At 64.1% G+C, this 49,165-nt stretch carries 45 protein-coding genes; 22 read left to right on the top strand and 23 right to left on the bottom strand.

The window, feature by feature from the left end; genetic code table 11:
• Window positions 1–376: 376 nt before the first annotated feature.
• From AAG799_RS06465 to AAG799_RS06485, 5 genes are all read left to right on the top strand, one after another.
• A complete protein-coding gene (locus AAG799_RS06465; RefSeq protein WP_341894987.1) occupies window positions 377–1,213 on the top strand; it encodes an outer membrane protein assembly factor BamD in 837 nt (278 codons plus the stop codon).
• Between the two features lie 19 nt (window positions 1,214–1,232).
• Window positions 1,233–2,918 carry a DNA repair protein RecN gene (gene recN, locus AAG799_RS06470; RefSeq protein ID WP_341894988.1) on the top strand — a complete coding sequence of 562 codons (1,686 nt, stop codon included), beginning with the start codon at window positions 1,233–1,235 and terminating at the stop codon, window positions 2,916–2,918.
• A 2-nt stretch (window positions 2,919–2,920) separates the two neighbouring features.
• Window positions 2,921–5,026 carry an NAD-dependent DNA ligase LigA gene (ligA, locus tag AAG799_RS06475; RefSeq protein WP_341894989.1) on the top strand — a complete coding sequence of 702 codons (2,106 nt, stop codon included), beginning with the start codon at window positions 2,921–2,923 and terminating at the stop codon, window positions 5,024–5,026.
• A 1-nt stretch (window position 5,027) separates the two neighbouring features.
• Complete coding sequence (locus AAG799_RS06480) at window positions 5,028–5,642, top strand: hypothetical protein (protein ID WP_341894990.1); 615 nt, start codon at window positions 5,028–5,030, stop codon at window positions 5,640–5,642.
• A gap of 297 nt (window positions 5,643–5,939) precedes the next feature.
• On the top strand, window positions 5,940–6,629 hold the full coding sequence (locus tag AAG799_RS06485; protein WP_341894991.1) for a 3'-5' exonuclease: 690 nt from the start codon (window positions 5,940–5,942) through the stop codon (window positions 6,627–6,629).
• A gap of 8 nt (window positions 6,630–6,637) precedes the next feature.
• Here the strand turns inward: AAG799_RS06485 and AAG799_RS06490 are convergent, their stop codons facing one another.
• The 3 genes from AAG799_RS06490 to AAG799_RS06500 form a co-directional block, all read right to left on the bottom strand.
• Entirely contained in the window at window positions 6,638–8,821 is a 2,184-nt protein-coding gene (locus AAG799_RS06490) for a DNA/RNA non-specific endonuclease (RefSeq protein WP_341894992.1), read from the bottom strand.
• Between the two features lie 172 nt (window positions 8,822–8,993).
• Window positions 8,994–9,692 (bottom strand): ribonuclease activity regulator RraA, encoded by a 699-nt coding sequence (locus AAG799_RS06495; protein WP_341894993.1) that lies wholly within the window; start codon window positions 9,690–9,692, stop codon window positions 8,994–8,996.
• Window positions 9,693–9,728: 36 nt separating this feature from the next.
• Window positions 9,729–11,720 carry an aminopeptidase P family protein gene (locus tag AAG799_RS06500; RefSeq protein WP_341894994.1) on the bottom strand — a complete coding sequence of 664 codons (1,992 nt, stop codon included), beginning with the start codon at window positions 11,718–11,720 and terminating at the stop codon, window positions 9,729–9,731.
• 206 nt (window positions 11,721–11,926) lie between these two features.
• Between AAG799_RS06500 and AAG799_RS06505 the strand changes: the two genes are divergently transcribed.
• Together AAG799_RS06505 and AAG799_RS06510 are read left to right on the top strand one after the other, a co-directional pair.
• The gene (locus AAG799_RS06505) at window positions 11,927–12,289 is read left to right on the top strand and encodes a DUF1127 domain-containing protein (protein ID WP_341894995.1); all 363 of its coding nucleotides are present in this window, start codon (window positions 11,927–11,929) and stop codon (window positions 12,287–12,289) included.
• Between the two features lie 430 nt (window positions 12,290–12,719).
• Window positions 12,720–13,220 (top strand): DUF1127 domain-containing protein, encoded by a 501-nt coding sequence (locus tag AAG799_RS06510; RefSeq protein WP_341894996.1) that lies wholly within the window; start codon window positions 12,720–12,722, stop codon window positions 13,218–13,220.
• 20 nt (window positions 13,221–13,240) lie between these two features.
• On the opposite strand, the gene AAG799_RS06515 is transcribed toward AAG799_RS06510, so the two are convergent.
• The 3 genes from AAG799_RS06515 to AAG799_RS06525 are packed head-to-tail and all read right to left on the bottom strand — an operon-like array spanning window position 13,241 to window position 16,949.
• Window positions 13,241–14,152: a 50S ribosomal protein L11 methyltransferase gene (locus tag AAG799_RS06515; RefSeq protein ID WP_341894997.1), complete on the bottom strand. Its 912-nt coding sequence runs from the start codon at window positions 14,150–14,152 to the stop codon at window positions 13,241–13,243.
• Window positions 14,152–16,488 (bottom strand): UvrD-helicase domain-containing protein, encoded by a 2,337-nt coding sequence (locus tag AAG799_RS06520; RefSeq protein ID WP_341894998.1) that lies wholly within the window; start codon window positions 16,486–16,488, stop codon window positions 14,152–14,154. Before AAG799_RS06520 ends, AAG799_RS06515 begins: the two co-directional genes overlap by 1 nt.
• A gap of 59 nt (window positions 16,489–16,547) precedes the next feature.
• Complete coding sequence (locus tag AAG799_RS06525) at window positions 16,548–16,949, bottom strand: hemerythrin family protein (RefSeq protein ID WP_341894999.1); 402 nt, start codon at window positions 16,947–16,949, stop codon at window positions 16,548–16,550.
• Window positions 16,950–17,099: 150 nt separating this feature from the next.
• Here AAG799_RS06525 and AAG799_RS06530 point away from each other — a divergent pair, with 150 nt between their 5' ends.
• The 4 genes from AAG799_RS06530 to AAG799_RS06545 all read left to right on the top strand — a co-directional run bounded on the left by AAG799_RS06530 (window position 17,100) and on the right by AAG799_RS06545 (window position 21,959).
• Complete coding sequence (locus tag AAG799_RS06530; protein WP_341895000.1) at window positions 17,100–18,509, top strand: FAD-linked oxidase C-terminal domain-containing protein; 1,410 nt, start codon at window positions 17,100–17,102, stop codon at window positions 18,507–18,509.
• Between the two features lie 19 nt (window positions 18,510–18,528).
• Window positions 18,529–19,257, top strand: a complete 729-nt coding sequence (locus tag AAG799_RS06535) for a hypothetical protein (protein WP_341895001.1) — start codon at window positions 18,529–18,531, stop codon at window positions 19,255–19,257.
• Window positions 19,258–19,411: 154 nt separating this feature from the next.
• Window positions 19,412–20,800, top strand: a complete 1,389-nt coding sequence (locus AAG799_RS06540; RefSeq protein WP_341895002.1) for a 3-deoxy-7-phosphoheptulonate synthase class II — start codon at window positions 19,412–19,414, stop codon at window positions 20,798–20,800.
• Complete coding sequence (locus AAG799_RS06545; protein WP_341895003.1) at window positions 20,784–21,959, top strand: nicotinate phosphoribosyltransferase; 1,176 nt, start codon at window positions 20,784–20,786, stop codon at window positions 21,957–21,959. The genes AAG799_RS06540 and AAG799_RS06545 overlap by 17 nt, the downstream gene beginning before the upstream one ends.
• Here AAG799_RS06545 and AAG799_RS06550 read toward each other — a convergent pair.
• The 8 genes from AAG799_RS06550 to AAG799_RS06585 all read right to left on the bottom strand — a co-directional run bounded on the left by AAG799_RS06550 (window position 21,956) and on the right by AAG799_RS06585 (window position 30,685).
• Complete coding sequence (locus AAG799_RS06550; RefSeq protein WP_341895004.1) at window positions 21,956–23,029, bottom strand: nitronate monooxygenase; 1,074 nt, start codon at window positions 23,027–23,029, stop codon at window positions 21,956–21,958. The two genes, AAG799_RS06545 and AAG799_RS06550, sit on opposite strands and share 4 nt — an antisense overlap.
• A 55-nt stretch (window positions 23,030–23,084) precedes the next feature.
• Entirely contained in the window at window positions 23,085–24,317 is a 1,233-nt protein-coding gene (locus AAG799_RS06555; RefSeq protein ID WP_341895005.1) for a hypothetical protein, read from the bottom strand.
• Window positions 24,318–24,322: 5 nt separating this feature from the next.
• Window positions 24,323–25,114 carry an OmpA family protein gene (locus tag AAG799_RS06560; RefSeq protein ID WP_341895006.1) on the bottom strand — a complete coding sequence of 264 codons (792 nt, stop codon included), beginning with the start codon at window positions 25,112–25,114 and terminating at the stop codon, window positions 24,323–24,325.
• Complete coding sequence (locus AAG799_RS06565; RefSeq protein WP_341895007.1) at window positions 25,098–25,898, bottom strand: MotA/TolQ/ExbB proton channel family protein; 801 nt, start codon at window positions 25,896–25,898, stop codon at window positions 25,098–25,100. Before AAG799_RS06565 ends, AAG799_RS06560 begins: the two co-directional genes overlap by 17 nt.
• Before the next feature lie 342 nt (window positions 25,899–26,240).
• A complete protein-coding gene (locus AAG799_RS06570; protein ID WP_341895008.1) occupies window positions 26,241–27,227 on the bottom strand; it encodes a tripartite tricarboxylate transporter substrate binding protein in 987 nt (328 codons plus the stop codon).
• 49 nt (window positions 27,228–27,276) lie between these two features.
• On the bottom strand, window positions 27,277–28,284 hold the full coding sequence (locus AAG799_RS06575; protein ID WP_341895009.1) for an NADP-dependent oxidoreductase: 1,008 nt from the start codon (window positions 28,282–28,284) through the stop codon (window positions 27,277–27,279).
• A 109-nt stretch (window positions 28,285–28,393) separates the two neighbouring features.
• Window positions 28,394–30,193, bottom strand: a complete 1,800-nt coding sequence (locus AAG799_RS06580) for an alpha/beta fold hydrolase (RefSeq protein ID WP_341895010.1) — start codon at window positions 30,191–30,193, stop codon at window positions 28,394–28,396.
• Between the two features lie 57 nt (window positions 30,194–30,250).
• Window positions 30,251–30,685 carry a hypothetical protein gene (locus AAG799_RS06585; protein ID WP_341895011.1) on the bottom strand — a complete coding sequence of 145 codons (435 nt, stop codon included), beginning with the start codon at window positions 30,683–30,685 and terminating at the stop codon, window positions 30,251–30,253.
• Between the two features lie 352 nt (window positions 30,686–31,037).
• Here AAG799_RS06585 and AAG799_RS06590 point away from each other — a divergent pair, with 352 nt between their 5' ends.
• From AAG799_RS06590 to AAG799_RS06610, 5 genes are all read left to right on the top strand, one after another.
• Complete coding sequence (locus AAG799_RS06590) at window positions 31,038–32,738, top strand: NAD+ synthase (RefSeq protein ID WP_341895012.1); 1,701 nt, start codon at window positions 31,038–31,040, stop codon at window positions 32,736–32,738.
• Window positions 32,735–34,060, top strand: a complete 1,326-nt coding sequence (gene gltX, locus AAG799_RS06595) for a glutamate--tRNA ligase (RefSeq protein ID WP_341895013.1) — start codon at window positions 32,735–32,737, stop codon at window positions 34,058–34,060. Before AAG799_RS06590 ends, gltX begins: the two co-directional genes overlap by 4 nt.
• Before the next feature lies 1 nt (window position 34,061).
• Window positions 34,062–35,669 (top strand): citramalate synthase, encoded by a 1,608-nt coding sequence (gene cimA, locus AAG799_RS06600; RefSeq protein ID WP_341895014.1) that lies wholly within the window; start codon window positions 34,062–34,064, stop codon window positions 35,667–35,669.
• The gene (locus AAG799_RS06605) at window positions 35,669–36,490 is read left to right on the top strand and encodes an RNA methyltransferase (RefSeq protein ID WP_341895015.1); all 822 of its coding nucleotides are present in this window, start codon (window positions 35,669–35,671) and stop codon (window positions 36,488–36,490) included. The genes cimA and AAG799_RS06605 overlap by 1 nt, the downstream gene beginning before the upstream one ends.
• An 86-nt stretch (window positions 36,491–36,576) precedes the next feature.
• Entirely contained in the window at window positions 36,577–36,879 is a 303-nt protein-coding gene (locus tag AAG799_RS06610; protein ID WP_341895016.1) for a cupin domain-containing protein, read from the top strand.
• On the opposite strand, the gene AAG799_RS06615 is transcribed toward AAG799_RS06610, so the two are convergent.
• Entirely contained in the window at window positions 36,876–37,397 is a 522-nt protein-coding gene (locus AAG799_RS06615; protein ID WP_341895017.1) for a thioesterase family protein, read from the bottom strand. The genes AAG799_RS06610 and AAG799_RS06615 overlap by 4 nt on opposite strands.
• A gap of 45 nt (window positions 37,398–37,442) precedes the next feature.
• On the opposite strand from AAG799_RS06615, the gene AAG799_RS06620 reads away from it, so the two are divergent.
• From AAG799_RS06620 to AAG799_RS06635, 4 genes are all read left to right on the top strand, one after another.
• Window positions 37,443–38,219 (top strand): methyltransferase domain-containing protein, encoded by a 777-nt coding sequence (locus tag AAG799_RS06620; RefSeq protein ID WP_341895031.1) that lies wholly within the window; start codon window positions 37,443–37,445, stop codon window positions 38,217–38,219.
• A gap of 193 nt (window positions 38,220–38,412) precedes the next feature.
• The gene (locus AAG799_RS06625) at window positions 38,413–38,799 is read left to right on the top strand and encodes a CidA/LrgA family protein (protein ID WP_341895018.1); all 387 of its coding nucleotides are present in this window, start codon (window positions 38,413–38,415) and stop codon (window positions 38,797–38,799) included.
• Window positions 38,796–39,515 (top strand): LrgB family protein, encoded by a 720-nt coding sequence (locus tag AAG799_RS06630; RefSeq protein WP_341895019.1) that lies wholly within the window; start codon window positions 38,796–38,798, stop codon window positions 39,513–39,515. Before AAG799_RS06625 ends, AAG799_RS06630 begins: the two co-directional genes overlap by 4 nt.
• Window positions 39,516–39,542: 27 nt before the next feature.
• Window positions 39,543–41,273, top strand: coding sequence for an IlvD/Edd family dehydratase (locus AAG799_RS06635; protein ID WP_341895020.1), 1,731 nt, complete (start codon window positions 39,543–39,545; stop codon window positions 41,271–41,273).
• A gap of 6 nt (window positions 41,274–41,279) precedes the next feature.
• Here AAG799_RS06635 and AAG799_RS06640 read toward each other — a convergent pair whose 3' ends face one another.
• Window positions 41,280–42,407, bottom strand: coding sequence for a hypothetical protein (locus AAG799_RS06640; RefSeq protein WP_341895021.1), 1,128 nt, complete (start codon window positions 42,405–42,407; stop codon window positions 41,280–41,282).
• A 136-nt stretch (window positions 42,408–42,543) separates the two neighbouring features.
• Window positions 42,544–43,395, bottom strand: coding sequence for a LysR family transcriptional regulator (locus tag AAG799_RS06645; protein ID WP_341895022.1), 852 nt, complete (start codon window positions 43,393–43,395; stop codon window positions 42,544–42,546).
• Window positions 43,396–43,506: 111 nt separating this feature from the next.
• Between AAG799_RS06645 and AAG799_RS06650 the strand changes: the two genes are divergently transcribed.
• On the top strand, window positions 43,507–43,902 hold the full coding sequence (locus AAG799_RS06650) for a tautomerase family protein (protein ID WP_341895023.1): 396 nt from the start codon (window positions 43,507–43,509) through the stop codon (window positions 43,900–43,902).
• Between the two features lie 284 nt (window positions 43,903–44,186).
• Here AAG799_RS06650 and AAG799_RS06655 read toward each other — a convergent pair whose 3' ends face one another.
• Window positions 44,187–45,242 (bottom strand): AbrB family transcriptional regulator, encoded by a 1,056-nt coding sequence (locus AAG799_RS06655; protein ID WP_341895024.1) that lies wholly within the window; start codon window positions 45,240–45,242, stop codon window positions 44,187–44,189.
• 5 nt (window positions 45,243–45,247) lie between these two features.
• Window positions 45,248–46,204 carry a succinylglutamate desuccinylase/aspartoacylase family protein gene (locus tag AAG799_RS06660; protein WP_341895025.1) on the bottom strand — a complete coding sequence of 319 codons (957 nt, stop codon included), beginning with the start codon at window positions 46,202–46,204 and terminating at the stop codon, window positions 45,248–45,250.
• 141 nt (window positions 46,205–46,345) lie between these two features.
• Between AAG799_RS06660 and AAG799_RS06665 the strand changes: the two genes are divergently transcribed.
• Window positions 46,346–46,570, top strand: coding sequence for a hypothetical protein (locus AAG799_RS06665; RefSeq protein ID WP_341895026.1), 225 nt, complete (start codon window positions 46,346–46,348; stop codon window positions 46,568–46,570).
• A 5-nt stretch (window positions 46,571–46,575) separates the two neighbouring features.
• Here AAG799_RS06665 and AAG799_RS06670 read toward each other — a convergent pair whose 3' ends face one another.
• The 4 genes from AAG799_RS06670 to AAG799_RS06685 form a co-directional block, all read right to left on the bottom strand.
• Window positions 46,576–47,097 (bottom strand): GNAT family N-acetyltransferase, encoded by a 522-nt coding sequence (locus AAG799_RS06670; RefSeq protein ID WP_341895027.1) that lies wholly within the window; start codon window positions 47,095–47,097, stop codon window positions 46,576–46,578.
• A 66-nt stretch (window positions 47,098–47,163) separates the two neighbouring features.
• Window positions 47,164–48,123 carry a ribonucleotide-diphosphate reductase subunit beta gene (locus tag AAG799_RS06675; RefSeq protein WP_341895028.1) on the bottom strand — a complete coding sequence of 320 codons (960 nt, stop codon included), beginning with the start codon at window positions 48,121–48,123 and terminating at the stop codon, window positions 47,164–47,166.
• A gap of 126 nt (window positions 48,124–48,249) precedes the next feature.
• The gene (locus AAG799_RS06680; protein ID WP_341895029.1) at window positions 48,250–48,696 is read right to left on the bottom strand and encodes a MarR family transcriptional regulator; all 447 of its coding nucleotides are present in this window, start codon (window positions 48,694–48,696) and stop codon (window positions 48,250–48,252) included.
• A gap of 60 nt (window positions 48,697–48,756) precedes the next feature.
• Window positions 48,757–49,165: organic hydroperoxide resistance protein (locus AAG799_RS06685; RefSeq protein ID WP_341895030.1), on the bottom strand; the 409-nt coding region annotated here is incomplete at its 5' end.

A 49,165-nucleotide genomic window follows, 5' to 3' on the forward strand; every position in this document is an offset into this window, starting at 1 on the left:
GTCCGGTGCATTCTGCCCGCAATCAGAACCGCGAGTTACTCGCGGCACGGGATTGAACCCATGCGGAAACCGTACAATACCGGGTACTGATACATGTAATAGGTGAATTCGGTGCCGGTGGAAATCGTTCAGAAGTATAGGTCGCAACCACAAGTAAAAACCTTAATAATAATGCATACATAGCAGGTCGCCTCGGACATGGGCGTTCAAAAGGCGTAGGTTTTGGGCGTTTAAATGTCCATCCGGCTGCCCTGCAGCGGGGGGAATCGGTCCCGCCGGACAAGGCGGAAGAGACTCGGCAGGTCTTGTTCGATCTTGTTCTTGACCTCACCCCCGTTCTTGATTTTACCCGGTCCCCATGCGACAGAATCCCGCCATGCCTGTGCTCTATCGTTCGGATTCGTCGCGGCTGGTTTCGACCGCGCGTCGCCTCGCTGCCATCCTGCTGCTGTCGCTGGCTGTTGTCGCCTGCGGCAAGAAGGAGGCGCCGTATGTCGAGAAGCCCGTCGAGGAGCTTTACAACAGGGCGATGGATGCAATGGCAGCCCAGGAATGGGAAGCCGCGGCCAAGGGCTTCGACGAGGTCGAGCGCCAGCACCCCTATTCGGTCTGGGCCAACAAGGCCCAGCTGATGGCAGCCTATTCCTATTACCAGAAGAACCAGTATTCCGAGGCGATCTCGGCGGCCGACCGTTTCATCCAGCTGCATCCGGGCAGCAAGGAAACGCCCTACGCCTATTACCTCACCGCCGTCAGCTACTACGAGCAGATCACCGATGTGGGCCGCGACCAGAAGATCACCCAGCAGGCGCTTGGCGCGCTGGAGGAAGTGGTGCGCCGCTATCCCAGCAGTGAATATGCCCGCGATGCGCGCCTGAAGATCGACCTGACGCGCGACCATCTCGCCGGCAAGGAAATGACCATCGGCCGCTACTATCTGCGCAACAACCAGCAGATCGCCGCGATCAACCGTTTCAAGACGGTGATCGAGAAATTCCAGACCACCACCCATGTGCCCGAGGCGCTGCATCGCCTGGCCGAGGCCTACATGTCACTCGGCATCCTTGAAGAGGCGCAGAATGTGGCTGCCGTGCTCGGCTACAACTATCCGGGCAGCGAATGGTATGTCGACACCTATACGCTGGTGACCGGCCAGGAAGTTCCGACGGCATCGTCGTCTTCGGAAAAGAAGTCCTGGTGGAATATCTTCTAGCCCGGCACGCAGCCCATTCATGCTGACCAGTCTGGGTGTCCGCGACATTGTCCTGATCGAAAAGCTCGACCTTGCCTGCGGTGCCGGCCTGGGTGTGTTGACCGGCGAGACCGGCGCCGGCAAATCCATCCTGCTTGATGCGCTGGGCCTGGCGCTCGGCCGTCGTGCCGATGCCGGCCTGGTGCGCAACGGCGCCGCCCAGGGTGTGGTCACCGCGGCCTTCGATCTGCCGGCCAAACACCCCGCCCACGCCATGCTGGCCGAACAGGGGCTGGAAAGCGGTGACGAGCTGGTGCTGCGCCGCGTGCTGGGTCAGGACGGCAAGAGCCGCGCCTTCGTCAACGACCAGGCGGTCAGCGTCGCCCTGCTGCGCCGGCTGGGCGATACGCTGGTCGAGATCCATGGCCAGAATGACGAGCAGGGGCTGACCGACGCCACGATCCATCGGGCATTGCTGGACGACTATGCGGGCCTGGAGAAAGACGTGGCCGGCCTGCGCGATGCCTATCAGGCGATGCGCGAGGCCGAGGCGGCGCTGACCGTGGCGCGCCAGAGCGCCGAACAGGCGCGGCGCGAAGAGGATTTCCTGCGCCATGTGGTGGCCGAGCTGGAAGGCCTGAAGCCGCAGCCGGGCGAGGAACAGGAACTGGCCGCACAGCGCAGCCTGCTGCAGGCCGGCGAGAAGCTCGCCACGGCGATGCAGGAAGCGCAAGGCGCGCTGGAGCAGGGCGGCGGCGTCGATGCGCGCCTGCGCGCCTGCCTGCGGGCGCTGGAGCGCGTCGCCGAGAAAGCGGCCGGCAAGCTGGATGCGGTGATCGCCCAGGCCGATGCGGTGCTGGTACAGGCCGGTGAACTGGCATCGGCGCTGGACCAGACCGCGCGCGAACTGGATCTCGATCCGCAGAAACTGGAAAAAGCCGAAGAGCGCCTGTTTGCCCTGCGCGCCGCCGCGCGCAAGCATAACGTGACAGTCGATGCGCTGCCGGCGCTCACCGAGCAATATGCCGAACGCCTCAGCCTGATCGACAACTCGGCGGCTGCATTGGGCAAGCTGGAAAAAGCAGCCACCGCCGCCAAGGCTGCCTATCAGGCCAAGGCCGAGGCGATCTCGGCCACGCGCCGCAAGGCGGCGACCAAGCTCGACAAGGCTGTGGCCGCCGAGCTGGCGCCCCTGAAACTCGGCGCTGCGAAATTCTCCACCTCTGTCGAAGCACTGCCGCCGGAGCACTGGACGGCAGAAGGCGCCGATCGCGTGCAGTTCCTTGCCTCCACCAATCCGGGCACCGCGCCGGGTTCGCTGGCCAAGATTGCCTCGGGCGGCGAACTCAGTCGCTTCATGCTGGCGCTGCGTGTCGTGCTGGCCGGTCGCGGCGCGGCCGGCACGCTGATCTTCGATGAAGTGGACCGCGGTGTCGGTGGCGCTACCGCTGCCGCCGTCGGCCAGCGGCTCGCCCGCCTGGCCGAACAGGTGCAGGTGCTGGTGGTGACCCACTCGCCACAGGTGGCGGCCAGGGGCGGCCAGCATTGGCGCATCGCCAAGCGCGAATCCGGTCCGGCCAAGAACCGCACCACGCTGACCGAAGTGGCGCCGCTCAGCAGCGCCGGTGACCGCCGCGAGGAAATCGCCCGCATGCTGGCCGGCGCCACCATCACTGATGCGGCGCGTGCCGCGGCCGACAGTCTGCTGGCCGGTCAAGAGGCGTAAGCATGGCCGGGCAGCGCGAGAAGCCGGTGGCGGACCTCACTCCCAACCGGGCGAAGCTGGAACATGCGCGGCTGGAAGAAGAAATCGCCGCCCATGACCAGCGCTACCACCAGCAGGACGCACCCAGCATCTCGGATGCCGACTACGATGCGCTGAAGAAGCGCCTGCTGGAGATCGAGGAAAAATTCCCCGACCTGAAGACGCTGACCGGCGTCTCCAGCCGCGTGGGTGCCACACCCGCTGCCGGCTTCGCCAAGGTGCGGCATGCCAAGCCGATGCTGTCGCTCGACAACGCCTTCGCGGATGAGGATGTGGCGGATTTCCTCGGCCGTATCCGTCGCTTTCTCAATTTGAAAGAGGGCGACGATATCATCCTGATCGCCGAGCCGAAGATCGATGGACTCTCGGCTTCCCTGCGCTACGAAAACGGCGCGCTGGTGCGCGCCGCCACTCGCGGCGATGGCCAGGAAGGCGAGGACGTCACTGCCAATATCCGCACGCTGCAGCATGACGTGCCGCATAAACTGCATGGCAAGGGCTGGCCGGAGGTGCTGGAGGTGCGCGGCGAGGTTTACATGACCCGCGCGGACTTCCTCAAACTGAATGAGGCGCAGGAAACCGCCGGACAGAAGATTTTCGCCAATCCGCGCAATGCCGCCGCAGGCAGCCTGCGCCAGCTCGATCCATCGGTCACCGCAAAACGCCCGCTGCGCTTCTTCGGCTATTACTGGGGCGAGGTTTCCGCGCCGCTCGGCCGCAGCATGCAGGAGTCGCGCAAACGATTGGCCGAATGGGGCTTCACGCTCAACACGCCGGTCAGGGTCTGCCACAGCCTGGACGACCTGCTTGCTTATTACCGCGAGATCGGCGCGCAGCGCGCCACCCTGCCATTCGATATCGACGGCGTGGTCTACAAGGTTGACCGGCTCGACTGGCAGGAACGGCTCGGTTTCATCAGCCGCAGTCCACGCTGGGCCACGGCGCATAAATTCCCCGCCGAGCAGGCACAGACACTGCTGGAAAATATCGACATCCAGGTCGGGCGCACCGGTACGCTGACGCCGGTGGCCAAGCTGAAGCCCGTCAATGTCGGTGGCGTACTGGTGTCGAATGCGACCTTGCATAATGAGGACGAGATCCGGCGCAAGGATGTGCGCATCGGCGATACCGTCATCATCCAGCGCGCCGGCGATGTGATTCCGCAGGTGGTCAGCGTCGTGCTGGAGAAACGCCCGAAAGGTGCGGAGGAATTTGTCTTCCCCACCAAATGCCCGGTCTGCGGCCAGCCGGCCGAGCGTGAAGTCGATGCGGCGGGCGAGGCCGATGTGCGCCGGCGCTGCACCGGTGGCGTCAGCTGCCCGGCGCAGGCGATGGAAGGCTTGCGCCACTTCGTCTCGCGCAATGCCTTCGATATCGAGGGCATCGGCGAAAAGCAGATCGCCGCCTTCTATGAATGGGGCTGGATCAAGGAACCGGCCGATATCTTCCGGCTGCCGAAGAAGCATGCGGCCGAGCTGCGCAAGAAGGAAGGCTACGGCGACACTTCGGTCGACAATCTGGTACGCGCCATCGAGCAGCGCCGCACCATCGGTTTCGACCGCTTCCTGTTCGCACTCGGCATCCGCCATGTCGGGCAGGAGCGCGCCCGCCTGGTGGCGATGCATTATGAGACGCCGGAGCGCTGGCTCGCCGCCATGGACGAGGCGAAAGACCGCCATGGCGAGGCCTGGGGCGATCTCAACAGCATCGACAAGATGGGCGATGTGGTGGCCGAGGCGATCCTGGGTTTCGCCACGCGCAGGCAGAGCCGCAATGTGATAGACCACCTGCTGAAGGAACTCGCCGACGTCGTTCCGCCAGCCAGGCCGGTGACGGATTCTGCTGTGGCGGGCAAGACCGTGGTCTTCACCGGCAGCCTGGAAAAATTCACCCGCGACGAGGCCAAGGCGCGCGCGCTCAGCCTGGGCGCCAAGGTTGCAGGATCGGTGTCGAAGAAGACCGACTATCTGGTCGCTGGCCCCGGTGCAGGCTCGAAACTGGCCGAAGCGCAGAAGCATGGCGTGCCGGTCTTAAGCGAAGACGACTGGCTCAAGCTGATCGGCGGATGAAATGACTGAAAATGGCCCCCCAACTGGGCAGCGCTACAGCTTGGTGTATGCCGACAAAGGATTGCCGGGGCGAGATAGCTTGCGAGCTCGGAAACGAATCTATCATTTGATTAGCAGTACTATCGAGATAGCAAATGTTCTGCTGCAGAGGCGTCCCTCATATGGACGATCTGCTAAGCTCTCTAACTCTCAGATCATCAATAAAATTCAGTCTGAGCTAGGGATAACTGTCCCCTATAATATGACTTATCGTTTGGATCAGTTTCTTGAGAAATGTGAACTGCAGGATTTTTTGGACACAATTACAATAAGCGCAGCTTATTTTAAGACTAACGACCTAATTGATGTTTCACCGCATTTTATCACAGAGGTTTCGAGAATAATTAGTGAGCTAAACTTGGCGTATAGAGTTGATCTTGACGGCGGAGTTCATCCGATTGTCGACAAGGAATTTGAAGCATCACGAATTTCCGCCATTAGCGGATTATCTGACCCACGATATGCCGGGGCATTGAAGGCATTTGAAGAGTCCCATGCTGCGCTGGAACAAAATCCATCCAATGGCAAAAACGCAATTCGATGCGTATTTGAAGCGGTTGAGATAGTTTTAAGCTAATGTTCCCAAGGGCAGATCGCATTGGTGAGGCAGAGTTAAAGAAATATCTCGAGCCAGTCCTTCAAAAGATGCGAGCGGCGGATTCTCCTGCGCTTAGTGCGTCGATACGACTTTCTAACAGTTTAGCCGATTGGGTAAATGCTGCTCATTGGTATCGGCATGGCCAAGGCGCAGAGGAACCTGTCGAACCCTCACTGGTGTTTGTTGTCACGATCATGGGCGTGGGCGCGAGTTACTTACGCTGGTTGGTCGATTTGGACATTGAAACTAGAATCATGAGCTAAAAGTTTTCTGGCCATGCATCAGCAGATCGGCATTCCTTCATTGACGGAAACCGCCGGCGCAACGGCCATCGCGCTGGATTTCGAGACCGCCAGCCCTTCGCGCGGCAGCATCTGCTCCATCGGTCTGGCCTGGATCAGGGATGGGCAGGTGAGCCATGTGGCACATCGCCTGATCCGCCCGCATGACATGCAGTTTGCACCAGGCTACATCGCCATCCACGGCATCTATCCCTACCATGTCGAGCATGAGCCGGAATTCCCGGCGATCTGGGACGAGCTGCTGCCGCATCTGGAGGCCACGCCGCTGCTGCTGGCGCATAACGCGCCCTTCGATATCGGCGTGCTGCGCGAGGCGCTGACCCATTACGGCCAGCCCTGGCCGAGTTTAAACTATCTCTGCACGGTGAAAATCGCCCGCGCCGCCTGGCCGCAGCTGGAAAACCACAAGCTCAACACGGTGGCGGCCCATATCGGTTTCGCACTGCGCCATCACGCCGCCGACAGCGACGCGGCGGCCTGCGCCAGCATCGCCATCCGTGCGACAGCAGAGTCTGAAGCGCCCAGCATGACCGATGCGCTGCCGCGCTGGAGCATCAGGCCCGGTCGGCTGGAGCCGGGGTATCACGAATCCTGCTCGACGCTGTCGGACCGGGCCAGCCAGCGTAGCCGCGCAAGGCTGCCGCGCTGGCTGCGGCAGATATAGAGGCGACCTCAGGTCTGGACGTCGTCCACATCTTGGAGCAGCCAGTAAGTGCCGCTGGTTGTGCCGAAGACGGCTTCCTGGCCACCTGCGCCGGCGCGGCGTCGCCGACGCGGCTTCTTCACCAGCGGGTCATGATCCCTGAGCCAGCTATCGTTGCCCGCTACCTTGCAGGGGAAACTGAGACCAGTCAGTCGCTCAATCTCGGAGATAGTGGTCTGATAGTTGTTATAGTCTCCGAACATCGCGGCTTCGATGCCATGCTCGGCAATGGCGGCTTCCTGGCTGGCAATATAGGCGGTGGCAAATAATGCGCCATCCGCATCGAGTGCGGCCACTACTTTCCAGAACTGCACCGGATACTGGATATCGTTGTATTCTGGATCGCCTTCGTCGAGAACCGGGCCAGTAATGACAGTGGCCATGGGGGCGCGGTCGGCGGCGATGCTGTCTTCCAAGAGGTAGCGTTCGAGACCCTGCCAGGTTTCCTTGTTCTGATTGAACTTGCTGTGCTGAGGGACGCAGTTAAGCCAGTGACAGGTATCGGCCGCCGAGGCCAGGGCCTCCAGCGCGGTATCGCCGTATTCAAGGTCCTCCCGGCGGGTCAGATGGCCACGGTCGAACTGGTTGCGTTGATAATACCAATTTTCCAGTTGGTGCTCGGCCTTGATGCGCGGATCAAGGCGCCAGACATCTGTCGGGCGCGACATCTCATAGCGGTTGCCGAAGTTGATATTGGCGGCGCTGAAGATCGACATGCGGCGCTTGGCATGCACGGCCACGCTGTAATTGTGATACTTCACAATGTAATCGTCAGGATTGCTGCTCTTGGGATCCTTCGCCGACACCAGGCGGGCTATATTGTGCAGGAGGGCGCCGCTGATCTGCGGCAAAGGAATCACGACCGATTCCTGCGGCTTTGCCTTGGGCGCATTGAGGAAGTCTTCGGCATACCCCCCTCGCGTCGAATAATCGGTATCAAAGGGTGCATCAAATTTCGCCGGGCGCTTTGCCGGCTTTGCCGTCTTGGCCTCCACGGACATGGCGGCCTCGCTGCCGCCGCCGGCGGATGCAATGTGGCCATTCGAGGTGATGTTCAGCTTGATTTCGATGGGAATCGTCACGGTCCTGACGTCGCTCATGATCTGGCGCTCCGGTTGCGTAGAATTTGGAGAAGGCGATGAATGATGGGCAGCCTCCGGCGGTGCAGCCGGGTTGCAGAAGGGTGCGGTGATGCGCGCACTCTCGGGTGTGGCGCTGTACATCGGCAGCAGCAGCGGGTGATCGGGCAGGGCGGCCTTCAGAGTCTGGACGATGCGGCTGGCGCGGATACCAGCATTGGCAATCCATTTCACCTGCGTCTCATCCATGGTGCGCGGGTCATAGTCGCGCCCATCCACCGTCTGCCACACGCCATTGCGTTGCTCCGGCACCCCGGTGTAGTGCAGCGCCACAACAAACCAGTCGTTGTTGAAGACCGGTGCGCCCGATGTGCCGGGCATGGTGTCGGTGGAATAGATCAGAATGTTTTCTTCTCGGCTCAGCAGCTTGTTCTCGCGCACGCAGATCTGCTTCGGTTCGCCGTTGGGGTGCTGGATGATGGTCAGCCATTCGCCCTCGAAGGCCTTGCCTGCCACCCCCAGCAGCGGCAGACAGCCGTAATTTTCCAGCGACATGGTGTCGTCAATCGACTGGGGATGAACCGCCACCACGGTGAAATCGAGGTCTTTGCTGGTGTGAAACAGGCGGTGCGGTTCAAGCCGGAAAACCACCGGGTCGGTACCGCGATCCGCCAGGTCAATCTCGTAGCCGAAATGGGCGAGCGATGATGCCGCGGTGGCGCGGTCCGGAAACACATGGTTGTTGGTGATCAGCACCTGCGGACTGATCAGAAAGCCGGTGCCCCAGCCGTTGCCCAGTGCCGAACGGACCGCGATGCGCGCAATCGCCTGTGCTGCGATGGCACCGCGCTGCAGATAGTTGACCGGCTGGAGTTCGTTGCCGAGCAGGATGCGTTCGAATGCGGCTTGAGTATCCTCGCTGTCGCCCAGGCTCGCGCGCAGGAAGCGCAGCCGTTCATCCTGGGCAGCGTCGGAAGCAATGTCAGCGGGGACCTTGTCACGCGATGCCGCGACAAGGTCGTGCATGGCGACCTCTACGGGCAATTCCGCAGGCCGATCTTCGACAACCCCCATTCGCAGCTCCCTTCCTCATCGCCGGCCGACCATGCCGAGGAGAGTGGTTGCGTGTTTTTGCGAAGCGGGATGCTAGCAAAATAAAACCGCCTGTCTCATGAAATTTCTGAAACAGGCGACTTTAAGTAATCTTGTATTCAGATGCTCCGGAAGCGGAGTCTGCAGAACAGTTTCACTTCTTCTTCTCGGCCTCGTAACGCGCCTTGGTCTCGGCATTGGGCGGATAGAGGCCGGGCAGCGGCGTGCCCTTGTCGACCTCGCCCATGATCCAGGTTTCCAGCCGTTCCTGTTCCACCGCTTCGGCCGTCACTTCCGTCACCAGCGCCTGCGGGATCAGCACGGCGCCATCGGCATCCAGCACGATCACATCGCCGGGATAGACCGCGACACCACCGCAGCCGATCGGCTCCTGCCAGTTCACGAAGGTGAGGCCGGCTACGCTCGGCGGCGCCGCCACGCCATCGCACCATACCGGCAGGCCGGTGCCGATCACGCCGGCGGCATCGCGCACCACGCCGTCGGTGACCAGGGCGGCCACGCCACGCTTCTGCATGCGCGCGCAGAGAATGTCGCCGAAGATGCCGGCGTCAGTAATACCCATGGCATCGACCACGGCGATGCAGCCGGCCGGCATGTCCTCGATCGCGCCACGGGTCGAGCGCGGCGAGGCCCAGCTGGCGGGCGTGGCCAGATCTTCGCGGGCCGGCACGAACCGCAGCGTGAAGGCTTCACCGACAATGCGCTTGTCCTGCGGCGTCAGCGGCTTGGCGCCGCGCAGCCAGACATTGCGCAGGCCTTTTTTCAGCAGAACCGTGGTCAGCGTGGCGGTGGTCACCAGTTCCAGCGCCGCCTTGATGCGTGCGTCGAGCATTCGTTTCTCTCCCGTTACAATGATGTGGGTCTGTCGTTAAGCGCCTAGCGGTGCTGTGGCCTGCTTCATCCAGGCACGGGTCGCATCATCCACCAGCTCGGCGATGTCCTGCCAGACCAGGGCGTGATAGGCGTCGACCCAGGCGACCTCGGCCGCCGTCAGCAGCGTCAGGTCGATCAGGCGGCGGTCAAACGGCGCGCGGGTGATGGTCTCGAAGCCGAGCCAGCGTTTGCCGCTCTCGGCCTTCTCGGTCTCGACGCGCACGGCCACCAGATTCTCGATGCGGATGCCATAGCCGCCGGTTTTGTAATAGCCCGGTTCGTTGGAAATGATCATGCCGGGCTTCAGCGGCACGGCGCTGCCCAGCTTGGCGATGCGCTGCGGCCCTTCATGCACCGACAGATAGGCGCCGACGCCATGGCCGGTGCCGTGGTCGTAATCCAGCCCGATCTCCCACAGCGGCTTGCGCGCCAGCGCATCGAGCTGCTGGCCCGAGGTGCCGTCGGGGAATTTCGCCGTCGCCAGCGCAATATGGCCCTTCAGCACGCGGGTGAAACGGTCGCGCATTTCCGCACTTGGTTCGCCGATGGCGATGGTGCGGGTGATGTCGGTGGTGCCATCGGGATACTGCCCGCCGGAATCGACCAGATAGAGATTGCCCGGTTCCAGCATGCGGTTGGTTTCGGGCGTGACGCGGTAATGCACGATGGCGCCATTGGGGCCAGCGCCGGAAATCGTGGTGAAGGACAGGTCGCGCAGCTCGTTGGAGAGGCGGCGGAAGCTTTGCAGCTTTTCGGCCGCCGCCATTTCGTCAATGCCGCCCTTGGCTGCATGGGCATCCAGCCAGGCGAGGAACTTGCTGACGGCGGCGCCATCGCGGCGATGCGCGGCACGGGTGCCATCCAGTTCGGCAGATGTCTTGCAGGCTTTCGGCAGCAGGCAGGGATCTTCGGCCCGCACCAGCGTGGCGCCGGCTTTCTCCAGCTGCTGCAGAACATAAATCGCCGCAGTCGCCGGATCGACCTGCACCGTCTTGCGCGCCGCACCCAGCGCGGTGAGCGCGGCCGGGAAGGCATCGGCCTCATGCAGCCGCACATCGCCCAGATGCTGGCGCACGGTGGCGTCGAGTTTGCGGCCGTCGATATAGAGATCGACCGCGCCGTCGTTATGCAGGATCGCCATCGACAGCGGCAGCGGCGTATGCGGCACATCGCTGCCACGGATGTTGAGCAGCCAGGCAATCGATTCCGGCAGGGTGAGCGCCACCGCATCGGCGCCATTGGCTTTCACGACAGTGGCAATCGCACTGCGCTTCTCGTCTGCCGTGCGGCCGGCCAGCACCAGATTCTGCACCCGCACCGGCCCCAGCGGCGGCGGCGGCTGGTCGGTCCACACCGCATCCAGCGGATTGCTGTCGACGGCAACCAGTTCGGCGCCGGCCGCCGCGCAGGCCTCCTGCATCCGCTTCACGGTTGCTTCGGTATGCAGCCAGGGATCGTAGGCGAAGCGGTCGCCGGTTTTCAGATTGGCCTTGAGCCAGTCGGTCGGCGGGTTGTCCGTGCTGTGCAGCCGCTCGAACAGCGCGCCATCCACCTGATGCGCCAGCTGCAGGGTGTAGCGGCCATCGCTCCATACGGCGGCCTTGTCGGCCAGCACCACGGCCGAGCCGGCCGAACCGGTGAAGCCGGTCAGCCAGCTGAGGCGCTGGGCCCGCAGCGGCATGTATTCGCTCTGGTACTCGTCGGTCAGCGGCAGGAACAGGCCGCTCAGCTTGCGCGCCGCCAGTTCGGCCCGCAGCGCGGCGACGCGGCCTGGTACAGCGGCGCGATCCTCGATGGCGGCGGCATAGCGCGCCGCCAGTTCGGCCACCAGGGCTTCGGCTTTTGCGCGGTCGAGCGGCAGGTCGGCGGGCAGCAGGGCCAGGCCGGGGAATCCACCAAAGACTCTGGGGGCGGCGGCAATGCCACGCAGCCAGGCGGCGGCGGAATCGGGGAGGCCGGAAAGCGGGGGCGGCTGGTGCAGTGTCATCTGTCTTCTGGGCCTAACCTGTTGCCGAGTCTTCAGAATTATGGGGCTACGCCGGGGCGTCGTCCAGACCGAGCTATGCACTTTCTGCATTACTGTGTGTGCAAACAGCTCATAGCTAAGTCATTGATTTTTAATAGGTGCAGTGCAATATTCTCGACGTGGCCGCGATGCAGAGGATGCCCGGACCACAGAAAAGGAAGACTATCATGAATACCCTGCGCAACCAGACCGCTTTCGCTTTCCCGGCCAACCTGGCGCCCCTGACGCCGGCCGAAGTTGAGGCCTACGCGCGTCGTATCCGCGCTGAAGCCATCGCTGACCTCGTGTTCAACGCCTGGATCGCCCTGAAGTCGGTCGGCACCCGCGCCAAGGCCTATCTGGCCCAGCAGCGCGCCCTTGCCGAGCTGAACGGTCTCGACGACGCCATGCTGCGTGATATCGGCCTCAACCGCTCGCAGATCCCGGCAGCCGTTGCCGGCCTGATCGCCCGCCCGGTGGCTACCGCCGTCAACGAGAATGCCGTCACCGCCCCGGTGACCCGCCTGGTGCCGCGCGACGTCGCGGCCTAAGGCCCAAACAGTCCCCTTCGGTGCCGGGGGCGCGTACCGCCCCCAAATGTCTCCTCCCCCGGACGGAGGCGGATGCCCCGGCAGACCGAGCGAGTAAAGGCGTGGCTCATATTTCATATGAGCCACGCCTTTTTCGTATCTGCTCCGCTATTCGTTTCGCGCATGGCTGGTTTTACGCCACGGCAAAGCTTGCCTCCAACCGCGCACGAGTCGCATCTAAACCCTTGATTAATCAGTAAGCGGAAAAATTATGCAGTTGGTCATTATTTCTACATAATTGAATTTGTTCAAAAATTTAACAATTTTGCACTTGCAAAGTAAAATGGTGCGTCGCAATATCTACGACAGCGGTGCTGACGTATTTCATAATCCTACGCATCACCGCTGAGGAACACCCGGGGCGGCTTATCCCAACGTGAAGGAGATAGCCATGCAAACCCCGCGCGCTACGACCAAGACCCCGACGACCCTCGCCAGCCTGCCCTACCTCTATCTCGGCCTCACGGATTACGTGGCGCTTGAGCGTGAAGCCCGGCGCGCCCGCGCCCGTGCCATCGCCCAGTTGCTGGTCCGTGGCTGGAATGCCCTGTTCGGCACCCGGCCGGTGTCCAAGCCCCATATCGACTTCACCCGCGACGACCTGATCGCGCTGGGTGTGCGCCAGCAGGATCTGCGGCTCGCGTTGCTCGGCCAGACGGTCGGCAACATGATCGGCGCCACCCTGCAGCACATCGTCTTCCTGTGGCACAAGGCTGCCGCTGAAGCCGAGCTGCGTGGCCTGGACGATCGCACCCTCCATGACATGGGCCTGAGCCGCTCGGATATCCCGGCCGCTGTCGCCGGCGAAATCTACCGCCCGGGTCAGCCGTCGAATGACGAGGGCGAGGCCAAGGTCCAGGTGCTGAAGGTCAAGGAAGTCGTCGCCGCCTAAGCGACGCAGTGGCGTGCCGCTTAGGCGCGCCGCTTGAACACTAACGTGTGCCAGCCTTCGCGCGGAATGCGCCGCGCAAGGCTGAGCCCCCCTATGCTCGGATTGGCGGCGCGGTAGCGCGCGACAATCAGGCGCTCTTCCCTGGCCAGCAGGCCGGAGAGCACCAGATGCCCTCCTGCGGCCACCAGGCGGCTTAAGCCGGTCGCCATGCGGCAGAGCGGCTCGGCCAGGATATTGGCTACCACCAGATCATAGGGCCCGGCCTGCCGCAGGCGCGGATCATCGGGCCGGCTCGCGGTCAGCGCGCCGATTCGACTGCTCAGGCCGTTGAGCCGCAGATTGTTGCGTGTCACATCCACGGCGACCGGGTCGATATCGGCGGCCAGCACGGCGCCCGCGCCGGCTTTGGCGGCGGCCATCGCCAGCACGCCCGAGCCGGTGCCCATGTCCAGCATGCGGCGCGGTTTCGCCACGCGGCACAGATCGTCGATCGCCTGCAGGCAGCCAAAGGTGGAGGGCGCCCGGCCGGTGCCGAAGGCCAGCCCGGCATCCAGCAGGATACCCAGCGCGCCCGGCGGCACCTGGCCGGCATCATGGGCGCCATACAGGAAAAAGCGGCCCGCAAGGATCGGCGCATTCAGCGTGTTGGTATGGCGCACCCAGTCCTTGGCCGGCAGATGCGCGAAACGGATCACGGCGGGAATGTCGAGGCCGGTCGCCACCGCTTTCAGCCGCGCGCGCCAGTCCTTCTCATCCGGCGGCGCATCGAACAGCACCTGCACGCGCCAGTCCGGGCTCATCGCCATACCGGGCCGGACCACTTCATAGGACGAGACGGCAATGCCGGCGTCGCCCAGCATCTCTTCTGCGGCAGGGACAAGATCGACCGGCACATCGAGTTCGACTGACCAGAATTCAGGCGACAGCGGCATCAGGCTTTCTCGACGAAGGAGGCGATGACGCGCTTCTCGCCGGCTTTCTCGAAACCGATGGTCAGCTTGTTACCGTCGATGCCACGGATCTTGCCGTAGCCGAATTTCAGGTGAAAGACACGGTCGCCCGGCTTGAAGGCGAGGTCATCGGGGCTGCGCTGCACCACATCGTCATCGCTGATGCGGCGCGCGCGGCCTTCGATGGCACCGCGCTTTTGCTGCGGCGAGAAATCCCAGCTAGTGCCCTGGTAGCCGCCAGCCCGTGGCGATGATGGCGCAGACTCACTGAAACCGCCGCCGATATAGCCCAAGCCCTGACTGCCGCGATACAGGCCGGTCTGGGCGCGATGGTCGATATGCTCGCTGGGCAGTTCGTCGAGGAAGCGCGAGGGGATCGCCGAGGTCCACTGGTTATAGATGCGACGGTTGGCGGCGAAGGTGATCTGCGCGCGCTTGCGGGCGCGGGTGAGGCCGACATAGGCCAGCCGGCGTTCTTCCTCCAGGCCCGCCGTGCCGTTGCTCTCCAGCGAGCGGCGGCTGGGGAACAGTTCCTCTTCCCAGCCGGGCAGGAAGACGTAATCGAATTCCAGGCCTTTGGCGCCGTGCAGGGTCATCAGGCTGACCATCTCGGCGTCTTCGCTGTTTTCGGTATCCATCACCAGCGCGACGTGATCGAGGAAGCCGGCGAAATTCTCGAATTCGGTGAGTGCGCTGATCAGCTCCTTCAGGTTTTCCAGCCGGCCCGGTGCCTCGGGCGACTTGTCCTCCTGCCACATCTGGATATAGCCGGATTCCTCCAGCAGGATCTGCGCCACCTCGGTATGCGGCAGCTCGGTGGCCTGCTGACGCCAGCGGTCGAAATCGGCCATCAGCTTTTTCAGCGTGTTGCGCTGCTTGGGCTTGATCTCGTCGGTCTGCAGCAGGTCATGCAACGTCGCGGTCAGCGATTTCTGCGCCGTGCGTGCCAGCTTGTGCAGCATCTGCATGGTGCTGTCGCCCAGGCCGCGCTTGGGCGTGTTGACGATGCGCTCGAACGCCAGGTCGTCATCGGGCTGCATCAGCACGCGGAAATAGGCGATGGCATCTCGGATCTCGCGGCGTTCGTAAAACCGCAGCCCGCCGACCACGCGGTATTTCACGCCGATGGTGAGGAAGCGTTCCTCAAAGGCGCGCGTCTGGTGGCCGGCGCGCACCAGGATGGCCATCTGGTTCAGCGACACTTTTTCGCGCTCCAGATTTTCGATCTCGTCGCCGACCAGGCGGGCTTCCTCATCGCCGTCCCACACGCCCTGTACGATGACCTTTTCGCCCTCGTTCAGGTCGGTCCACAGCGTCTTGCCCAGCCGGCTTTCGTTATGCGCGATGAGGCCCGATGCCGCACCCAGGATATGCGGCGTCGAGCGGTAGTTGCGCTCCAGCCGCACGATCCGCGCGCCGGGGAAGTCCTGCTCGAAACGCAGGATGTTGCCCACTTCCGCACCGCGCCAGCCGTAGATCGACTGGTCGTCATCGCCCACGCAGCAGATGTTCTTGTGCTTCTGCGCCAGCAGACGCAGCCACAGATACTGCGCCACGTTGGTGTCCTGGTATTCGTCCACCAGGATGTAGCGGAACTGGTGCTGGTATTTCTGCAGGATATCGGCGTGTTCGCGGAACAGCGTCAGGTTATGCAGCAGCAGGTCGCCGAAATCGCAGGCATTGAGCTGCAGCAGGCGTTCGCAATACAGCCGATACAGATGCGGGCCCTTGCCCTCGGCGAAACCCGCATCGCTGTCCGGCGTCTTGCCCGGTGCCAGGCCGCGATCCTTCCAGCGGTCGAACTGCGATTTCAGCAGGCGCGGCGGCAGCTGCTTCTCGTCCAGGCCCTCGGCCTCGATGATCTGCTTCATCAGCCGCATCTGGTCGTCGTCGTCCAGGATGGTGAAGTTGGGCTTCAGGCCCACCAGTTCGGCATGGCGACGCAGGATGCGGTTGCAGATGCCGTGGAAGGTGCCGAGCCACAGGCCCTCCACCGCATTGCCGACCAGCCGCTCGACGCGCTCGCGCATTTCGCGGGCCGCCTTGTTGGTGAAGGTGACGGCCAGGATCTGGCTCGGCCAGGCCAGCCGGCGATACAGGATATGGGCCAGGCGCGAGACCAGCACGCGGGTCTTCCCCGTGCCGGCCCCGGCCAGAACCAGCAATGGCCCGTCGAGGTGGTTCACCGCCTCGCCCTGGGCCTCGTTCAGCTTGACCAGCCAGTCGGGCGGCGGCAGCGCGGCGGCAGCCACCGGATCGTTCGGTGCGGGCTGGTTTTCCGGCTCGAATCCGGACAGGTCGAAGGGGTCGACAGACATGGGGCCTACATAGCGCAAGCGGGCCCACATCGCCACCTGCCCGCCATACGTGCCGATGCTTATTTCCTGCGCAAGTTGCCGTCCGCCATCCAGTTCACCACTTCCAGATCCTGCTTAAGAACCACGCGAAGAAGTTCGTCGAAGCAGATCGTGGCAACGCCCCCCGGCCGCTCGGTTTGAGCGGCAGAATCCGCCCTGATCATCTGCAGTCGGTCTAGCGTTTTTACATGGTGTTCTCCATGGGCGGCCAGGCCGGGAAAACGGATCGATTCAAGATGGGCTTCTTCGCGCTGGAAATGCGATTCAAGTTCCTGCCGAAAGCGCTCAAGGGCTGCAGCCGCATCTTCGCTTCTGAGATGCCGTTCCGCCTCCGCAAGGGTGTTGATGATCTCGACCAGCTCGCGGTGTTCTGCATCGATTTGGGGAATCCCCGTCATCATAGAAGCCGTTAGCGTGAACATGCCGGATCCCTCCCGAGACCGGTCAGGGTCTCCCCGGCTGTCGTGCCCGTGCAAGTTTTTTTTTAGTTAGCACCAACCATGAGTCCCTGCCGGTTGCCCCTTCGCCGACAAAGGAATACCTCTTATTCTGATACTTGGAGGAGAAACGCCATGGCTCCCGTTGCCGCCGCCCAGCCCCGTCTGACCCCCGCCGCCACCCAGGCTGCGCTGGATGCCCTCAAGCAGCTGCTGGGCGACCGCTTCAGCGCCGCCCAGGCCGTGCGCGACCAGCATGGCCGCGACGAGTCCTGGGCCTTGCCGCTGCCGCCCGATGCCGTGGTGTTTCCGCACAGCACCGAAGAGGTGGTCGAGATCGTCAAGATCTGCGCCGCCCACGGCCTGCCGATCATCCCCTATGGCGCCGGCACCTCGCTGGAAGGTCATGTCACCGCCGTGCAGGGCGGTGTCTCCATCGACCTGATGCAGATGAACCGCATCCTGCAGGTGAATGCCGAGGATCTCGATGTCGTGGTGCAGCCCGGCGTGCGCCGCAAGCAGCTGAACGAATACCTGCGCGATACCGGGCTGTTTTTCCCGATCGATCCGGGCGCCGATGCCTCGATCGGCGGCATGGTCTCCACGCGCGCCAGCGGCACCAACGCGGTGCGCTACGGCACCATGCGCGAAAACGTGCTGGCGCTGACCGTGGTGATGGCGGATGGCCGCGTGATCCGCACCTCCAAGCGCGCCAAGAAATCGGCCGCCGGCTACGACCTGACCCGGCTTTACATCGGCTCCGAGGGCACGCTCGGCATCATCACCGAAATCACGATCAAGCTGTATGGCATCCCGGAAGCCATGGCGGCGGCTACCTGTTCCTTCGCCACGCTGGAAGGCGCGGTCAATTCCGTGATCCAGACCATCCAGGCCGGCATTCCCGTCGCCCGCATCGAACTGCTGGATGACGTGCAGGCCGATGCCATCAACAAGTATTCCAAGCTCAATCTGCCGGTGCAGAACATGCTGATGCTGGAATTCCACGGCTCGGAAGCCGGCGTCGCCGAACAGGCCGAGATGGTGCAGGCCATCGCCAGCGAGCATGGCGGCGAGGGTTTCCAGTGGGCGATCAAGGCGGAAGACCGCGCCAAGATGTGGGAAGCGCGCCATGCCGCCGCCTATGCCTGCAAGGCGCTGCGCAAGGGCTGCGAGATCATGGCCACCGATGTCTGCGTGCCGATCTCGCGCCTCACCGAATGCATCCTGGAAACCAAGGACGATGTGGTGAAGACCGGCCTGACCGCGCCGCTGGTCGGCCATGTCGGCGACGGCAATTTCCATCTCTCGGTGGTGATCGACCGCAGCAATCCGCAGGAAGTCGAAACCGTCGAGGCCTTCAGCGAGCGCCTGGTGCATCGTGCCCTGCGCATGGAAGGCACCTGCACCGGCGAACATGGCATCGGCCGCGGCAAGATGAAGTATCTGACCGCCGAGCATGGCGAGGCGGTGGCGGTGATGCGCGCCATCAAGAAGGCGCTCGACCCCGACAACCTGATGAATCCGGGCAAGATCTTCAGCGCCTGATCCTGCGGCTGCCATTGCGATGGCAATCAACGAGGTTCAGCTTCAGCTGGTGATGGCGACGATCCGTCGCGCCCGCAAGACGGCGGGCGATCGGCGTTTGAACCTGCTGGTCTTTGGCTATCCCGATCTGCTGATCGACCGGCCGGTGCTGGAGCACCTGGTCGGCGCCGACCTGCTGCGCGACCTGCCCGAACGTGCCGATACCGAAGCGGTGCGCGAGTGGCACAAGCTGCGGCCCGGCGTGCCGGTCTATGACACGCTGGCGCTGTTTGATCGCCTCGGCCTCGATGTCACGGTGGCCGATGTGGCGGCGCTGCAGGGCTTCGAGCGCATCGTCGATCTCAACGACCCGCTGCCCGCTGATCTATGCCGCCGGTTCGATCTGGTGATCGATCCCGGCACCTGCGAGCACTGCTTCAATGTCGGCATGGCGTTTCGCAATGTCTGCGAGGCGGTGACGCTCGGCGGCTATCTGCTGCATGTCGCGCCGCTCACCTTCATCAATCACGGCTTCTGGAATTTCTCGCCCACCGTCTATCCGGATTATTTCGAGGCCAATGGCTTTGCGCTGCTGCATCTGGGCGGCAGCGCGCCGGCCGCCAACGGCCAGCTGGCGCCCTTTGCCGTCAACCCGGTGCAGCGCTTCAGCCCGCCGATGAACGGCTTCCTCTATGTCGTGGCCGAGCGCACCGGGGAGCAGGCACCGGTCTGGCCGGTGCAGCGCAAATACCGGCATATGATCGGCTGACCGGACCCAAGCTGTTGTTTTCCTTGGCCGGGCAGGGGGGCTCGAGAAATCTGCCGGCCGCCGACTCGTATGTTGCTGGAAATGCGGCCGGCCCCGACCTATTATCTCCAATTCCTGAAAACCTGTAAGTCTACAAGCAGTTAGGACGAAGACGATGAGTGCGCGCAAATGGTCGCCCGATAGCTGGCGCAGCAAGCCGATCAAGCAGGTGCCGGACTATCCGGATGCTGCTGCCCTGGCCGCTGCCGAGGAGAAGCTTTCGAACTACCCGCCGCTGGTGTTTGCCGGCGAAGCCCGCAATCTGACCGCCGCTCTCGCCAAGGTCGCCGAGGGCCGCGCCTTCCTGCTGCAGGGCGGCGACTGCGCCGAGAGCTTTGCTGAATTCAGCGCCAACAACATCCGCGACACCTTCCGCGTGCTGCTGCAGATGGCCGTCGTGCTCACCTTCGGCGCCGCCTTGCCGGTGGTGAAGGTCGGTCGCCTCGCCGGCCAGTTCGCCAAGCCGCGCTCGTCCGATATCGAGAAGCGCGGCGATGTCGAGCTGCCGAGCTATCGCGGCGATATCATCAACGGCATGGATTTCGATTCCGCCAACCGCGTGCCGGACCCGATGCGTCAGGTGCAGGCCTACAGCCAGGCCGCTGCCACGCTGAACCTGCTGCGCGCCTTTGCCTCGGGTGGTTACGCCGACCTGCATCGCGTGCACGGCTGGAATCTCGGCTTCGTCGCCAAGAGCCCGGAGGCCGAGCGCTGGCAGGATGTGGCGGCGCGCATCACCGAAACGCTCGACTTCATGGAAGCCTGCGGCATCACGCCGGAGCGCACGCCGGAAATGCGCACGGTCGATTTCTACACCAGCCATGAGGCTTTGCTGCTCGGCTACGAACAGGCGATGACCCGCGTGGATTCCACCTCGGGCGAGTGGGTCGATACCTCGGCGCATATGCTGTGGATCGGCGACCGCACCCGCCAGCTGGATGGCGCCCATGTCGAATTCCTGCGCGGCGTGCTGAACCCCATCGGCCTGAAATGCGGCCCGACTTCTGATCCGGACGAGCTGATCAAGCTGATCGATGTGCTCAATCCGCAGAACAAGCCCGGCCGTCTCACCCTGATTGCCCGCATGGGGCATGACAAGGTGCAGAAGCATCTGCCGGCGCTGGTGCGCAAGGTCGCACAGGAAGGCCGCAGCGTCGTGTGGTCCTGCGATCCGATGCACGGCAACACACTGACCTCGACGTCAGGTTTCAAGACGCGGCCGTTCGACCGCATCCTGTCGGAAGTGCGCCAGTTCTTCGAGGTGCATCTGGCCGAGGGCACCCATGCCGGCGGCATCCATCTCGAACTGACCGGCCAGGATGTCACCGAATGCATGGGCGGCGCCCAGGCGATCGGCGACGATGACCTGTCCAGCCGCTACCACACCCATTGCGATCCGCGGCTGAATGCCTCGCAGGCGCTGGAACTGTCGTTCCTGATCGCCGAGATGCTCAAGCTCGAACGCATGAACCGCGGTGCGCAGCGTCATGCCGCTCAAGCCTGACGGCAAGCCATCCGTCACGCCGCTCGTGCCGCCGGTCCAGGCGGCCGAGCTGGAGCGGCAGATCGCCGACCACACCGACACCTATTTCAAGAAGACCAAGGAAATCGTCCAGCGCATGGGCGACAAGCAGGTCACCTATGCGGTGTTCATGCGCCGCCCGGTGATCTTCTGCCCGCGCCTGATGGTGGAATGGCTGGAGAAGGTGGGCGCCGCGCGTGGTGCCAAGTTCGGCATCGAGCTGCTGCATGAGGAAGGCACCTGGGTCGGTGCCGGCGAACCTTTGCTGTATATCAGCGGCTCGATGGCGCAGGTCGTCGATCTGGAAACCATCTACCTGCAGAAACTGGGCGCGGCCTGCGTCGCCGCCTACAACGCCTATTCGATGTGCTGCGATTTGCCCAATGTGCGCTTCCTCGCCATGGATGCGCGCCACTGCGCCGGCGCCGAGATGGCCGAGATGATGGCCTATGCGGCCTCGGTCGGCGGCAAGGCGGCGCGCCGCGATGTCGGCGCCGCCGGCTTCATCGGCAATGCCACCGACGCCACCGCGCATTACTTCGGCAACGAGAAGGGCTTCGGCACCATGCCGCATGCCCTGATCGGCTATGCCGGCTCAACGCTGCGCGCCGCCGAACTCTATGCCGAGACCTTCCCCGGCGAGCAGATGACTGTGCTGGTCGACTATTACGGCCAGGAAGTCACCGACGCGCTGGCGGTGTGCAACCGCTTCCCCGATGCCGCCAATGAAGGGCGGCTTGCTGTTCGCCTCGACACCCATGGCGGCCGCTATATCGAGGGCCTCGATCCGCAGGCCTCCTATGCCGTGCTGGAACGCCATGTGCCCAACGCGATCCGCCAGTATCGCACCGAGCATGAGCTGCGCTGGCTGGTCGGCACCGGCGTTTCCGGTGCCGCGATCTATCACATGCGCTCGACGCTCGACCGCGCCGGCTTCTTCAACGTGAAGATCGTCGCCTCATCGGGCTTCAATGCGGCTAAGTGCAAGGTGATGGCCAGCGTCTCGGCGCCGATCGACATCGTAGGCACCGGCTCGTATCTGCCCGACAGCTGGACGGAAACCTATGCCACCGCCGATATCGTCGCCTATGACGGTGTGCCGAGCGTGAAGGTCGGCCGCGAGTTCCTGCTGCGCCGCTAGCGCCCCAGTTTCGCCAGCGCTTCCGCCGCCAGCTTGCGGGTCAGTTCGCCGGCCGGCAGCTCGACCGCCAGCCGCGCCGCCTGGCCCGACCACTGATTGCTGAACTCGCCATTGCCGGTCGGCTCCAGTTTGCTGCGGATCGGCACCAATGCACTGCCGGCAGTGGGGAAGGCCGGCGCATCGGGCGACAGCGGCCCCTGTTCGCGCATCAGCCGGTTCATGATGCCGCGTGCCGGCCGGCCGGTGAACAGGTTGGTCAGCGCGGTGGCATCGCTCGGCGCGCTTTTCAGCGCGGCGCGGTGATAGGGCGCGATGGTGGCTTCCGGGCTCAGCAGGTAAGCCGTGCCGATCTGCACGGCGGCGGCGCCCAGTGCCAGGGCGGCGACGATGCCGCGCGCATCACTGATGCCGCCGGCCGCGATCACCGGCAGCTTCACCGCATCCACCACCTGCGGCAGCAGCGCGAACAGCCCGATCTGCTGTGCCATGTCGGGCGAGAGGAAATTGCCGCGATGGCCGCCGGCTTCCAGGCCCTGGGCGATGATGGCGTCGCAGCCCTGCCGTTCCAGCCAGACGGCTTCCTCGACCGTGGTGGCAGAGGCGATCACCTTGGCGCCGGTGGCTTTCACGCGGTCCAGCAGGGCCTGCGCAGGCAGGCCGAAATGAAAGCTCACCACTTCGGGTTTGTAGTGCTCGACCAGCTGGCAGAAGGCTTCGTCGAACGGCGCACGCCCGGTCACCGGCAGCGGCGCTTCCGCATCCAGGCCGAATTCGCGGTAATAGGGCGCCAGCCGGCGGCGCCAGTTTTGCAGCCGGGCCGGATCATCGGCCGGCGGCTGATGGCAGAAGAAATTCACATTGAGCGGTTTGCCGGTGGCCTGGCGGATGATATCGAGCGCGGTGCGGGCTTGGTCATGGCTCAGCATGGCGCAGGGCATCGATCCCAGGCCGCCGGCCTCGCAGACCGCAATGGCCATCTGCGGCGTGGTCGCGCCGGCCATCGGCGCCTGCAGGATCGGCAATTCGATGCCGAACAGATCGAGGATGCGCCGGTCGGGCCAGACGGCCATGATTCCCTCCCAGGGGGCTTGTTTTGCCCATCCTAGGTCCGGCGGCCCTGTGGTGCTAGAGGCCTTTCAGCGCCGCCGTCGCGCCTTCGGCCGCCTCGATGCCGAGCAGCTGCTGCATGGCATCGACATCTTCCAGCAGCGGCGTCAGGCCGCGGCCCTGGAAATGCTGCACGCCCAGGCCGATGCCGGCGGCAACGGCGCCGGTGCTGTCGCAATGGCAGAAGATGCCCTTGTGCCGCAGCATCTCCTGGTGCTGGGGCGACAGCGACTGCAGTTCAGCGGTCATCCGGCTGAGCAGCGCGGCATCGGCATCGAATTTCAGATAGTCGGCGGTCTGCCAGTCCTGCTCGCTCAGGCGCGCGACAGTGTCCGCATGGATGCCGTCGAGGCAGAGCTTGACCTCATGGCGCCGCAGGATCTGCAGGGCGGTTTCGCGCAGGGCCGGGTTGGTCTGCCATTCGACCAGCGGAATCTCCACCATCAGCTGGCGCACCTCGACGGCCGGCTTTTCGGTCAGCAGGCGCAGGAAGGCGGTGCTGATGACGGTGACCAGATGCAGGTTGATCGACAGCGGCCGGCGCAGGCTGCGATGCTCGGCCATGATCTGCGCCATGATGCGCTGGTCGAGCAGTTCGGTCGCCTTGCCGAACAGCCAGATATTATCGCGCAGCGACATGCCCACGGCGCGTTCGACGGCGGCGATGGAAATCCAGGTTTCATCGGCCAGCGCCGCCGGCGCCTGATTGGGCAGTAGCGTCCAGATCACCTGCCGGCGCCGCTGGCTGGCCAGGTCGGCCTGCCAGAGGATGCGATGCACATCGATCACCTTTGACAGGGCATCGAGGTCGGGCGGCGCTTCATCGCGCAACGGCACAACCCGTTCCGATGGCGGGGCGGGCGACTGTTCCATCAGGCGGCGGGCCGCCTCGGCGAAGCTGTCGGCCTGCTTGTCCATGTCGAACTGGCGCAGGCTGATCGAGCCATGGCGCCGTTCCTGCAATTCGTCGCTCAGGGCCTCCAGCTTGCCGCGCAGCCGCTGCATCACTTCGGGCACGGCCAGCAGGACCAGGATATTGCGCGCCAGCGGCACGGCATCGACCGGCTCGCCCAGGCTGCGCTCCTCGATGAACCGCGCCATGCTGCGGAACATGATGCGGCTGTGAATGTTGGGGATGGCCGACAGGTCGATCAGCACGGCGATCTTGCCGGCATGCTGCCGGCGCAGGCGTGCGGCGATCTGGTGGAGCGGGACTGCCGCGGGCATCACGGCGCTGATCTTCTGTTCCATCTGGATTAATCCTCGATCACCAGGGTTACCCGGCGATTGCGCGCGCGGCTTTCAGGATCGGTATTCTGCACCAGCGGCCGGGAATCGGCATAGCCTATTGCGCGCAGGCGGCGCACGGGCAGGCCATTGTCGGTCAGGACACGTACCACCGCGCCAGCGCGGCCGGCGGACAATTCCCAGTTGGACGGAAAGCGGTCGGACCGGATCGGCCGGTCGTCGGTATGGCCTTCCACCGAGATCACGCCGGGCAGGTCGCGCAGCAGGGCGGTCAGGCGGTGCAGCATGCGCTGGCCGTCCGGCCCGATCTCGCTTTGGGCCGAGGCAAACAGCAGGCGGTCGCGGATCGCGATGCTGACGCGGTTTTCCTGGATCTGCAGCTGCACCTGATCCTCCAGGCCGTTGCGCCGCAGGGCCTCGACCCAGCGGTCGACGGTGGCGCGGGTCATCGGGGACACCGTGACATTGGCGGGCAGGGGCTGGTCCGCCGGCACAGCCGGCTTCGCAGCGGGCGCCTCGGGTGTCATGGCCGCATCGGCGAAATCATGGCGTGGCAGCGTGCCGGTTTCGATCTGCAGCACATTCACCACGGTGGGGCGGGTTTTCTTGTCGATCCACAGCATGCCGACCAGGGTGAGAAACACGATCATCAGCAGCGTGACCATGTCCATGTAGCTGACCACCCAGTCCTCGCTTTCCTCGGCCGCACTGCCGGCGGCATGCGTCTCGGCCAGCAGGGCCATGCGGCGGGCTGCCAGTGCCGCTTTCGGGGCTGCCTTCGGCTCAAGCGCGGATTTCATCGCGGGTCTCGTTCAGGAAGGCCTGCATGGCATCGGCCACCACGGTGGGCGAGCGGCCAAGCGATACCAGCATCACGCCTTCCAGCAGGATGTTGAGCGTGGCGATGCGGCGCTGGGTACGCTGCTCGATCTTGATGGCAATCGGCTTGAAGATCAGGTTCGACAGCACCACGCCATACAGCGTGGCCAGCATGGCCACCGCCATGCCGCTGCCGACGCGGGCGATATCGCCCGAGCCCAGCTCGCGCAGCATGGCCACCATGCCGGCCAGCGTGCCGAGCAGGCCGAAGCCGGGCGCCAGCGCGGCCAGCGTGCGGAACAGCCGGGCCTGGGCGCTTTCGATCTCGGCCATCTTGCGGATGCGCCAATTCATGATCTGCATCAGGTCGTCCATCGGCGTGCCGTCGATCACCAGCTGCAGACCGAGCCGCAGAAAAGGGCTGCTGACCCGCGCGGCGCGTTCCTCGGCCTGCTGGATGCGCTTTTGCGCCAGATGGCGGGCCACATCGACCAGGTCGGTGATTTCGGTGCGGATGCTGGTATCGGAGCGGAAGATGGCGCCGAAGGCATGCAGCGCGGCCAGCAGTTCGCGGCCCTGGAAGGCGATCAGCGCCGAAACCGTCACGCCGCCGAACACGATGATGAAGCCGGTCAGGTTCAGATAGGCAAGCAGGTCGCCCTCGCTGGCGGCGACAAACCACAGCAGCGCCAGCGCACCGGTCAGTCCGATCACGGTGACCATGCTGATCTGGCCGCTGCGGCGCTGGGCCGGCCGGGGGCTCACGGCAGGTCTTTCCGGCGGTCTCCGGCGGGAGACAGGGCACGGTGCGTTTCGGCAATCATTTTGTGGAATCGTTTCGGGGACGGCATCGGGAAATCGGCGAAGGGTCAGTCTTGCAACGGACGCTCGTAGATTCGATGACCCAGATCAATTTGAAATCCGGATACCCACCGCTAAATTTTTGGCAACGTTCCGGTGAAACGGTGGAATCTGCAACTTTTGCAGTAGTTCATTTGCCGTCTGTGGCACGCTTCGGGCGAAATACCGCTTCGGCGCGCGGCCGCAGGCGCCCCGGGTGGCCGGCGACATGATGCCGCCGGCCACCGCAATCAACAGCGGCCGGCGCTATTCCGGCTTCACATCGGCGATCTTGATCACCTCGGCCCAGCGCTTGATGTCGTCCTGCAGGAAGGCGGCGAAGGCCTTGTCGGTCTTCACGTTCACCGCCATGCCCTGCTTGAAGAAGGTCTCGCGCACGCTGTCCTTCTTCATCACATCCAGGATCAGCTGGCGATAGCGCGCCAGCGCCGCGTCCGGCACGCCGGCGGGGGCGAGGATGCCAAGCCAGGCATCGGCCTCCACACCCTTCACGCCAGCCTCGTTCACGGTCGGCAGCTCGGGCAGATGCGGCGAGCGCTTGGGCGAGGCAACCGCGATGGCGCGCAGCTTGCCGGCCTGGATCTGCGTCAGCACGGTAGGCGTGGTGGCGAAGCTGCAATCGACATGGCCGCCCAGCAGATCCTGCAGCAGCGGCGCCGAGCCCTTGTAGGACACATGCGTCATGTTCACGCCGGCCTTGGTCTTGAACAGCTCCAGCGTCAGATGCGAGGCCGAGCCCTGGCCGGTCGAGCCGCAGTTGATCTTCCCCGGGTCTTTCTTGGCCAGCGCCACCAGGTCGGCCACGGTTTTCACCGGCAGATCGTTCTTCACCACCAGGATATGCTGCAGGTCGGCCAGCAGCGCGATGGGCGCGAAATCCTTCACCGGATCGTAGCCGCCGCCATTGGGCAGCAGCGAGATGTTGGTGGAGAAGGTCTGGTTGGTGCTGGCGATCAGCTGCGTGCCATCGGCCGGGCCACGCGCCACGCGCAGGGTGCCGATCACGGTGGCGCCGCCGGGCACATTCTCCACCACGGCCGGCTGGCCCAGGCCAGCGCTGATCTCCTGCGCCACCAGGCGGGCCAGGCTGTCGGTCGGCCCGCCTGCGGGGTAGGGCACGACGACCGTGACCGCCTTGGACGGCGCCCAGCCTTGCGCGAAGCTGAAACCGGGCATGGCGGTGAGCATGGCAGCGCCGCTGCCCAGTTCGATGAACTGGCGACGATTGAACATGGGTATTCCTCCGCGAAACGACGTTTTTTGCAAACTCTTGGGCCTGAGGTTACAGCGTTTCCGGGCTCACGCGCACCAGTTGCTTGCCGAAATTTTTGCCGGTCAGCAGTCCCATGAAGGCCTTGGGGGCATTCTCCAACCCCTCGGCGATGTCTTCGCGGTATTTCAGTTTGCCCTGCTTGATCCAGCCGGCCATCTCGGTGATCGCGCCAGGCCAGTAGCTCATATGCTCGGAGATGATGAAGCCCTGCACTTTTGCGCGGTTTACCAGAATATGGCGCATGCCGGTGAAGGCATGCGGCTTGCCGTCATAGCCTGAGATCAGGCCGCAGATGGCGATGCGCGCGAAGCTGTTCAGCCGGCCGAACACCATCTCCATGATATCGCCGCCGACATTCTCGAAATACGCATCGACGCGATCCGGCGTTGCCGCCTTGAAGGCGGCCTGCATGTCGCCCGCCTTGTAGTCGATGCAGGCATCGAAGCCGAGATCCTTCACCACGTAATCGCACTTGTCCTTGCCGCCGGCGATGCCGACCACGCGGCAGCCCTTGATCTTGGCGATCTGGCCTACGGCCGAACCGACCGCGCCCGACGCGGCCGAAACCACCACGGTTTCGCCGGCCTTGGGCTCGCAGATCTGCATCAGGCCGTAATGGGCGGTGCAGCCCGGCATGCCCAGCACGCCCAGCGCGGTGGAGATCGGCGCCACCTTGGGATCGAGCACGCGCAGTTCATTGGCCTTGGCGACGGCATAGCCCTGCCAGCCCAGCATGCCGTTCACATAGGTGCCGACCGGCAGCTTCTCGACGTTGCTCTCGATCACCTGGCCCACCGTGCCGCCGCCCATCATGTCGCCCGGATTGAGATGGGCGGCATAGCTGCGCACCGCGTCCATGCGGCCGCGCATATAGGGGTCGAGCGAGAGGTAGATGTTGCGCACCAGCACCTGGTCGGGACCGGGCTTGGGGATGTCGCGCTGGACGATCTCGAAATCGGCCTCGGTGACCGCACCCTTGGGGTGCTGCTTCATCAGGACTTGCGTGTTCTTGGTCATGGTGGCCTCCCTGCCGAAATGGCGTGTTTTGTGGGAGGTAGTTAAGGCAAATCCACACCGCTTAGGAAGGCCCGCCGGCCGCTGACGTTGCGGCAGCGGCGATCTTTGCCTAGGGCACCAGCACGTAACTGCCTGGCGCATCGGCCAGCGGAGCATAGCCGGCCGCAGCGGCGCCCATGCCGGGCGGGGCGACCGGGGTGCCCGATGCGGCCTGCAGCCAGGCCAGCCATTCCGGCCACCACGACCCGTCATGCTTGGGTGCCGTCGCCAGCCATGCATCGGGATCGATATAGCGGTCGGCATGGCCTTTCGCCATCACCTGATAGGTCCGCGCCACGCCGCCGGGCGGCGACACGATGCCGGCATTGTGGCCGCCGGTGGTGAGCAGGAAGGTGATGTCGGTATCGGTCAGCAGGTGCAGCTTGTAAACCGAGCGCCAGGGCGCGACATGATCCCAGGCGGTCGCCACCGCAAAGACCGGCGCACGGATATCGCTCAGCGCCACCGGATGTCCGCCGGCGACGAAGCGGCCTTCGGCCAGATCGTTGTGTAGGAACAGTTTGCGCAGGTATTCGGAATGCATGCGATAGGGCATGCGGGTGGCATCGGCATTCCACGCCATCATGTCGGTCATGCGGCGCGGTTCGCCCATCAGGTAGTTGTGCACCAGGCGCGACCAGATCATGTCGTTCGAGCGCAGCAGCTGGAAGGCCCCGGCCATCTGGCGCGAGTCGAGATAGCCCTGCTGCCACATCACATCGTCGAGGAAGCTGAGCTGGCTTTCGTTGATGAACAGCGTCAGTTCGCCGGCCTCGGTGAAATCGGCCTGCGCCGCCAGCAGGGTGACTGTCTTCAGCCGCTCGTCGCCATCGCGCGCCATTGCGGCGGCGGCGATCAGCAGCAGGGTGCCGCCCAGGCAATAGCCCACCGCATGCACCTTCTGCTGCGGCACGATCGCGTTGACCGCCGCCAGCGCGTCCATCACGCCCAGCGTGCGGTAATCCTCCATCGTCAGGTCGCGGTCGCCAGCATCGGGATTTTTCCACGACAGGCAGAAGACGGTATGGCCCTGGCTGACCAGATAGCGGATCAGCGAATTCTGCTGCGACAGGTCGAGGATGTAATATTTCATGATCCAGGCCGGCACGATCAGGACCGGTTCCGGCCGCACGGTGCCGGTTTGCGGCGCATACTGGATCAATTCGATCAGGGCATTGCGATACACCACCTTGCCCGGCGTGGCGGCAAGATTGCCGCCGACGGTGAAATCCTCCGTGCCGGCCGGTTTGCGGCCAGCCAGCTGGCGCTGCCAGTCGTCGATGAAATTGCGCCAGCCATCGATCAGGTTCCGGCCGTTCTGTTCGACGGTGCGCTGCAGCACTTCCGGATTGGTCCACAGGAAATTCGACGGTGCCATCATGTCGAGAATCTGCCGCGAGGCGAATTCGACCTGGTTGCTGTGCTGCTGCGTCATGCCATCAATGCCGGTGGTGGCGTTGTGCCACCACTGCTGCTGCAGCAGGAAGGCCTGGCTGAGCAGGTTGAACGGCCATTGTTGCCAGGCCGGGGCGGCAAAGCGCCGGTCCTGCGGCAGCGGCTCGATGCAGGCTGGCGCTTCGGGGCCCTGCAGGGCACAGCGGCTCATATAGGTGGCCAGCCGCGACAGCTTGCGGGCCGCCTTCATGGCCAGGAAGGTCTGCTGCCCGGGCGACAGGGCCAGATGCACGGCCCAGTCGAGATAGGCAGCCCACAGGGCCGAGGGTGCCAGGCCGCCCGTCAGTCGGGCGGCCTGGGCATGCAGTGTGCGGTCGATGATCTTGGCCAGCGGTTCATCGCTGGCTGCGGGCCGGGACGGCTCGGTTTCAGCCGGACGCGGGGCGACCATGCGCGGTGGACTCAACTGATTCATGGTTTTGCAATCCAACCGTCTGAATGGCGGGCCATCGGTCCGGCCACAACGGACCTGTTATGCCGCTTTTCCCCGTGCCGCCTCTGCGGCCGGCTGCGTCGGTATCTTGGCCTGCGCATGTTTCCACATGTCCTGCAGCCCGTCGGCATAGATCGTTGCGATCTGCCAGCCGCAGCCCCAGGCCAGGTCATTGATATGGCGCATGCGCGCGATCATGCGTTCCGAACTGTCATGCAGCTCGGTGAAATAGGCCGACAGGCCGGCCGCCGGATCGTCGCCGGCCTTCGGCGGCGCGAGGCTCTTCAGCAGCTGTTCACTTTCCAGCTTGAACAGTTCCGGCTCGCTTTCCCAGATCGCCTGGCTGGTCTTGGCCAGCACGTCATAGGCACGGGCGAAGGTGGCGGCGCCGCGTTCCTGGACATCGCTCAGATTGGCGGCCAGCATGGCGGCAGGTTCGAAGCTGGGGATTTTGGCGGTCTGCGTGGCAGGCATGGCGGACTCTCCTGAGTGGGTGTGCTCCTGAACGATTAAACAGCATCAGCATGACAGCTTCTCGATCGCGCGCATTGATCAGCGTCAAGCCGCATCGCATGCGGATTTGGGGCGCTTGTCGGCGACAGGCAACCCTGCGTTTCATGATGTGATGCGACGCCGGCTGATCTGCCGGCACGGGCCAAGGCCGGTATGCCGGGAAATTTTCGCGGGCATATGCCATTTCTGCTGATCTGGGGCTGGTTACGGTACTAGTCCATCCGGTATCCGGCGGGCTACACTGCCCCGCCTTGAGCCACACTGGCTGCAAGGGTAAGTATCGGCCCCTCAAGCATTTAACCCCGCTGTACCGATGTCCGCCGCTCCGCCCGTCACACCCGCCGACCGCCTTCGCATCGCCATGGCCCAGATCAACCCGGCCGTGGGCGACATCGCCGGTAACCGCCGGCTGGTGGAGCAGGCCCGCGCCAGTGCCGCGGCCGGACAGGCCGATCTGGTGGTGTTCCCCGAACTGGTGATCGTCGGCTATCCGCCGGAAGACCTGGTGCTGCGCCCCTCGGTGCAGGAGGCCTGCGAGGCTGCCGTGCGCGACCTGGCGGCCCAGACCGCCGATGGCGGTCCGGCATTGCTGGTCACCTCGCCCTGGCGCGAGAAGAACAATCTGTACAATTCCGCGCTGCTGCTCGATGGCGGCGAGATCGTCGCCGTGCGGCACAAGCATGAGCTGCCGAATTACGGCGTGTTCGACGAGAAGCGCCATTTCGCCGCCGGGCCGCTGCCGGGTCCGATGGTGTTCCGCGGCGTGCGGCTCGGCGTCATGGTCTGCGAAGACATGTGGATGCCCGATGTGGCCGAATGCCTGTCGGAAACCGGCGCCGAAATGCTGATCGTGCCGAATGGCTCGCCCTATGAAGAGAACAAGTGGGACCAGCGCCTGCCGCTCGGCATTGCGCGTGTGGTCGAAACCGGCCTGCCGCTGATGTATGTCAACCGCACCGGCGGCCAGGACGAACTGGTGTTCGATGGCGGCGGCTTCGTGCTCAATGCCGATCACAGCCTGCCGGTGCGCCAGCCTGATTTCATCGACGACATCGCGGTCACCGAATGGCATCGCGGCAACGACGGCTGGGTCTGCGCCAAGGGCCATATCGAACAGCCGCTCAACACCATGTCCAGCATCTACCAGGCCATGGTGGTCGGCCTGCGCGATTATGTGAACCGCAACCGCTTCCCCGGCGTGGTGCTCGGCCTGTCGGGCGGCATCGATTCCGCGCTGTCGGCGGCGGTCGCGGTCGATGCGCTGGGCCCGGAGCGCGTGCGCTGCGTGATGCTGCCGTCGAAATACACGTCGAAGCGCAGCCTCGACGATGCCGCCGCCTGTGCCAAAGCGCTCGGCGTGCCCTACGAGACCATCCCGATCGAGCCGGCCTATCAGGCTTTCGAGAGCATGCTCGGCCCGGCTTTCAGGGATACGAAGCTCGACATCACCGAAGAGAATCTGCAGTCGCGCATCCGCGGCGTCACCCTGATGGCGCTCAGCAACAAGTTCGGCCATATGGTGCTGACGACGGGCAACAAGTCGGAAATGTCGGTCGGCTATGCCACGCTCTATGGCGATATGTGCGGCGGCTACAGCGTGCTGAAAGACGTCTACAAGATGACTGTCTATGCGCTGTCGCACTGGCGCAATGAAAACCGCCCGCTGGAAAGCCTCGGTCCCGAAGGCGTGGTGATTCCGGCGGCCATCATCGAGCGTGCGCCGACCGCCGAGCTGCGCGACAACCAGACCGACCAGGACAGCCTGCCGCCCTACGAACAGCTGGATGCCATCCTGGAAATGCTGGTGGAAAAGGAAATGCCGGTGCGCGAAATCGTCGCCGCCGGCCAGCCCGAGGATGTGGTGCGCCGGATTCAGCACCTGCTCTATATCGCTGAATACAAGCGGCGCCAGGCGCCGCCCGGCGTCAAGCTCACCGCCCGCAATTTCGGCCGCGACCGCCGCTATCCGATTACCAACGCCTTCCGGGATGCGCCCAAGGATTCTGGGAAATGACCGGCATCTCGGTACGTTTCGCGCCGAGCCCCACGGGCCGGCTGCATGTCGGCAATGCGCGTGGTGCGCTGCTGAACTGGCTGTTTGCGCGCAAATCCGGCGGCAGCTTCCTGCTGCGGCTGGACGACACCGATACGGCGCGTTCCACCGATGACTTCGCCCAGGGCATCGAGGCCGATCTGCGCTGGCTCGGGCTCGACTGGGACCGCTTTGCCAAACAGTCCGACCGTTTCGCACTCTACACGGCGGCGACGGACAGGCTGAAATCAAGCGGGCGCCTTTATCCCTGCTACGAAACCGCGGAAGAACTCGACCTGCGCCGCAAGATCCAGCTCAGCCAGAAAAAGCCGCCGGTCTATAATCGTGCCGCACTGAAGCTGACCGATGACGACCGCGCCAAACTGGAAGCCGAGGGCCGCAAGCCGCATTGGCGGTTCAAACTTGAGCATCGCATCACTGCCTGGGACGATATCGTGCATGGCCGCGTCGAGATCGATGCCGCTTCCTTAAGCGATCCCGTGCTGGTGCGCTCCGATGGCTATCCGCTCTATACGCTCTCCTCGGTCGTCGATGACGGCGACCTGAAGATCAGCCATGTGATCCGCGGCGAGGATCATGTCACCAACACGGCGGCGCAGATCCAGCTGTTCGAGGCGCTCGGCTATACCGTGCCCACCTTCGGCCATTTCTCGCTGCTGCTCGATGCCGATGGCGGCGGCCTGTCCAAGCGTCTGGGCTCGCTGTCGCTGGCCGATCTGCGCGATCAGGGCTACGAGCCGATGGCGCTGAATTCGCTGCTCGCCCGGCTGGGTTCGGCCGATCCGGTCGAGCCGCAGCTTGAACTGGCCACGCTGGTGGCCGGCTTCGATCTCGGCCGTTTCAGTCGTGCGCCGGCCCGCCTCGATCCGCATGAGCTTGATCTGCTCAATGCCAAGCTGCTGCATGCGATGGACTTCGCGGCGGTGCAGCCGCGTCTGCCGGCTGGCGCCACCGAAGCCTTCTGGCTCGCCGTGCGCGGCAATATCGGCCGGCTGTCCGAGGCCGCCGACTGGTGGCCGGTGATCTCTGGCGACATTGCGACGGTGATCGAAGACAGGGCGGTGGTGGATGCCGCCGCCGAGACTCTGCCGGCCGAGCCCTGGGACGGCACCACCTGGAAGGCCTGGACCCAGCAAATTTCCGCCAAGACAGGCGCCAAGGGGAAGGCTCTGTTCCACCCCCTGCGGCTGGCCTTGACCGGGCGCGACAAGGGGCCTGAAATGGCGCCGCTGCTGCCGCTGATCGGTCGCGACCGCGTGGCCCGGCGCCTGAGAGGAATGTGACGTGAGCAAGGACCGCGTTTATCTGTTCGACACGACGTTGCGGGACGGTGCCCAGACCCAGGGTGTCGATTTCTCGGTCGAGGACAAGCGCGTCATTGCCAGGGCGCTGGATAAACTCGGCGTTGCCTATATCGAGGGCGGCTGGCCCGGCGCCAATCCCACCGATTCCGAATTCTTCGCCGCCAAGCCGGCCCTGAAGCGCGCCAGGTTCGTCGCCTTCGGCATGACCAAGCGGCCGGGCCGCTCTGCCGAGAATGATCCGGGCCTCGCCGCCATCCTCAATGCCAGCGCCGATGCCGCCTGCCTGGTCGGCAAGAGCTGGGATTTCCAGGTCGATGTCGCGCTCGGCATTTCGCTGAACGAGAATCTTGAGCTGATTGCCGACAGCATTGCCGCCGCCCAGAAGAAATTCGGCGAGGCGATGTTCGATGCCGAGCATTTCTTCGATGGCTACAAGGCCAATCCGAAGTTTGCCTTCGACTGCCTGAAGACGGCGCTGGATGCTGGTGCGCGCTGGGCCGTGCTCTGCGACACCAATGGCGGCACCATGCCCTATGAGGTCGAGCGTATCGTCGGCGAGGTGGTGGCCAAGCTCGGCGATGGCGCGAAGCTCGGCATCCATACCCATAACGACACCGAGAATGCGGTGGCCAACACGCTGGCCGCGGTGAAAGCCGGCGTGAGACAGGTGCAGGGCACGCTGAACGGTCTGGGCGAGCGCTGCGGCAATGCCAATCTGATCGCGCTGATCCCCTCGCTGATGCTCAAGCCCTGGTTCGCCGAGCATATCGATATCGGCCTGAGCGATCAGGATCTCACCCATCTGACCACCACCTCGCGCCTGCTGGACGAGCTGCTCAACCGCGCGCCGAACCGCCATGCCGCCTATGTCGGCGCCTCGGCCTTTGCGCATAAGGGCGGGCTGCATGTCTCGGCGGTGATGAAAGACCCGCGCACCTACGAGCACATCCCGCCGGAGACGGTGGGCAACACGCGCAAGATCCTGATCTCCGACCAGGCCGGCCGCTCGAACCTGCTGGTGCGGCTGAACGAGGCCGGCATCAAGTATGATCCGAATGACAGCCGGCTCAATGCGCTGCTCGATGACGTGAAGCAGCGCGAGGCCGAGGGCTACAGCTACGACGGCGCCGAGGCGAGCTTCGAGGTGCTGGCGCGCCGCGCGCTCGGCCAGATGCCGGAATTTTTCCGGATCCGCAGCTTCCGCGTGATGGTAGAACGTCGCCACAATGCGCGCGGCGAGCTGGTCACCATCTCGGAAGCCACCGTGAAGCTGGATGTCGATGGCCAGACGCTGTTCTCGGTGGCGGAAGGCAACGGCCCGGTCAACGCGCTGGATCATGCGCTGCGCAAGGATCTCGGCCGTTACCAGGGCTATATCGACGACCTGCGCCTGGTCGATTTCAAGGTGCGTATCCTCAATGGCGGCACCGAGGCGACCACGCGGGTGATGATCGAGTCCGCCGATGCCGCGGGCAATCGCTGGTTCACCGTCGGCGTGTCGCCCAACATCATCGATGCCGCCTTCGTGGCGCTGATGGATTCGATCCAGTGGAAGCTGCTGCGCGATGGCGCCCAGCCCTCGAAGTAATGACCGGAACAAACAGGCCGAAGCTGGGCAAATACGCGCCGCCGGGCCCGCTGCGGCGCGGCCCGGTGATCGTGCTGGTCGAGCCGCAGCTGGGCGAGAATATCGGCGCGGCGGCGCGCGCCATGCTGAATTGCGGCATCACCGAACTGCGCCTGGTCAATCCGCGCGACGGCTGGCCCAACCCGGCGGCCTATGTGCTGGCCAGCAAGGCTGATCCGGTGCTGGATGCGGTCAGCGTGTTCACCAGCACTGCCGATGCGGTCGCCGACCTGCATCGCATCTATGCCACCACGGCGCGCCATCGCGACATGATGAAAGAGGTCGTCACCCCGCGCGAGGCGGCAGCCCGCATGCGCGCCGAAGAGAAGGACGGCTTCCGCGTCGGCATCCTGTTCGGCCGCGAGCGCACCGGGCTGGACAATGAAGACGTCGCCCTGGCCCATATCGGCATCAGCGTGCCGCTCAATCCGGGCTTTTCCTCGCTCAATCTGGCCCAGGCCGTGCTGCTGCTCGGTTATGAGTGGTTCACGGCGGCTGACGACACGGCGCCGAGCCGGCTCGACACCGTGCGCGGCGGTTTCGCCACCCAGGAGGAACTGCAGGGCCTGTTCGACCACATCGTGGACGAGCTGAACCAGTCGGCGTTTTTCCACAATGTCGAGCCCAAGCGCGGCGCCATCCTGCGCAACCTGCGCAGCGCTTTGCAGCGCGTGCCGCTGGCGAGCCAGGAAGTCCACACCTTCCGCGGCATGCTGAAGGCGATCGCGCAGGGACGGCCGCTGCGCGCGGCCCTGCGCAGGAAGAAGCCGGCCGAAGAGTAGGGCAGCGCCCGATTGCAGCGCGACAATTCCGCGCTGGACCGGCTCGGCTGTTGCGTCCTAGGATTGCCGTAACAAAAGGAGCCCCCATGTGCCAGGCAACAGCATCCGCGACCCCCACCCAGCAGGCCGATGACGAACGCGTGCGCATCACGCGCTGGGATTTCGCGCCCGGTGCCGCCACCGGCTTCCATGTGCATGAATATCCCTACACGGTGACCTATCTCACCGCTGCGAAACTGAAGATCGTCGACAAGGATGGCCAGGAAAGCCTGGTCGAGATGGCCGCCGGCGGCAGCTACTCGCGGCCCAAGGGCATTGCCCATGACGTGATCAATGCCGGCGCCGCACCGATGGCCTTCGTGGAAGTCGAGATCAAGCTGGGCGCTTAACCCTTCTTCGCCATGCCGATGCTCTTGCCGGCCTGCGGCGGGCGCGGCAGCCGGTCATGGCCGGCCAGCATCGCGGCGAACAGGCGCTGGTGTTCGGCCGGGAAGGGACAGCTGCGGCGCGTCGCCAGATCGACATGCACCAGGATCTGTTCGCTGGTCGCCGCCAGATAGCCCTTCTCGGCGTGATACATGCCCATGAAATAGTGGATGCGCTTGGCGTCAGCCCCCAGCAGCTGGAAGGTGAAGCGCAAGGCATCGCCCTCGACCACCTCCTGCAGATAGCAGACATGGGTTTCCAGCACGAAGGTGCTCAGGTTGGTGCGCTGCACATAGCTCCAGTCGAGATCGAAGGGGATGAAAAACCGGTCCAGCGCCTGGTCGAAGATCACGTTGTAATAGCCGACATTCATATGGCCGTTGGCATCGATATGCTCAGGCCGCACCACCATGCCGGTCAGCTCTAATGCCGCATCGAAGGGCTGTTGAGCGTAATCCAGCGTGTCTTGAGAAGAATTCATCACAATCGCCTTGCCGGTTTCGTTTCCTCGGATACCCTAGTGTCCATGTCCTGGGACCCGACGCAATACCTGAAATTTGCCGGCGAGCGGCTGCGCCCCGCCGTCGACCTGCTGGCCCGCGTGCCGCTGGTGGCGCCGGCCTCCGTGGTCGATCTCGGCTGCGGCGCCGGCAATCTCACGCCGCTGATCCAGCAGCGCTGGCCGCAGGCCAGACACACCGGCGTCGATTCCTCGCCCACCATGCTGGCGAAAGCGCGCCTCGATTATCCGGCCGCCGATTTCGTCGAAGCCGATGTGGCAACCTGGCGCCCGGCCCAGCCGGTCGATCTGCTCTATTCCAATGCGACGCTGCACTGGCTCGACAATCACGAGACGCTGATCCCCGGCCTGCTGGACTGCCTGAAGCCCGGCGGCTGGCTCGCCATCCAGATGCCGCGCAATTTCGGTGCGCCCTCGCATATGTGCATCGTCGACACCATCGAGCTGGGGCCGTGGCGGTCGAAGCTTGAGCCGCATCTGCGCCGTCGCCCGGTCGCCGAGCCGGCGGCCTACTGGCGCATGCTGAGCGGCATCACGGCGTCGCTGGAGATCTGGGAGACCGAGTATCTGCAGGTGCTGTCGGGCGCCAACCCGGTGGCGGAATACACCAAGGGCACCTGGCTCAAGCAGTTCCTCGACCGCCTGGAGGAGCCCGAGCGCAGCGCGTTTGAGGCCGACTACCGCCAGCGCGTGGTGACGCATTACGGCAAGGAAGCTGACGGCCGCACGCTGTTTCCCTTCCGCCGCCTGTTCATTCTGGCGCAGAAGCCGCAGGTGGTGTGAGGGCGTAGGGTAGGGCGCGCCGATCGTCACACCATAAACGTCACCCTCGGATTTATTCCGAGGGTCCATCCCCACCATCCGCGCATCGGAACACGCAGATGGACCCTCGGGACAAGCCCGAGGGTGACGATATGAGCAATTCAGGCTGCTGCAGATAATTGCTCCCGCGGCGATCCTGCGCGACACTTCCCCCATGATCGCCGCCCTCACCACCATCCTGCTCTGCCAGCTGGCCGGCGAAGTGCTGGCGCGCGGCGTCGGGCTGCCGATCCCCGGCCCGGTGCTCGGCCTGGTGCTGATGCTGCTGGTGCTGGGCCTGCGCGACCGTTTCCGCGCCCGTCTGCCAGACATGCTGACCGGGCCGCAGCTGGAAACCACCGGCAAGACCATCCTGGCGCATCTCTCCCTGCTGTTCGTGCCGGCCGGCGTCGGCGTGGTGCAGCGGCTCGATGTCTTCGGCGCCTATGCCACGGCACTGGCCATCACCCTGGTGGTCTCCACCGTGGCGGCGCTCATCGCCACGTTGCTCACCTTCAAGCTCGTCCTGCGCCTCACCGGCGACAGGGAGGTGAGCCAGTGAGCAACGACTTCGCGCTCTGGGTCTTCCTGTCGCGCTCGCCGCTGCTCTGGCTGACGGTGACGCTGGCGGCTTACGTGGCCGCAGACCGCGTCTCGCAGGCGACCGGCCGGCATCCGCTGGCCAACCCGGTGCTGCACAGCATCTGGCTGATCGGCGCCATCCTGTGGGCGACATCCACGCCCTATGGCACATATTTCGAGGGCGCGCAGTTCGTGCATTTCCTGCTCGGCCCCGCGACAGTGTCCCTGGCTTTCCCGCTGTATGAGCATCGCAAGACCGTGCTGAAGACGCTGCTGCCGATGCTGGCGGCGCTGTTCGTCGGCTCCATCGTGGCGCTGGGGTCCGTGCTGCTGGTCGGCAGCCTGCTCGGCCTGCCGCAGGACCTGCTGGTGGCGATGGCGCCGAAATCGGTGACGGCGGCAGTCGCCATGGGCATCGCCAACACGCTGGGCGGCGACCCGGCGCTGACGGCGGTGATGGTGGCGCTCACCGGCATCCTCGGCGCCATCATCGTCACGCCGCTGTTCAACCTGCTGAAAGTCACCGACTGGCGGGCGAGGGGCTTCGCCGTCGGGCTGGCCTCCCATGGTATCGGCACCGCGCGGGCCTTCCAGGTGCATCCGCTGGCAGGCACCTTTGCCGGCATCGCCATGGGCCTGAACGCGCTGCTCACCGCCATCCTGGTGCCGCTGGCGCTCGGCCTGCTGGCGCGCTAAGTAGGATTGCGATTTGGGAGTGAAACGATGACCAGCAAGCCCGCAGACAAAGCCAAGGGTATGAAAAAGAACCTCGCCAACTATGGCGATGCCGGCTTTTCCGTCTTCCTGCGCAAGGCCTTCATCAAGGCACTGGGCTATACCGACGAGGCGCTGGAACGCCCGATCATCGGCATCGTCGATACCGACAGCGGCTACAATGCCTGTCACCGCAATGTGCCCGACCTGATCGAGGCCGCCTCGCGCGGCGTCATGCTGGCCGGCGGCATCCCGGTGCCGTTCCCGGTGATCTCGATCCAGGAAAGCTTCGCCAATCCTACCAGCATGTATCTGCGCAACCTGATGGCGATGGATTCGGAAGAGATGATCCGCGCCCAGCCGATGGATGCCGTGATCCTGATGGGCGGCTGCGACAAGACCGTGCCGGCGCTTCTCATGGGCGCCGCCAGCGCCAATGTGCCGGCCATCATGCTCGTCACCGGGCCCATGCTGGCCGGATCGTGGCGCGGCGAAAAGCTCGGCGCCTGCACGGATTGCCGCCGCTTCTGGGCGCGCTATCGCGCCGGCGAGGTGAATGACCAGGAAATCAACGAGGTGAATTCCGAACTCGCCCCCACCATCGGCACCTGCGGCGTGATGGGTACGGCCTCGACCATGGCGCTCACGGTGGAAGCGCTCGGCATGATGCTGCCGGGCGGCGCGGCCGTGCCGGCAGTCCACGCCGAACGTCGCCGGCTGGCCGAACAGACCGGCACGCGCGCCGTGGCGATGGCCGCCGAGGGGCTCACTCCTGACAAGATCCTCACCCCTGCTGCCTATCGCAACGCGCTGCGCGTGCTGCTCGCCATCGGCGGCAGCACGAATGCTCTTATTCACCTCACGGCCATGGCAGGCCGCTCCGGCATCGCCGTCGATCTCGAAGGCTATGACAGGATGGGCCGCGAGACGCCGGTGCTGGTCGACTTAAAACCCACCGGCCAGCATTACATGGAAGACCTGCACAAGGCCGGCGGGCTGACGCCGATCCTGCGCGAGCTGGGCGGCCTGATCGAGCGCGACTGCCTCACGGTGACGGGCAAAACGCTGGGCCAGAATATCGACGCCATGCCGCCCGGCTGGAAACAGGATGTGATCCGCACCATGGCGGCGCCGGTGTATAAAAATGGCGCCATGGCGGTGCTGCGCGGCAATCTCGCGCCCGATGGCGCCATCATCAAGCAGGCGGCGGCCACACAAAGCCTGCTGCAGCATGAAGGCCGCGCCGTGGTGTTCGACAGCCTGCCGGATATGGCGGCGCGGCTCGATGCGCCCGATCTCGATGTGAAGGCCGATGATATCCTGGTGCTGCGCAATGCCGGCCCCAAGGGCGCGCCGGGCATGCCCGAGGCCGGCTATATCCCGATCCCGAAAAAGCTGGCGCAAGCCGGCGTGAAAGACATGGTGCGCATTTCCGATGCGCGCATGAGCGGCACGGCCTATGGCACCATCGTGCTGCATATCGCGCCGGAATCGGCGGCCGGCGGTCCGCTGGCGCTGGTGCAGACCGGCGACCGCATCAAACTCGACACCGAAGGCCGCCGCATCGATCTGCTGGTGGACGAGGCGACACTGGAAAAACGCCGCGCGGCATTGCCGCCGCTGCCGACCGGCGAGGGAAGGCGCGGCTACGAGCGGCTCTATTTCGATACGGTGACGCAGGCCGAGCAGGGCTGCGACTTCGACTTCGCCATGCCGGCGATCACGAAAAAGGTGCCGTGACAAATTCTATTCAAGTTTGAACCGACGCCTAATAGCGATCACTAAAAATATGACCGACAGTGTTCCGCCTAGTCCGACCAGCGCGAGCCCCGTGGTCCAGTAAGGGGATGTACTTATTAATATTGGTTTTGATTGTATAATTCCGAGTGGATTTAAAATGCTGGAGATTGAGTAGGTAAGGCTCCGAAGTAGTTTTGCTTCAACGCTTGACCCGACAAGAGATTCTTTCCATCCAATTACCTCTGGCCCTTCAGGTTCTTTGATCGCACCCGCAAAGAAGCAGAGGCAGGTCATCAAAGCGAAAAAGAAAAGTAGAGACTTTAACGCCCTGGATGGGGAGTTTCCAAAATCTGCCATGATTTCATAGATCCAGCTGAAAAATCTGTTTGGAATACTCTCGAGTGATCGATCAAGTGCAAGTTCTGCGCTATGAAATACGCCTGCGGCGAGCATATTGTTCATCTTTAGAAGATGACTCCTGATATCTCGGAGACGTTGAGGATTCATATCTGTGCCAGCTTCTCTAGGCAGATATAGATTTCGAATTATGACAGGACCGCTGAACGGGTTATTTATTTCACCACTCTGAACAACTAAAGAAAGAACTCCTCCTCCATTCACTTCTAAGTGGCGGATTGCATTTTTCTTCAAATTCAAAGTCGATATCCAAGTGTTTTTCAAATCAAGATACACAGCTTGGTCATCGTAAATGGACAATTCTCGGATATGGCATTGGTCAAAAATTATCATGTGCCGGGTAGCAGGGCCGGTGATATGGAATTGAAGAATTTCAACGGATTTGAATTCTAGAATCTGCTCATGGTGGGTGCTGATATCGATTCTCGTAATCCGATTTCTGATGGATGGAAAATCGATAACTGTGGTGGGGAAATCATCGTTGATAGTTAGCTGTAAGTTTTTTCCGCTTGTGATTGCATCCTGGATGCGACCTTGGAATCCTACTTTGGTTCCCGTGTAATGGTCATGATGGGAGTCACGAGTGTGTTGGGCGTAGTTTAAGAGAGCGGTTTCTTGGCTCGGTGACCATGCTTGATCTGACATTTTTGCGTTGTGGACACTGAAATCCTTTGGCACAAACCGTGCGTTTATGAAGCGCTGGAACCAGAGTTTCATATTTGCTTGCCCTCCCCCACAAAAAATCAGAATTACCCCACTAGATTACTACACGATCGCTTCGGTCCACCGCGAATCCTCACCACCTAATTTCGGCTTTCCGCCGGCAGTCTGCACCTGTATGCAGCCACCACTCTCACCCCGCCGTCGACCTGATCGCCGCGGCCAGCGTCCTGAGCGACTGCCGCGCCGCCGGGTCGGTCAGGCTGGCATAGAGCACCAGGTCGCGCGGCGGCAGCGCCGGCAGGCCGAGCGCCGGGCCCACATCCACCGTGCCCGGTGGCGCAACGCGGCGGCCGAGCACGGCAACCGCCAGCCCGGCCGAGACGGCGGCCGCGATGGTGCCGACGCCGCCGCCGACAAACACCTCGCTCCAGGCGATGCCGGCCGCATCGAGCGCCGCCACGCCCATGCTGCGCATACCGCAGGTGGCCGATTGCGCCGCCAGCGGCAGCGGCTCGCCCGGCCGATGGGTGAAATCGCGCGCCGCCATCCAGGCAAAGGATTCGGTGAGCAGCACCTCGCCGCCGCGCCGCCCGGCCTCATGCCCCTGCACGATGGCGGCATCCAGCGCGCCGGCATCGAAGGCGGCGAGCAGGTCGCGCGAGCTGCCCACCTGCATCTCCAGCACCAGGCCCGGCTCGGCATGTTTCACCCGCTGCAGCAGCAGCGGCAGTTCGGCGCCCACCGCATGGTCGCTGATGCCGACGCTGAGCCGCCGCCGCTCGATGGCAAAGGCCTCCAGCGCCTCGCCATGGGCGGCGATCAGCCGGCGCGCGCGGTCGAGAAACAGCTGGCCGGCGGCGGTCAGCCGCACCCGGCGCGGCGTGCGCTCGAACAGGCGGCGGCCGAGATCGTCTTCCAGGCGCTTGATCTTCAGGCTGACGGCCGACTGCGTCGCGTCCATCGCCTCGGCGGCGCGGGTGAAGCTGGCGAGGTCGGCCACCAGCACGAAAGCCTGCACGCATTCGATATCGAGCGCTTTCATATCGGCCAATCATTGGAAATAGAAATCATTGAAATATGATTCCATATGATTTTCGAATGGTCAATGCCGCGCTATCCTCCCCGCTATCGGTTCCACCAGGAGGATCACCCCATGCCGCTCACCCGTGTCTCGCTCCGCCGCGGCAAGCCCGCCGCCTATCGCCAGGCCATTCTCGATGGTCTGTATGCGGCCATGCGCGAAACCTTCACCGTGCCCGAGGACGACTATTTCATGCTGGTGACCGAGCATGACGCCGCCGATTTCTGGTGCAGCCCCACCTATCTGGGTGTCGCGCGCAGCGACGATCTGGTGGTCATCCAGCTCACCGTCAGCAACACGCGCAGCAGCGCGCAGAAAAAGGCGCTGTATCGCCGCATCACCGAAAAGCTCACCGCCAGCCCCGGCCTGCGCCCGGAAGATGTGTTCATCAACCTGGTCGAGACGCTGCCGGAAAACTGGTCGATGGGTCACGGCCTCGCGCAATATGCCAAGGACGACGCGGCATAAGAGTCAGGAGGGCGGGGCGCCGGCTTGAATTTTCCGGCTGCCGCCCCACCTCAATGATCTGCTCTTGCTCATCGTGAATCCGCAAGACCCGCTGCCGGCCGTCCAGCCGGCAGTTTGCGTTTCCGGCTGTCGGATCGAACCGGATCGCATGGGCTTCACTTGGCTTCACTTGGATCGCATGGGATCGCATCGGCGCCCAATGGGATCGACTTGGCCCTGAATGGGCCGCGATTGGCGCCGAACTGGCCGAGGCTGTCGTGCCCCGGCACAGTCTTTTCAGTGCGTTAGCCCGGCTTTTTCAGCCCCAGCAGCCTGAACACCGGCGGTACGGCGATCACCACCACCGCGATGCGGAAAATATGCATGCTCGCCACGATGGCGACCTCGACGCCAAGGCCCAGCGCCACCAGGCTCATCTCGGCCATGCCGCCGGGCGACAGCACCAGCATCAGCGCCTCGCTCTTGATGCCGGCCCAGTCCGCAAACGCGACCGTCATGCCGACCGCCACCGCCAGCATGGCGAAGGTGGCGAGTGCGGCGTAGGTCGCGATGCGGCCGACCTCTTTCAGCGGCGTGCCGACGAAGCGGCAGCCCAGTGCGGCCCCCATCACCACCTGCGCGGTGGCAACCAGTTCCGGCGGCGGCGAGGCATGCGACCAGCCGGCCAGATGCACGATGGCCGAGACCACCATGGGGCCGACCAGCTGCGCGGCGGGAATACGGAAGATGCGCGCGGCATACCAGCCGATCACGCCGCAGGCCACCAGCAGCGCACCCTCATGCCACTGCAGCTGCCACATGTGGTCGCCCTGCGCCATCGGCGGCACGTTCAGGTTTTCGATGAAGCGGAAATACACCGGCACCGTCATCACGGTGAGAAACACGCGCAGCGCATGGGTCAGGATGATGCTGCGGCCGTCGCCGCCGTAATGTTCGCCCACCAGGGTCATTTCCTGCAGGCCGCCGGGTGCCGCCGAGAAATACGCCGTCACCGGGTCGAGCCGCGCCAGCTGGCGGAACATCACGTAGCAGATCGTGGTGACGATCGGGATATAGGCCAGCATCAGGATGATGAGGCCAATCCATTCGCGCGCGCGGTCGATCATCTCGGGCTTGAAGGCGCTGCCCAGCATCACGCCGATCACGGTGATCATCACGGCGCGCAGCCGTGGTTCGACACGCAGCGTCACGCGCTTGTCGAGGCCGCCGAGCGCCAGCACGCCGGTCAGGAACATGCTGCCCAGCATCCAGGCCAGCGGCATGCGCAAATACAGGAACACCGCACCGCCCGCCGCGCCGATCAGCAGCGCGGGCAGGCTGGATGCCAGGTTGCGCAGCATGTTGTTTACGCTGCGATGTAGCGGCCCAGCCGCACGGCGGTCTGCCCGGGCTTCAGCCGCTTGGTCGGCATGATCAGCACGCAGTCGTCATAGGGCGTTGTGATCGGCGTGCTGCCGTCATGGGCGATCACGGTGCCGGCGCGCGGAATCGATTCCAGGCCGCTGTAGCTCTGCGCGAAGCTGAAGTCGTCGGTGGCGATGGTGATCGCATCGGTCACCTCGACGAATTTCTGCACCGCCTGCGGCGCCGGCGCCAGCTGGTGGCGCGCCAGATCGGCCGCAGAGGCCTGGCCCACCGCATGCAGGAAGCGGAACATGGTTTCGATGGCGACGCCGCGGCTCGCCTGGTCCCAATGCTGGCCGCATTCCACCAGCAGGGCGTTCTTGGCGCTGTCGGGATCGCCGAAGCCGCCGTAATCGCGCATGCGCAGGCCGGCCTTGTGGCCCTGGTCGGCGACGACTGTTGCCGGTACGCCGACTTGCGCGGCAAAGGCGCGGCCCTTGGCCAGCGGCCCGGCCAGCATCAGCGGCGGCGAGGGCTGCTGCATCGAATGCAGATCCAGCAGCAGGTCGATCTCGGCCAGCAGCGGCTCGATCTCGCGGGCGCGGTCCAGTTCCACCGAGCGGCGCGTGCTGTCCAGCGCATTGGCGCCCCAGACACGGTTCATGTCCTCATCGACAAAGCGCGAGGCGGTCGGCTCGTTCGGGTCGAAGCGGGTATAGGCGGCGACGTTGCAGAAGATCAGGGTCAGCCGGCCGGCCGCGGGCTGGAATTTCTCGCGGAACAGCAGGTCGAGGGCATGCGCGCCGCAGACCTCGTTGCCATGCACCAGCGCAGTGATCGCCGTCTGCGGGCCGGGGCGGCCAGAGTCCAGCACATGGGCATAGGGAATGCCGGTATTGCCTTCGCGGTACTGGGAAATCGGGAGCGGGAGCAGCGGATTGGCGGGGAGCGCGGACATCGGTCTCGTTTGGAATGAATCGCAGGAAGGGCCCTGCTGCTGTTATAGCCCCATCATCATGGCCAAGCCCAGTCGCATGGGCAGCCTGTTGGCAGGGTTGAGGAAATTTCCCGTCCGGGATAGCGTGGCGGCATGATCTCGATGAGCGGAATTTCCCCGATTGCGGCCTCGCTGAACGGCCTGCGCCAGGCCGAGCAGTCCCTGGAAGCGGCGGTCGAGGCGGTCAACAGCGGCAGTCTCGATCTCGACAGCATGGCAAAGGCTGCCGTGCTGCTGCAAAGCGCCGATATCCAGGCCGGCGCCAGCGCGGTGACATTGCGGGCCGGCATCGACCTGCAGAAGCACGCCATCGACATCCTGGCCTGAAGGCTTCAGATTCCGGCAACAGAGCGCTGCATCGCCACGCGCTTGGTGATATCCAGCCCGGCGGCATGCTGGCGGGCGATGACAAAGCGCAGGTCCGGCCCGATGGCGTCGTCGGGGATCTCGCTGAAGCCGAGCCGCGCATAATAGGGCGCATTCCACGGCACATGGCGGAAGGTGGTCAGCGTCAGCCGGTCAAGATCCAGCATCCGCGCCAGGTTTTCCGCCGCGCCCAGCAGCGGGATGGCCAGGCGGTTGCCGGCATGGTCGGGATGCACGTTGAGTTCCTGCACATAGAGGCCGTGATCGAGTTCGCCGCACAGCACGAAGCCGACCGGCCAGTCGGTCATGTCGGCGACGACGAACAGCGTGCCGTCATTCACCGCCTCGCGCAGGTCGTCGCCATGGGTCGGCTCGTAGCCGGCCACATCGGGAAAGCCGGCGGCGATGAAGGCCTGGCCGGCGGTGCGCTCGATATCGCGCAGCGTGCCGGCTTCGCTGCGGCGGGCGGGACGGACGGTGTAGCTCATGCGGCCATCATAACAAAATGGCCGGGACAAGCCCGGCCATAATGCTGGTGCCGCTGCGCTGCGGATTTATGCAAACGCGTCTTCCCAGTTACCCTGGGTCGAGGCCTTGGAATACTCGGTGGCGCGGTTTTCAAAGAAATTGGTGTGTTCCACGCCGTTGAGGATCGCGTCCAGCCAGGGCAGCGGGTTTTTCGCCACGCGATACATCGGCTGCAGGCCGAGCTGCAGCAGGCGGCGGTCGGCGGTCCAGCGGATATAGTCCTTCACTTCCTGCGCCGTCAGGCCCTGCACGCCCTCGATCTCGAAAGCGAGGTCGATGAAGGCATCCTCATGGTCGACGATGGTGGAACAGGCGACATACAGCTCGCGCTGGAACTCGTCGTTCCACACTTCCGGGTTTTCATCGACGAAGGTGCGGAACAGCTGGATGATCGAGTTGGTGTGCAGGCTTTCGTCGCGCACCGACCAGGAGATGATCTGGCCCATGCCCTTCATCTTGTTGAAGCGCGGGAAGTTGAGCAGGATGGCGAACGAGGCAAACAGCTGCAGGCCTTCGGTGAAGGCGCCGAACACGGCCAGCGTCTTGGCGATATCGGCCTTGGTCTCGACGCCGAACTGCTGCATGTAGTCGTATTTGTCCTTCATCTCCTTGTAGCGGAGGAAGGCCGAATACTCTTCTTCGGGCATGCCGATGGTGTCGAGCAGGTGCGAGTAGGCGGCGATATGCACCGTCTCCATGTTGGAGAAGGCGGCCAGCATCATCTGCACTTCGGTGGGTTTGAACACCCGCGCGTAATGCTTCATGTAGCAGTTGTTCACTTCCACATCGGCCTGGACGAAGAAGCGGAAAATCTGCGTCAGCAGGTTTTTCTCGCCCGGCGACAGCTTCTTCTGCCAGTCCTTCACATCGTCGGCGAGGGGCACTTCCTCGGGCAGCCAGTGCACGCGCTGCTGGGTCATCCAGGCTTCGTAGGCCCACGGATACTTGAAGGGCTTGTAGACCGGCTTGGAGTCGAGCAGCGACATGGGTTCCTCACTCTGATTCTGAGCGGGCAATATCGCAATATCTGGTGGGTCCAGCAAGCCCAAACCCCCTAGGGGTGGGGCTCAAGCTGTGGATATTTGGCCCGGCAAACCAGCCTGAACTGTGGATTACTCGGCTTTTGGCGCCATCAGCCCGTCGGCCAGGCCGCGCAGCTCGGCGCGCAGCCGGCCGATCTCGGCCCGCTCCAGCGGCAGCAGGCAGCCCAGATCGCTGTGCACCTTGCGCATGGTGGCCTTCAGCTTGCGGCCCTCGGCGGTCAGTGCGACCACGACCTGACGCTCGTCATCCGGGTCCCGGGTACGCTGCAGCAGGCCGGCCTGTTCCATGCGCTTGAGCATGGGGGTGAGCGTGCCGGAATCGAGATAGAGCCGCTCGCCGATGTCTTTCACCGTCAGGCTGTCCTGCTCCCACAGCACCAGCATGACCAGATACTGCGGATAGGTGAGGCCGAGCGGCTCCAGCTTGTCGCGATACAGCCGGCCCATCGCATTGGACGCGGCATAGAGCGCGAAGCAGAGCTGGTTGTCGAGCTTGAGCTGGTCGTCGGCAGACATGGGATTCTCGCGGCAATTAGGCGGCGCCGGACCATATAGCCCGGCGCCGCGAGTCGCAGTTTAGACCGAAGTCTCGAGCGTCGCCTCGATATTGCCCTTGGTCGCCTTGGAATACGGGCAGACCTGATGGGCGGCGGCGGTGAGCGCCTCGGCCTGGGCCTTGTCCATGCCGGGCAGGGCGACGGCGATCTTGGCGTTGAGGCCGAAGCTGGTCTCGTCCTTGCCGATGCCGATGGTCACGGTGACGGTGTTGCCGGCCGGCAGCGCGATCTTCTGGTTGCGGGCCACCAGGCCAAGCGCGCCCTGGAAGCAGGCGGCATAGCCGCTGGCGAAGAAGGTTTCCGGGTTGGCGGCATTGCCGGGGCCACCCAGTTCCTTGGGCATGGCCAGGGTCATGTCGATGATGCCGTCGGCCGAGGTGACCTTGCCGGAGCGGCCGCCGGTGGCGGTGGCAGAGGTGGTGTAGAGC

The sequence above is a fragment of the Ferrovibrio terrae genome (assembly GCF_943371255.1).
GTDB classification, from domain to species: domain Bacteria; phylum Pseudomonadota; class Alphaproteobacteria; order Ferrovibrionales; family Ferrovibrionaceae; genus Ferrovibrio; species Ferrovibrio terrae_B.

What these genes read in the sequence shown, in the direction of transcription:
- AAG799_RS06585 (WP_341895011.1), bottom strand. Translation starts at nt 30,685, where the DNA reads ATGCCTGCCACGCAGACCGCCAAAATCCCCAGCTTCGAACCTGCCGCC.
- AAG799_RS06505 (WP_341894995.1), top strand. Translation starts at nt 11,927, where the DNA reads ATGAATACCCTGCGCAACCAGACCGCTTTCGCTTTCCCGGCCAACCTG.
- AAG799_RS06540 (WP_341895002.1), top strand. Translation starts at nt 19,412, where the DNA reads ATGAGTGCGCGCAAATGGTCGCCCGATAGCTGGCGCAGCAAGCCGATC.
- AAG799_RS06665 (WP_341895026.1), top strand. Translation starts at nt 46,346, where the DNA reads ATGAGCGGAATTTCCCCGATTGCGGCCTCGCTGAACGGCCTGCGCCAG.
- AAG799_RS06655 (WP_341895024.1), bottom strand. Translation starts at nt 45,242, where the DNA reads ATGCTGCGCAACCTGGCATCCAGCCTGCCCGCGCTGCTGATCGGCGCG.
- AAG799_RS06580 (WP_341895010.1), bottom strand. Translation starts at nt 30,193, where the DNA reads ATGAATCAGTTGAGTCCACCGCGCATGGTCGCCCCGCGTCCGGCTGAA.
- AAG799_RS06605 (WP_341895015.1), top strand. Translation starts at nt 35,669, where the DNA reads ATGACCGGAACAAACAGGCCGAAGCTGGGCAAATACGCGCCGCCGGGC.
- AAG799_RS06590 (WP_341895012.1), top strand. Translation starts at nt 31,038, where the DNA reads ATGTCCGCCGCTCCGCCCGTCACACCCGCCGACCGCCTTCGCATCGCC.
- AAG799_RS06660 (WP_341895025.1), bottom strand. Translation starts at nt 46,204, where the DNA reads ATGTCCGCGCTCCCCGCCAATCCGCTGCTCCCGCTCCCGATTTCCCAG.
- AAG799_RS06670 (WP_341895027.1), bottom strand. Translation starts at nt 47,097, where the DNA reads ATGAGCTACACCGTCCGTCCCGCCCGCCGCAGCGAAGCCGGCACGCTG.
- AAG799_RS06640 (WP_341895021.1), bottom strand. Translation starts at nt 42,407, where the DNA reads ATGAAACTCTGGTTCCAGCGCTTCATAAACGCACGGTTTGTGCCAAAG.
- AAG799_RS06645 (WP_341895022.1), bottom strand. Translation starts at nt 43,395, where the DNA reads ATGAAAGCGCTCGATATCGAATGCGTGCAGGCTTTCGTGCTGGTGGCC.
- AAG799_RS06480 (WP_341894990.1), top strand. Translation starts at nt 5,028, where the DNA reads ATGACTGAAAATGGCCCCCCAACTGGGCAGCGCTACAGCTTGGTGTAT.
- AAG799_RS06620 (WP_341895031.1), top strand. Translation starts at nt 37,443, where the DNA reads ATGTCCTGGGACCCGACGCAATACCTGAAATTTGCCGGCGAGCGGCTG.
- recN (WP_341894988.1), top strand. Translation starts at nt 1,233, where the DNA reads ATGCTGACCAGTCTGGGTGTCCGCGACATTGTCCTGATCGAAAAGCTC.
- AAG799_RS06615 (WP_341895017.1), bottom strand. Translation starts at nt 37,397, where the DNA reads ATGAATTCTTCTCAAGACACGCTGGATTACGCTCAACAGCCCTTCGAT.
- AAG799_RS06675 (WP_341895028.1), bottom strand. Translation starts at nt 48,123, where the DNA reads ATGTCGCTGCTCGACTCCAAGCCGGTCTACAAGCCCTTCAAGTATCCG.
- AAG799_RS06650 (WP_341895023.1), top strand. Translation starts at nt 43,507, where the DNA reads ATGCCGCTCACCCGTGTCTCGCTCCGCCGCGGCAAGCCCGCCGCCTAT.
- AAG799_RS06555 (WP_341895005.1), bottom strand. Translation starts at nt 24,317, where the DNA reads ATGGAACAGAAGATCAGCGCCGTGATGCCCGCGGCAGTCCCGCTCCAC.
- AAG799_RS06545 (WP_341895003.1), top strand. Translation starts at nt 20,784, where the DNA reads ATGCCGCTCAAGCCTGACGGCAAGCCATCCGTCACGCCGCTCGTGCCG.
- AAG799_RS06570 (WP_341895008.1), bottom strand. Translation starts at nt 27,227, where the DNA reads ATGTTCAATCGTCGCCAGTTCATCGAACTGGGCAGCGGCGCTGCCATG.
- AAG799_RS06560 (WP_341895006.1), bottom strand. Translation starts at nt 25,114, where the DNA reads ATGAAATCCGCGCTTGAGCCGAAGGCAGCCCCGAAAGCGGCACTGGCA.
- AAG799_RS06610 (WP_341895016.1), top strand. Translation starts at nt 36,577, where the DNA reads ATGTGCCAGGCAACAGCATCCGCGACCCCCACCCAGCAGGCCGATGAC.
- AAG799_RS06530 (WP_341895000.1), top strand. Translation starts at nt 17,100, where the DNA reads ATGGCTCCCGTTGCCGCCGCCCAGCCCCGTCTGACCCCCGCCGCCACC.
- AAG799_RS06625 (WP_341895018.1), top strand. Translation starts at nt 38,413, where the DNA reads ATGATCGCCGCCCTCACCACCATCCTGCTCTGCCAGCTGGCCGGCGAA.
- AAG799_RS06635 (WP_341895020.1), top strand. Translation starts at nt 39,543, where the DNA reads ATGACCAGCAAGCCCGCAGACAAAGCCAAGGGTATGAAAAAGAACCTC.
- AAG799_RS06490 (WP_341894992.1), bottom strand. Translation starts at nt 8,821, where the DNA reads ATGGGGGTTGTCGAAGATCGGCCTGCGGAATTGCCCGTAGAGGTCGCC.
- ligA (WP_341894989.1), top strand. Translation starts at nt 2,921, where the DNA reads ATGGCCGGGCAGCGCGAGAAGCCGGTGGCGGACCTCACTCCCAACCGG.
- AAG799_RS06525 (WP_341894999.1), bottom strand. Translation starts at nt 16,949, where the DNA reads ATGTTCACGCTAACGGCTTCTATGATGACGGGGATTCCCCAAATCGAT.
- AAG799_RS06500 (WP_341894994.1), bottom strand. Translation starts at nt 11,720, where the DNA reads ATGACACTGCACCAGCCGCCCCCGCTTTCCGGCCTCCCCGATTCCGCC.
- gltX (WP_341895013.1), top strand. Translation starts at nt 32,735, where the DNA reads ATGACCGGCATCTCGGTACGTTTCGCGCCGAGCCCCACGGGCCGGCTG.
- AAG799_RS06575 (WP_341895009.1), bottom strand. Translation starts at nt 28,284, where the DNA reads ATGACCAAGAACACGCAAGTCCTGATGAAGCAGCACCCCAAGGGTGCG.
- AAG799_RS06485 (WP_341894991.1), top strand. Translation starts at nt 5,940, where the DNA reads ATGCATCAGCAGATCGGCATTCCTTCATTGACGGAAACCGCCGGCGCA.
- AAG799_RS06550 (WP_341895004.1), bottom strand. Translation starts at nt 23,029, where the DNA reads ATGGCCGTCTGGCCCGACCGGCGCATCCTCGATCTGTTCGGCATCGAA.
- AAG799_RS06680 (WP_341895029.1), bottom strand. Translation starts at nt 48,696, where the DNA reads ATGTCTGCCGACGACCAGCTCAAGCTCGACAACCAGCTCTGCTTCGCG.
- AAG799_RS06465 (WP_341894987.1), top strand. Translation starts at nt 377, where the DNA reads ATGCCTGTGCTCTATCGTTCGGATTCGTCGCGGCTGGTTTCGACCGCG.
- AAG799_RS06510 (WP_341894996.1), top strand. Translation starts at nt 12,720, where the DNA reads ATGCAAACCCCGCGCGCTACGACCAAGACCCCGACGACCCTCGCCAGC.
- AAG799_RS06495 (WP_341894993.1), bottom strand. Translation starts at nt 9,692, where the DNA reads ATGCTCGACGCACGCATCAAGGCGGCGCTGGAACTGGTGACCACCGCC.
- AAG799_RS06515 (WP_341894997.1), bottom strand. Translation starts at nt 14,152, where the DNA reads ATGCCGCTGTCGCCTGAATTCTGGTCAGTCGAACTCGATGTGCCGGTC.
- AAG799_RS06520 (WP_341894998.1), bottom strand. Translation starts at nt 16,488, where the DNA reads ATGTCTGTCGACCCCTTCGACCTGTCCGGATTCGAGCCGGAAAACCAG.
- AAG799_RS06535 (WP_341895001.1), top strand. Translation starts at nt 18,529, where the DNA reads ATGGCAATCAACGAGGTTCAGCTTCAGCTGGTGATGGCGACGATCCGT.